Here is a 57671-nt window from a genome sequence, read left to right as displayed (position 1 = left end):
CTTCGGTGACTACGTCAAGTCGCTCATCACCAAAAACGGCCGAACCAGAAGGTCGAAGCGGCGTCAAAGTCTCACCTTCTTGACCCATAAGCTCTTTTTTTGTTTCATTTGAGATATAGCCTTTTTCAGTACTTGTTGAAGCGGTGAGAATAATTTTTTTCCAAGGACCACGATTACCAAAATAGCGGAAGATGAAAATCATTGCAATCGCTGTAACAATAACGGAAATTAAAATATATACTAACATCGATGTTGTTGAAAATGAAGCGAGCAGCATCCCACCGATAATGGCTGCTATACCTAAGAGTCCGAATATCCCAAAGCCTGGGACGAAGACTTCAAAGATAATTAGAACGAAGCCAGCCACAAATAAAATTAATGATTCCCATCCTGCAAATCCGGCAAACAAATGACCGAAGAAAAATAATAATAACGCGGAAAGTCCCATGATACCCGGTAGGCCAAACCCCGGTGAATATAATTCAAGAACCAGCCCTAAACTCCCGATTGATAACAATATTGGGATCACGACAGGATGTGTGACAAATCTAGCAACCTGTTCAGAGAAACTAACTTCCATTTCTCGTTCAACCGCGTTCTCTAGTCCAAGAAATTGGAGTAGTTCAAGGCGGTTAGCAGCAATAGCTTCCGCATAACCAACTTGATAAGCTTCTGTAGCAGTTAACGTTAGAAATTCTTCACTTGTTAAATCTAATTCAGGTATCTCAATACTACGATCAGCCATTGCAAGTGCATACATCGGGTCACGGTCATTTATTTCAGCCGCAGCTTTCATTCGGCTCAGCCAAAACGACTGTGTTTTTTCTTCTGCTGCATTGCCAGCCCCATCAATTACTCCTGCCGCTCCCATGCTTGCATTTGGAACCATAACAATTTGGTCAGCGTTCAGAGAAATATAGGCTCCAGCAGAAATTGCCTCTGAATTTACAAAAGCTGTTATTGGTACATCAACATCTGCGATTAGCCTTGCAATTTCACCCGCTGCATCTACAGCCCCACCTGGTGTATGTATTTCCAACACGATATGATCGGCCCCTTCAGCTATTGCCACTTCAAAGGACCTTTTCATAAATGCTGCAAGTCCACGCTCAACCGTCTGTTCAACTGGAATGTAATAGACAAGGGGACTATCACTGGCTTCATTACTATGCACAAACATCTGAATAGGGATAAGAACAAAAGCAAGACATATTAAACTAAGCGACAAAGATAATTTTAAAGACCGGCTCATTTCTCGACCTCCTTTCTTTTAGTTTATTCATTTACGCACAAACAACACATTAGGTTTCATTTTTTTAAGCCTATCAAAAAAACTTTATCATATATCGCGAATAAATAGCTAGAATTATCATTTTTCTCGAGAATTTAACAACAATATAAAAAACGCCTTATTCCTAAACGGATTAGAAATAAGGCGTTTGTGTCATTATGATAAGTGTTGTTGTACGAGCCGATTCACAAGACCACCATCAGCTTTTCCTTTAACCTTAGGCATGATTGCTCCCATGACCTTGCCCATGTCTGCTTTGGTGGAGGCACCTACTTCCGCAATTGTTTCTTTTACAATTTCAGTTACCTCTTCGTCAGAAAGCTGTTCTGGCATATAGTCTTCAAGCACTACGAGTTCATCGCGGAGCTTGGAAGCTAAATCTTCACGGTTTGCTTGTTCAAACTCATGGAGGGAATCCTTGCGTTGTTTCAGTTCGCGATTTAACACCGTAAGGCTTTCATCGTCTGTTAACTCACGTCCGAGCTTAATCTGCTCGTTTTGCAACGACGACTTTACCATACGGATGACAGAGAGTTTTTGCTTATCTTTGTTCCTCATCGCATTCTTCATATCTTGGTTCAACCGTTCAAGAAGATTCAATGAATCCACCCTCTCACTTCTTTAGAACTTACGCTTTCTTGCTGCTTCAGATTTCTTCTTACGCTTAACACTAGGCTTTTCATAGTGCTTACGCTTTTTAACCTCAGCCAACGTTCCTTCTTTAGAGAGTGATCTCTTGAAGCGACGAAGTGCAGCATCAATCGATTCGTTTTTGCGAACACGAGTTTCTGCCATTATATTTCCCTCCCTCCGAAACAACCAACTCAAGACGTAGCATTAACTATTTATGTGCACGTCTTTTTAAATTATAATATATTGATTATAAATGGTCAACTTAAAATCGGCAAGTTTTCCGCCTAAAGTCCTTTAGAAGTCCGTTTTAAAAGATGGTTTAACCATTTTTGAACAGACTCTTAGCAAAGATCGTAATCTCTATCTCTCTTTTAGAACACCCTTTTTATTCTGCACCCATAATATGTATAAAACAATTCTTCTCACTCTCTGTACATTAGTTTTCGTAAAACGAGTTTCTAAAAAATAGAGTTTTAAAAAGGCTACAGTGTCCACTCTTATTACAGTCAGGGTTGCTGTTGAACAGGCCTCTTAAAAATTATTGTCATGCAACAAAACTCTTGTCCATAGATTGGGTAAAGAGGTGGAGTGAATGTTTAAAGAATTGTTTTCATTATTTGTTGTCTTTATTGCATTATTTTTGTTCGGCATGATTGTTATGAGAATAGGACTTATCCAGCTTGGACAAAAAAAACTAAAAGATAATCTCTACAAATTAACGAGTTCACCTTGGCGTGGTCTCCTAGTCGGAGCAGTGGCAACTGCGCTTTTACAAAGCAGCTCCGCAATTATGGTGATAACAGTTGGTCTAGTAGCTGCTGGATTTCTAAGCTTCAGGCAATCGATTGGTATTGTCCTTGGTTCAAACGTTGGAACAACAGTAACAACAGAAATTATATCCTTTGATTTGTCTTCCTTGATCATCCCAATGCTTGTGATTGGACTTGTTATGCTGCTAATGCCAACGATTATTGCTTATGGAATTGGTTGTTTAGCATTTGGACTTTCTTGCATCTTCATTGCAATGGATGGTCTTGAACAACTTGCCTATCCTCTCGCATCGTTACCAATCATACATTCTTTCTTTGAACTAACTAATGAATACAATCTTATTGGCTTAGGGATTGGGACCTTACTAACGGCCATTATTCAGTCTAGTACCGCAACAACAGCCATTACAATGGGGTTTATGAACGATCATATCTTAGAACTTCATTCGGGCATTGCCATAATGCTTGGTGCAAACATCGGTACATGTATAACTGCGTACCTTGCTAGCATTGGATCCGGTTCGGCGGCCAGGCTCGTAGCCTATTCTCATATTTGGTTAAATCTTATTGGGGTACTACTCTTTTTCCCACTTATTCAAGGACTCAGCTCGCTCTCGATCTCATTAACATCTATCCCCATGATGCAATTGGCGCACGCAAGCTTAATATTTAATATAAGCTGTTCTTTAATCATGTTACCGTTTGTTCACTATTTTGCCCTCTTTATTGAACGACTTTACGAAACCAATTCTAGTTGAATTGAATCAACTCAGCTTGGTTTCATTTCCATGATTGGTTGCGTTTTTAACCTTTGGACTTTTTAATCCTATTGACATAAAACTATGAATGAGCATTCCCATAATAATTAAGCCAAGTCCAATTAATGACCATGAAGAGGGGAGGCGGGCAGATAATAATAATATTTCTCCAATTAACGCAAACATCACTGCCCCCGACTGTGTAGCTTCCACTGCAGCAAGCTTTTGTGGGGATTCTCTAACTAAATCCGTCGACCAGAAAAATAAAACTGTAGCAATAACCCCTGAGAAGATTGCGACCATAAAACTTTGCAAAACTTGACCGGAGTTTGGCAACCCCTCTTGTATAAAACCAATGCTTGCAATGACAAACCAAAAAGGTAATGTAGCCAATGTCATTCCTAATACTCGTTGAAAAGTATCAATTTTCCCACCCAAATGTTCAAGCATTTTCCGATTTCCTAACGGATACGAAAAAGCTGCAACAATAATTGGAATAATACTTAATAGTAAGATTGATACAGGCATATGCTCACTTTGTTGAAATTGAATAAAGGCAACTCCTACGAGTATAATCAATGATGGCCAAAGAGAACGAAACGGGATCGTCTGACGTACATTGCGTTTTTCACTGCCAATTTGTGAACGCTCATAAAACAAAGGTGACAATAAGAGACCAGCAACGATTGTTATCTGCCAGGTTCCTGCAACTAGCCATCCTGGCCCAAAAGAAGCTGCGAATGTAATAGGAGCATAAAACAATACAAAACCAAAGAAACTCCAAATCACCCAATAGAGAGGCTGTTTCTTCATTTGAAGAAATAATGGTTTTATCCCGCCACGTAGCCAAACGATGCACCATAACAAAGGAACCATAAAGAAGAATCTTAATGAGGAGCTCCAATACCAACTTCCCCCATCCAGTTCCATTGACCTGTTCAAAATAAATGTTAATGAAAAAAACATTGATGCAATAATTCCAAGAAAAATAGCTTTCATTTTCCCACCTTCTATTTATCAGTTTTATGGGTTAATAATCTGTCCTTACTTGCTCACCTTTTATAATCGAGACTCCAGCACTTGCTCCTATACGTGTTGCTCCTGCTTTTATCATCGCCAACGTATCAGCTGCATTTCGAATACCTCCTGATGCTTTTACACCTAACTCAGGACCAACCACTTTTCTCATCAGTTTTATGTCCTCTATAGTCGCTCCACCAGTTGAAAATCCCGTTGAGGTTTTGACAAAAGCAGCCCCCGCTTTTACAACTAATTCACATGCATGTATTTTTTCCTCTTCTGTCAAAAGACTCGTCTCTATAATAACCTTTGTTAATGCCCTATCCCCCGCAGCCTCTACAACTGCTCGTATATCCTTTTCGACTACTTCGAAATTTCTATCTTTTAATGCTCCAATATTCAAAACCATATCAATTTCTGTAGCTCCATTTCCAATAGCATTCGTTGCCTCAAACGCTTTAACTTCCGATGTCGAAGTACCTAATGGGAAGCCTACGACCGTACAAACCTTAACTGAGTCGTTACTTAGTAAAGTAGCAGCAAGCTTAACCCATGTTGGATTTACACAAACCGATGCAAATTGATGATTTATTGCCTCTTCACAGAGTTTCACGATTTGTTCTTTTGTCGTATCCGCTTTTAATGCTGTATGGTCAATATATGATGCAATAGCTTGGTTCAATGTCAACATCCCCTTAGGTAACTAATTAATCTTTCTATTTTACTATGTTTATCTTAATAAGAAAAGTGACGCAAGGTCTTCTTTTCCTTTTCAAAACGCATAAAGGGGGTGTGTCATAAGGGTGGTTTTAACCTTATGACACACCCCCTTTGCAATGCGAAGTCGCTAAATCTTTTAAAAGCCTTGCAATGAGTGGGTTACTCATCGCAAGGCGATTAATAAACAGAGCCATTACGTTTTTTTAATTCCTTTTGGTCATCTACTTTCTTTTAACCATTTACAACTTGTTTTGGTTCTGAATCGATAACACGTACAAATTCACCTTGATTAAAAGGATAGCCGGCCTTTGTAATTTTAACCTTAATTACTTGTCCAACTAAATCTATCGTTGCCGGAACCTTTACCTTCAAATAATTATCTGTATATCCGATAAAAATGTCATTGTTTGGTTGGTCTTTATCTTCTTCCTCAGGAATCATTTCTAGAACTTCCCCTTCAAATTGTGAGGCGTACTCCTTTGCAAGCTGATTTGATAAACCAATCAATCGATGAACCCGCTCATTTTTAACCATTTCATCGACTTGGTCTTCCATTCTAGCCGCAGGGGTACCTGTTCGTTTCGAGTAGGGAAATACATGAAGTTCACTAAATTTATGTGTGTTAATAAAATCATAGGTTTCTTGAAATTCTTCTTCGGTTTCCCCTGGAAAGCCAACAATAACATCAGATGTTACTGCAAGCCCGGGAAGAATTTCTTTAAGTCTTTCTAGTCTTTCTGCGAAAAATTCCATCGTATACTTTCGACGCATCCGCTTTAACACCGTATTTGAGCCAGATTGCAGTGGAATGTGGAGATGGCGTACCACTTTCTCCGAATTATCAATCACCCGAATCACTTCATCCGTTAATTGACTCGCTTCAATCGAGGAAATACGTATACGTTTTAATCCCTCGACTTGTTCCAAATCTTCGAGCAGTCTTGCCAAGCTATAGTCCTTTAGATCTTCACCGTATCCTCCTGTGTGAATACCTGTTAAAACAATCTCTTTGTAGCCCGCATCAACTAATTGAGTTGCTTGCTTGATGACTTCTTGCGGATCACGTGAACGCATCAACCCTCGAGCCCAGGGGATTATGCAAAACGTACAGAAGTTATTACAGCCTTCTTGGATTTTTAAAGAAGCACGAGTACGGTCTGTAAATGCCGGGACATCCAACTCTTCATATACTCGTGACTTCATAATATTACCAACACCATTTATTGGCTCACGTTCACGTTTAAATTGCTCAATGAAATCCAACATTTTTGTCCGGTCCTGAGTCCCAACAACAATGTCTACACCTGGTATCGCCATAATCTCTGCTGGTGATGTTTGCGCGTAACATCCTGTTACACAAATGACTGCATCGGGGTTTTTACGAATTGCACGACGAATCACTTGTCTGCTCTTCTTATCGCCAGTATTGGTCACCGTACAAGTATTAATCACATACACGTCTGATTTAGCTTCAAATTCAACTTTAGCGTAGCCTTCTTGTTTAAATAACTGCCAAATCGCCTCTGTTTCATAATGATTTACTTTACAACCGAGGGTATGAAACGCTACAGTAGTCATTGGTACTTCACCTCATTAATTCGAAATGGTAGGAAACAGCAGCCAGAACATATAGTCCTGCTGTTTCTGTACGTAAAATTCTCGGTCCAAACCCGCATAGCACTGCACCTGCTTGTACAAGTTCTTCAATTTCCTTCTCTGAAAAACCACCTTCTGGCCCAATAATAACTAAAAGAGAATCCCCCAAATCCAACATTTGCAAGCTTTGCACAAGCTGGCTTCGTTCTCCTGACTTTGCGGACTCTTCGTAAGCAACAATACTGGCTTTATAGGTATCACTTTTCACTTTATTTATCAGTCCTGAAAAAGAATGAGCTTCTAAGACTGTCGGAATTCTTTCTCGGTACGATTGCTCCGCAGCTTCTTTAGCAATCTTCTCCAAACGCTCTAGCTTCTTTTTCATTTTTTTAGGATCCCACTTCACGACAGAGCGAGAAGCTGCAACAGGAAGAAACGCCTGCGCTCCAAGCTCTGTTCCTTTTTGGACGATCAAATCGAACTTATCACCTTTGGGCAATCCTTGTGCAATTGTGATTGAAATAGGGAGCTCTGTATTTGGGTGAAGTGTCTCATTAATCTGAGCATTAACGAGATTTTCCTCGAAACTCGTAATCGTACAAAGTACCGTACGCGATTCATTATCACAGCAAATAAGTTGATCGCCTTCTTGCATTCGCATAACCCTCGTAATATGCTTTACATCTTCTCCAGTAATCGAAACTGTATGATTTGTCATCGCACTAGGCGCAACAAAATATCGTTGCATCGTATCGCCCTCACCATTCTAAGACTTCGTAGAAATAATCGCCACCCAATCGTCCATCTCTAATACTTCATCTATTGAAAAACCGCCTTCAACAAGCGCATCTTTTACTTCCTGTTTCTTACGTTTAATAATCCCCGATGTAATGTATTTTCCACCTGGTTTAAGGATCGCTGCCGCATCTTGAACAAATTGAACGATCACTTCCGCTAAAATATTAGCTACAGCTACATCATATGGACCTTCAATATGCTCAAGCAGATTATTTTGTTTAACTGAAATAACATCCTCAGCATGATTTACTTTTACATTCATCAATGCGCTTTTAACTGCTACCTCATCAAGGTCAAGAGCAAGAACTTGCTTTGCGCCTAACTTTGCCGCAGCGATACTTAACACACCTGATCCTGTACCAACATCAATGACATGTTCACCACCGCTAAGTACTTTCTCTAAGGATTGAATACAGAGTACGGTTGTTGGATGAGTACCTGTTCCAAAGGCCATTCCCGGATCTAGTTCAATCACCGTCTCACCTTCAACTGGCTGGTAGTCTTCCCACGTCGGACTAATTGTTATGGAGTTAGATACTCGGACAGGTTTATAATATTTTTTCCAAGCAGTTGCCCAATCCTCTTCATCTACTTCAATAAGATGGATTTTATTATGCCCCAAGTCAATGTCATACAGAAGTAAACCTTTTATCGCTTCTTTCACTTTCTCAATCGTTTCTGATAAAAAGCTATTTACTAGAAAATAAGCCTTTATCATTACACCATCTTCCGGATAGTCATCAGGTGAGAGTTGAAAGATTTCCCCATAACGGGTGCCCCATTCTTTCACAAGGTCTGCTGGGTCTTCGATAACGACTCCGCTTGCTCCAGCCTCATGTAAGATGTTGCATACAGGCTCAACAGCCTCTTGCGATGTATGAATACTAAATTCAGACCATTTCATAATCTCCAACACTCCTAATCGAAGGACTTGATTGGCACCGAGCTTAGGCTACATAAAAAGCGTGCTTGGTGCCGATTCAAGTTTTTCTTTCCCTTATTCGTTTTGTTATCCTTAAGCTTTAAACGCTCTTTTTACTTTAGCAAAAAAACCATCAGTTTGCTCGTCAGGCTGTCCACCAGATGTTTCAGCAAATTGTCGAATTAGTTCTTTTTCCTTATCAGTTAAATTCTTAGGAATAACAACTCGAACTCTCACATGCTGATCCCCTTGGCCTCGCCCATGAACATTCGGAACACCTTTTCCCCGTAATCGGAAATCGGTACCTGTTTGTGTACCTGCCGGAATCTTTAACTTGATTTTTCCGTTAATCGTCGGGACCTCAATCTCATCTCCTAGGGCAACCTGAGCAAATGTTAGTGGCATCTCACAATAGATATCATCACCATCACGCTCAAAGAACTCATGCGGCTTTACATTAAAGACAACATATAAGTCTCCTGGAGGCCCTCCGTTTGCACCGGCTTCCCCTTGATTAGGGACACGAAGCTGCTGGCCGTGGTCAATACCTGCTGGAACGTTGACTTTAATTTTTTTACGCTTTCGAACCTTGCCTTTTCCACCGCATGTTGAACATTTACTCTTAATGTATTTTCCTGTACCCTCACAATGTTGACATACGCGACGATTTACTACACGTCCAAATGGCGTATTTTGCTCAACGTTAAGCTGGCCAGAACCACCGCAATGTGAACATGTCTCGGGCTTTGTCCCAGGCTTTGCGCCTGATCCTGTACATGTGTCACATGTTTCTTCTCGAGGAATTTCAATTTCGGTATCTTTTCCAAATACAGCTTCTTTAAATTCCATTGTCATCGTATATTGTAGGTCTGCCCCTTGTCTAGGACCATTTGGATTACGTCGTCCACCACCGCCGCCAAAGAACATATCAAAGATATCACCAAAGCCACCGCCGAAGTCTCCACCGCCACCACCAAATCCTTGATTTGGATCGGTGTGACCAAATTGGTCGTAGCGTGATTTCTTTTGGGGATCACTTAACGTATCATATGCATCCTTAACTTCTTTAAATTTATCCTCAGCATCTGCTGCTTTATTAACATCTGGATGATACTTGCGAGCAAGTTTTCGATAAGCCTTTTTCACTTCATCAACCGATGCATTTTTATCAACACCAAGGACTTCATAGTAATCTCGTTTACTCATGTCATCCACTCCCGACTCTATTACATAACGTTCATCATACCATCACTATCGGATTTTTTGCAAGATAAGGGGTTCTTTTTTTACCGTCCTTATTTTTACAACACTCTCGTAGAAAAAGCCAAAGTCATAACATCTGACTTTGACTTTTCTGCACATTGCGACTAGTAAGTCAATCGCTCTTATATCATTACTTCTTTTCTTCTTCTTTTACTTCTTCGTATTCTGCATCAACAACGTTATCGTCGGTTTGTTGGCCACCTTCGCCTTCAGCACCTTGCGCTTGCTGTGCTGCTTGAGCAGCTTGCTCATATAGCTTTGTAGAAAGAGCCATTACAATCTCTTGTAGCTCATCCTTGGCCGTACGAATTTCATCGATGTTATCTGATTCAATAGCTGCTTTTAACTTTTCTTTAGCCGCTTCTGCTTTATCCTTTTCTTCTTGGTCTGCATTCTCACCAAGGTCTTTCAACGTTTTTTCTGTTGAGAAAACAAGTTGATCCGCTTCGTTACGAAGCTCTACTTCTTCACGACGCTTTTTATCTTCTTCTGCATTTGCCTCTGCATCTTTAACCATCTTTTCGATTTCATCATCAGATAGACCTGAAGAAGACGTAATCGTAATCGATTGTTCTTTGTTCGTACCAAGGTCCTTCGCTTTAACATTAACGATACCATTAGCATCAATGTCAAACGTCACTTCAATTTGAGGAACTCCACGTGGTGCTGGTGGAATATCCGACAATTGGAAACGACCTAATGTTTTATTGTATGCAGCCATTTCACGTTCACCTTGAAGAACATGAATATCAACAGACGGTTGGTTATCAGCCGCAGTTGAGAATGTTTGCGATTTTGATGTTGGAATCGTTGTATTTCGCTCAATTAGCTTCGTAAATACGCCACCCATTGTTTCAATACCAAGCGAAAGTGGGGTTACGTCTAAGAGCACAACGTCTTTCACATCTCCAGTTAACACACCTGCTTGAATAGCAGCACCAAGCGCTACAACCTCATCTGGATTTACTCCTTTATGAGGGTCTTTGCCTGTAAGCTTCTTAATCGCATCCTGAACCGCAGGAATACGAGTTGAACCCCCAACTAAAACAATCTTATCGATTTCACTTGCAGAAAGACCAGCATCTTGCATTGCACGACGAGTAGGCCCTAATGTACGCTCCACTAAGTCAGTAGAGAGTTCTTCGAATTTTGCACGAGTTAAGCTAAGTTCAAGATGTTTAGGTCCTGTCGCATCAGCAGTAATAAACGGAAGAGAGATTTGCGTTTGTGTAACACCCGAAAGGTCCTTCTTCGCTTTCTCAGCTGCATCCTTCAAGCGCTGCATCGCCATTTTGTCTTGTGAAAGATCAATGCCATTATCTTTCTTAAATTGCTCAACTAGGTGATCAATAATTACTTGGTCAAAGTCATCTCCACCAAGCTTATTATCACCAGATGTTGCTTTAACCTCAAAGAAACCATCTCCAAGCTCAAGAATGGAAACGTCAAATGTACCACCACCAAGGTCATACACAAGAATCGTTTGGTCTTCTTCTTTTTCAAGCCCGTAAGCAAGTGCTGCAGCTGTCGGCTCATTCACGATACGTTCCACTTCAAGTCCAGCAATTTTTCCAGCGTCTTTTGTTGCTTGGCGTTGTGAATCATTGAAGTATGCAGGGACTGTGATAACAGCTTTTGTTACTGTTTCTCCAAGATACGCTTCTGCATCAGACTTTAATTTTTGAAGGATGATTGCAGAGAGTTCTTGTGGAGAAAAGTCTTTTCCTTCGATTGTTTCTTTATGATCTGTTCCCATGTGACGTTTAATTGAAATAATAGTATTTGGGTTTGTGATAGCTTGACGCTTTGCTACTTCCCCAACTTGACGTTCTCCGTCTTTAAACGCAACAACAGATGGTGTTGTACGGTTTCCTTCAGGATTCGGGATAACAGTTGCTTCCCCGCCTTCCATTACCGCCACACAAGAGTTTGTTGTCCCAAGGTCAATTCCGATAATTTTACTCATTATTTGTTCCTCCTAAATTAATGTTAAACATCAATATTCATGAAATATAGATTATGCAAATTATGCATTTACCTTAACCATAGATGGCCGTAATACACGATCTTTTAGTTTATAACCCTTTTGTAATTCTTCCACAACTTGGTTCGATTCAAACCCTTCCTCTTCCACCTGCATAACCGCTTGGTGCAAATGAGGATTAAAGTCCTCGCCTACCGTCGCAATTACTTCTACACCTTCACTTTTTAACATGTCCTGTAATTGGCGATAGACCATTTCCATTCCTTGGAGAAGAGTTTTTGTTTCTTCCTGTTCAGGTTGAACAACTAGGGCACGCTCAAAATTATCGATAACAGGTAATAAACCTTCAATAAAACTTTGTGCTCTATATTTTGCTGCCGCTTCTTTCTCTTCACGAGAGCGACGACGGAAATTATCATAATCTGCCTGTACTCGTAGCAATCGCGTATTTAACTCTGCAACCTCTACTTCCAAAGGATTTTGCTCTGCTTGCTCAGTAGTCCCTTCGTGATCGGCATCTGCTTGTTCTTCTGAGTCTTCTAACACTTCATCAGCATTCAATACTTCTTCTTCCACAACTTGTGATTCTTTTTCAGTCAACTTTCTCACCTCCCACTAAAGTAAACTTCCTATGTATTCATGACAAAAAGCTGTTGAAGCCTAGACTTCACAACTAATTGTCAATATTACCATTTCTAACCTTGTTGATACAAGCTTGTTAATAGCTTTGTCAAATCCTTGGAAACAGAATCAACGACTCCAATTACTCGTTGATACTCCATTCTCGTTGGACCTAGTATACCAATTGTCCCCATGTGCTTGCCACCAATTGAGTAGCTCGCTGTAATCATACTGCAATGGTCAAAAGCCTCAAGGTTGTTCTCTTCTCCTATTTTCACTTGGACCCCATGTTTTTGCGCTCGAAGAATTTGATTCATCGTTTGTTCTTCCTCAAGCATATTCAACAGGACCCTTACTTTATCAATATCTCGAAATTCAGGTTGAGTTAGCAAGTTCATTTTCCCACTATAAAATACTTTCTCTGATTTACCGATATCAAACGAGTTGGAGAGGGAACTCAACACCTGTTCATAGTTATTGACATGTGCTCGCATGACGTCCCGAATTTCTTTCTTTAGTTTCATTCTAAGCTGAAAGAGCGGGACACCCATTAATCTTTCGTTCAAAATATTTACAATTCTTTCTAAATCACCTGCTTCAATCGAATCTGGGATTTGGATTGTCTGATTTTCAACATGCCCTGTATCCGTTACTAAAATTAAAATAGCTGAGTTTTTAGAAAGTGGAATAATTTGAATGTTACGCAGTTTCGTTTCAAACATTTCTGGTCCAAGAACAATTGAAATATAGCTTGTCATATTTGAAAGAATTCGCGCTGATTGTTGAATGACTTCTTCAATTTCCTGCATTCGTTCCGTAAATAGAGAACGAATATCTGCCTCTTCCTTATCGGTTAAATGATGCGGCAGTAAGAGATGATCTACGTAGTAGCGATACCCTTTTTGAGAAGGGATACGTCCTGCAGAACTATGGGGCTTCTCTAGAAATCCTAAATCTTCCAAATCAGCCATATCATTTCGAATGGTCGCAGGACTGAATGTAATATCATCGCGCTTAGAGATACTACGAGAACCAACTGGCTCCGCAGAACGAATATAATCATCGACAATCGCATGTAAAATAGATAATTGTCTCTCTGTCAACATTCATATCACCCCTGTTAGCACTCAGGCATTACGAGTGCTAAATCTAATGATAAATTATCAAAACGCTGTTCATTTGTCAATATATAATGCTTATTAACTATGATTTCCATTAGGAAATTCCGTTAAATTTTTCTTTAAGTGTCTATCTATTCATTAATTGCGCACACTATAAAAGCAATATTAAACAGACACTAAGTAGCATGCAAGCCATTGCTAATTTTAACTAGACTCTTTGAATACGCTCTTTCTCTAGAACAGCTAAAAACTTTTCAAAGACTTCATTTCCAAGGAGAATCCCTTCACTCGTTAATCGAAGAAAGTCATGTTTGTCTTCCAGCAATCCTCGTTCAAAGAGGTTCTCTAATTGAGTTGAATAGAGCTCTTCCACACTAAAACCGTATCTTCTATTAAAGTCAGTTTTAGATATGCCCTCAGTCTTTCTCAACCCCATAAACATCGCTTCTTCAAGCTGTTCAACCCTCGTAACCTGATGTTCGATCAAGTAGGGCAGTTTTCCCTCGTTAATAGCCTTAATATATTTTGATACAGGACCGTGATTTTGGGTCCGCACACCATTTACATACCCATGTGCACCAGCGCCAAATCCGTAATATTCTTGATTGTTCCAATAAACTAAATTATGTTTACTTGCATATCCTCGTTTTCCAAAATTGCTTATTTCATATTGATGAAAATCCGCTTTCATCAACTCAGACTGAAGCATCTCATACATCATAACTTCATCATCCTCAGTTGGAAGGGGAAGTTGTCCCTTTCTTAAGCGGTTATAGAAAACAGTCTTTTCTTCTACCTTTAGAGAATAGGCGGAAATATGCTCAATTTCCAAAGCGATTGCTTGTTCCAAGGTTGCGGAAAATTGACTTGGTGATTGTTGGGGTAAGCCAAACATTAAATCAATTGATATGTTTGAAAACCCAATCTCACGACACTTCTCTATCGCCATTTTAATACTTTCCTTTGAATGCGTACGGCCTATACCTTCAAGCAAATGCTGGTCAAATGATTGAACACCCATGCTTAAACGATTGACCCCGGCTTCCTTCAAAACAATCAGCTTGCTTTCGTCACAGCTATCAGGATTTACTTCTACTGTGTACTCCTCAATTTCCTTCACTGGAAGAATCTCATTCATTCCCTTTAACAATTGTTCAAGCTGCTTAGCAGATAAAGCTGTCGGGGTGCCTCCCCCAACATAAATCGATGTCAATTTCTTTGTCGGCGTCTGATTCATTGTTAGCTTCATCTCTGTCAACAATGATTGAATGTAGTCATCCACAGGCTGGTTCTTTAGAAAGACTTTATTAAAATCACAATAGTGACAAATGTGTTCACAAAAAGGAATATGCACATATGCTGCTGTAATCATTTGATAACCTCCTCATCTCGGCAGTTAGAAAAACCGCAGGAAACTCCTGCGGTTTAAACCTAAGACTAATCATCCATCCGAAGCACGGCCATAAAGGCTTCCTGCGGAACTTCAACATTTCCAACAGCCTTCATCCTTTTCTTTCCTTCTTTTTGCTTATCAAGAAGCTTTCGCTTCCGAGAGATATCTCCCCCATAACATTTCGCTAATACATTTTTACGCATCGCTTTAATTGTTGAACGTGCAATAATTTTTTGACCAATACTAGCTTGAATAGGAACTTCAAATTGCTGACGCGGAATAAGCTCCTTCAATTTTTCAACGATGATTTTGCCACGCTCATACGCGGAATCTCGGTGAACAATAACTGAAAGTGCATCAACCGTTTCTGCGTTTAAGAGAATATCCATTTTCACAAGATTCGATTGCTTGTAGCCAATTAACTCATAATCAAAAGAAGCATAGCCTTTTGTATTTGATTTTAGTTGGTCAAAGAAATCATAAACAATTTCGGAAAGTGGAATTTCATAAACAATTTGCACACGAATTTCATCTAAATATTGCATATCAATAAAAACGCCACGTTTTCCTTGACAAAGCTCCATGACAGAACCAACAAAATCATTCGGAACCATAATTGTCGCCTTTACATAAGGTTCCTCGACATGCTCAATTTTTTGTGCATCTGGCATATTTGCCGGGTTGTCGATTTGGACGAAATCTCCATTCGTCATCGTTACTTTGTAAATAACACTTGGTGCTGTTGTAATTAATGTTATGCCGAATTCACGCTCGATACGCTCTTGAACAATTTCCATATGGAGCAATCCAAGAAAACCACAACGGAAGCCAAAGCCAAGTGCTTGTGATGTCTCAGGCTCATATTGTAAAGATGCATCATTTAGCTCTAGTCTTTCAAGCGCTTCACGTAAATCGTTATATTCGTTAGTATCAACAGGATAAAGTCCACAGTAAACCATTGGATTCATCCGTCGATATCCTGGCAACTGCTCTTCAGCTGGGTTGACAGCATTGGTAATCGTATCCCCAACACGTGTATCCCCAACATTTTTAATTGCAGCAGTTAAAAATCCTACGTCTCCGACAGTTAACTCATCTCGTTTTTCTGATTTCGGTGTAAACACACCGACTTCAAGTACTTCAAACTCTTTCTTCGTTGCCATCATTTTGATTTTTTGACCCGGCTTTACCGTACCTTCAACGATACGAATATAGGCAACTACCCCTCGGTAGGGATCGTAAAGTGAATCAAAAATTAATGCCTTTAACGGAGCTCCTGGGTCACCGGTTGGAGCAGGAACCTTTTGAACGACCTGCTCTAAAATCTCTTGAATACCGATTCCATTTTTTGCAGAAGCCAATACCGCATCGGATGTATCCAAACCGATAACATCTTCTACTTCTTGCCTCACCCTCTCAGGATCAGCACTCGGTAAATCGATCTTATTAATAACAGGTAAAATCTCTAAATCATTATCTAATGCTAGATATACATTAGCTAAAGTTTGTGCTTCAATTCCTTGCGCAGCATCAACAATTAACAAAGCGCCTTCACATGCAGCTAAGCTCCGAGATACCTCATACGTAAAATCGACATGGCCAGGTGTATCAATTAAGTGAAAAATATACTCTTCGCCATCGCTTGCTTTATATGTTAATTGAACTGCATTAAGCTTAATCGTAATTCCACGTTCTCTCTCTAAATCCATCGCGTCTAACGTTTGTTCTTTCATTTCTCGAGCGGTTAAAGCACCAGTTTTCTCGAGGATGCGGTCAGCTAACGTTGATTTTCCATGGTCTATGTGAGCAATAATCGAGAAGTTACGAATTTTTGATTGACGTTTCAGTCGTTGTTCATTATCCAATGTGATCACTCCTACTATCGTGCAAAATACACTATTTTCAATTATACCAATCCGAGAAGGTCTATACAATATATAAAGGTGAATGGTTCAAATTAAAAACAAAAAACCGCAAAACGGCTTTTTGTTTGTTCGGAGCTACTCCCCTGCTTTAAAGTCCAGAACAATTGTCTTCCTTGTCGCTGACTTGGAGCATATTTCACTCAAAATTTACATTTAACTCACCTCAAAGAATTTTATACCTTCCTTTCTTTCAAAATAAAAACGATGGCCGAAAAGGTGGCTCTTTCCATCCCTTTCGGCCATCGCCTTTATCATTCCTCAGTACGTTCTCCATTTAGAACCTGATGAACAAAAGACATTATCTGGGAGAGGGCAGCTCGACTTAACGCATGTAGCCCCTCTGAGAGTTGAGTACCTAAATCTGAAAAAAAATTAAATTTACCGATTTCTTCTACCTTTTGTCTCTTTTGTTTTAAATCCTCTCCTTTTTTGGAAATAGAAGAGACCGATGATTTGTCTGGGTCTTTTGTCTTCGAATCTTCTATTAGAAGCTGACTCGGTTGGGATATTCCTAGCTTTTCATTCATATGCTGAACTCCTAATAACGTTCCTAATAGCAAGAGTAGCGCAATGCTGGATACCATCACAACGAACCGCTTCATGTTTTATTCGACTCCCTTCTCTTTTTCATGTTGCTCCTGGTAAAACACTGAGAAGATTTCAGCCATTGCCTGAGCAGAACGATAGGTTTCATCAAGGGTATTATGAACTCCACCCATTTCAATCAATACGGATTTTTTCGATAAATCTTGATTAAATCGACCATTTGTAGTCGGACCTGCTTTCGTAATGACACCTCGACTCATTCCAGGGTAATGCTTCTCAAGCAATTTATGAAGCTCTTGAGCTAGATGAAGATTATAGCTATGACTGTTGTGATTCCCGCCAATGACAAACACCGTTCTTGCGTACTCCACACCATTTATCTTCACGGTCGTTTGGTCATGCGGTAATGTATCTCGGTGTAAATCAAAAAAGAATTCTAAGTCTGTATTTTCCTCCATTGCCTCTTTCACAAATTTTCGTGAAGCATCGTATGATTTCGAGTACTGCCATCCTCGTTTATTTAAACTCCCCTGAACATCCCTACGTTCTACTTCCGTCCCAATGCCCCGTTTTTCTAATTCTTGAGCTAACTTTTCACCAACGAGTGTAATATTAATTTTATTGTGAAATGCTTCATTGGGAACATCGGTCTCTAACTCTGGTAAAAATGATTCCGTGTTATGCGAGTGAATAATATGGACAACTTTTCGTTCAATTGTTGATTCCTTAGTTTCTTTGGCTTCCTTTTCTAGCTCTTTTAAACGAGCTAAACTTTCCTGCGTCGCTTCCCTTTCAGCCATCATAACTTCCATTGGAGGAGCTGATTCAACTGGTAGATTCGTATAATCTGTACCTTTACCAGCTACAACGATTTGTCCATCGAATAACGCAAATCCAGGAAGTTCTCTACCTAATAAACTTCTAGGATCGTCAGGATTAATATTAGTTGTCAGTTCAAACATCAGTGAAGATAAGCTTAATTCTTTACTATCTTCTTGAAGAACCTGTTTATAATAAGGATTTTCCATGCCCATAACATGGACAAAATGCTCGCCCGAGAGATCCGTCGCCCATTCATGAACTGAAGAAGATGCTAAACCATAGCTGGAATCAATGGATGTAAGCATCCCTGTAAAGATAAATAAAGCCATCATTCCTAGAATAATAAAGACTACTATTTTTTTTATGCTCGTCCTATTTATATGAATTGTTAAGCTTTGAAATTGATTTCTTTTCAAGTTCATCCACCCTTTCACAATTGCTTGTCCATTCAGCCTATGAAGCAAGAAATTTTTTTAGAACAAAAAAAGGTCCTGAAAAGATTCGCTCATCTTTTCAAAAACCTTAAAAGTGTGTTTCAGACCCAACGAGTTGTCGCGCTTAAAATCAAGACCTTGAGCCTCCCTCCGCTCGGCTGCCGGCGCCAACGAGTTGTCGCCTATTTAGTGAGTATAGGCCCCTGCATTTCCCTGATTAACCTGTGTATGCAGAGCAGCGTTTAAGCCAGTTGCAATTACATTTGCCATATCATCAATAAAGACATCTACCTCTTTTGGAGTGACCATTAAGTTATGGCCAAGTGGTGCTAACACTTCGCGAATAAGTTGACGCTTTTCTTCATCAGGAAGCGTTCCAACCATCCCCATAATTGTTTGTCGCTTTTCGTCATTAGGTAAATCATCTTCAGTTAGTTTCTTGTTCTCGCCAAACGTCATACCAGCTGGCACTAATGCCCTTGAAGGTTTATTCCCCTCTTTCATTTCACGTCCAAAATGTTTGAGCACATAATCAATCGTATCGCTCGTTATCGAAACAGCATCAACCACTGTGGGAATACCAACAGCGATAACTGGGATTCCAAGCGTATCCTTACTTAGTTCCTTACGCTTATTTCCAACACCACTACCTGGGTGAATGCCTGTATCAGAAACCTGAATTGTTGCATTCACTCGTTCAATCGATCTGGAAGCTAGTGCATCAATTGCGATAACAAAATCGGGTTTTGTTTTTTCGATAATGCCGTAAATTACATCACTCGTTTCAATACCGGTGAGACCCATAACTCCTGGGGCTACTGCACTGACTGGACGAAACCCTTCCTGTACCTGTTCGGGGGCAAGCTGAAAAAGATGTCGTGTAATTAGCAGATTTTCAACTGCAATTGGTCCCAGTGCGTCTGGTGTGACATTCCAGTTCCCTAAACCAACAACCAAACATTTGTCCTCAGGTCTAATCCCGATTTCAATCATAAATTGATGAAAAGAATCAGCAAAGACTGTCTCAAGCTTCTCCTGAAGCGCTGTGTCCTTTTTACGAATTCCTAACGATTCAAAGGTTAGATAATTCCCCGCCTTTTTACCAAGACGCGTTGCCCCTTCTTCACTAATTTCAACACGAGTTATCTTAACCCCATCAATTGTTTCTTCCTTGACTTGAACCCCGTTAATTGTCTTTGGAGCTTTACTCTGTAAGTGGGCATTGTCTTGTTCTAATACGATTTGATGAGCCTCAACAGCTAAATCTGTTCGAACTTGAAAGAGCTCTAAATTTAAATCCTCTGTCAACCTAATCACTCTCCTCAAAAAATCCTTTAAAAATAGCGTTTCCTACCGTGTGAGTTTTCATTCTTCTATTGCATTTTTCGTTCATTTTTGATAGAATGCAGATTGTTGTATTGATGATGCGATACGTATCATCCTTACTTAATTTAGGAAGCAAAACCGTTCATATCATAGATGGACTGGTGAACGTGAACATGAACATGATGTTTTTAGGAGGTGAAAGATATGCCAAATATTAAATCTGCAATTAAGCGTGTAAAGACAAACGACAAGCGTCGCGCACAAAATATCTCTGTGAAGTCTGCTCTTCGTTCTGCGATTAAGAACTTTGAAGCTAAAGTTGAAGCCGGTGATGCTACTACAGCTCAATCAGCTTATGTTGAAGCTGCTAAGAAGCTTGACAAAGCTGCTAACAAAGGTCTTATTCATAAAAATGCAGCAGCTCGTCAAAAGTCTCGTTTAGCTAAAAAATTAAACGGACTTTCTGCATAATATAAAAAAACGACCCCTTATTGGAGTCGTTTTTTTATGCTTGTTGCTTTGCAAAACTTATTAGGAACAATTCAACCGCCAGTACTTTATCCATGGCTCCCCGCTTAATAGCGTAATCCGTGTCTGCCGCACGGGAGAGAATACTTAACAACATACGATCCTCATAACGATTGACTTGGCCCTGTGCCAATTTCACAACATAAGGATGCAATTTTAATTGACTTGCAATTTGCTTTTGTGAATACGCTCTTCGACTTAGTTCCTTCACTTGATAATAAATACGAAATTGTCTTGTCAGTAACGCTAATATTTTTAGCGGCTCCTCTTTCTGTTTTAATAAATCATGATAAATCGTCAATGCTTTACTAATATTTTGTTTGGCAGCATGGTTAACCAACTCAAAGACATCTTGTTCTAACGTTCTCGCTACAAGCTCGTCCACAATCGTCTCATCAATCCGTCCTCCCTCACCAGCAAAGAGAGATAGTTTTTCAATTTCTGATGCAAGCATAAGAAGGTTTGTGCCTTGCCTTTCCATCAACCTTTGTTTTCCTTGTATGGTAAAAGAAAACTGCTTTAGCTGCGCCTGTTCATCAATCCACTTTTCCGTCATTTTTTCATCAAATGGATTCGTTTCAACGACCACTGAATGCGATTTAATTAGCTTAGTTATCTTTTTTCGTTCGTCTAATTTTTCATAAGGTGCCATTAGTATAAGGACAGTTTCAGGAACGGGATTTTCTATGTATCGTTCAAAAGTTTGTAGCTCATGTTCGATTTTTGAGTCTTGTTTCTGACTAGATACTAGATGAAAATCCTTCACGATCACAAGTTTCTTCCCACCAAAAAATGGAACAGTTTCGGCTTCCTCTATGATTATTTCTAAAGGTGTTTCAACGAGAGAAAAGGATGTAATATTTACTTCAGCTTCTTCGGCAGACATTGATTTGCGGGTTATATCATGAATAATATCCTCCATAAGAAAGGATTGTGTTCCATACATAAAGGTGACTGGTTTAATTTGTCCTTGACGGATCTCTTTTTTAAGCTGTAGATAATTCATATAGGTTCCCCATTTTTCCTACAAGTTTTCTTACACCTTAAGCTTATTGAAAAAAACTAAGAATGACAAGCATAAATGGAGAAAGGAGCCCGGCCTCTAAAAGCCAGACTCCCATTTATGATAAACGCCATAAACAGAGAGCCCGGGTATTCTCGTTCACGACGGTAACCATGACCGATATGCTGTTATGATATCCTATGCACTGCTTCTTTATAGGTGACAACTCTTTACAGTAGAGGGAGTTTTACAATTTCATGAACATCGTTTAAATTGGCAGGGCATGCCTAGGGTAGCATCTAGCTTTTTCGCCCATCATAACGTATACTAAATGTTGAATAAGGAGGGGTGCCAGATGAATCATTTTGAGAAAGATGTACAAAGCAAACGTAATGATGCCATCGATTCTGGTGTTGCCTTTGTCGCTTCATTTGGTTTTTTTGCATTTGTTTTCATTATCGCGACTTTAGTCGATGTGTTCGGAAGCATGTAAGCCAATTATGTGACATAAGGTTAAAAGCAGGTTGAGTCTAATTTGGCTCTTCCTGCTTTTCTTGTTGAATCACACTTTTCAAACGAATCTGATTGTTCCTTACGGAAAGTTGAACAGCCCCCATTTGGTCGGTTCGGAGAATTAACGAATTTAGAGCCGAAAAGCGTTCAACAACTTCGGGGTGAGGATGGCCAAATCGATTTCGCCTTCCTGCAGAAATAAGTACAGCCTTGGGATTAATATGACTAATAAACCAGTCATTTGAAGAGGTGAGGCTACCATGATGGCCTGCTTTTAAAACATCCACCTGCAAATCTTCATATTGCCTCATCAACCGTTTTTCCCCTTCTTCCTCTAAGTCACCAGTAAAAAGCCAACGAATCCCCTCAATAACGGCGTACAACACGATCGACTGATTATTTAACCCTTGTTCATGTCCTTGTGGGGCAAGTACCGCAAATTGATTCGTTCCTGTTCTCCATCTTAAGCCTTCTTTAGCGAATTCAATCTCCGTTCCTTGCTCATAAAATTGTTGAAGAAGTTCTCTTTCAAAGGGTCCTTCAACAGGTCCCTTCGCATAAAGTATTTTTTTAACATTTATCACTCCTACTAACGCACTAGCACCACCAATATGGTCAGTATGCCCATGGGTTAACATCATCATATCAATCGTGCGAATCCCTCTTGCTTTTAAATATGGAAGTACCACATCTTTTCCAATATCAAACCTGTTTTTTCTTTCACGCCAATCCTCTTTATTAAATTGGACAAGTCCTCCTGTATCGATAAGATAGACCTTTTTTCGATAAGGTAATTCAATCAGGAAACTATCGCCTTGCCCCACATCAATCATTGTGATTACAGCCTGATTATTAATAGATGGTAGCGATAGTAATAGCACAAGGTAGACAATAAAAAGGGAAATAGGCTTGATCCACCAAAAGAAACCATTCTTTTCCCATTTCATCAACATATATAGCACTAATATGAAATAAAGGAAAACCATATAAATTGAAGGTTGTCCAATAATTAACATAAATAGCGGTTGAGTTTGAATTGTTTGCAACCCGTTGTGTAGAGGCTGAATAATGGTTTCTAAAATCAGCAGAGGAATATTAACGGTAGCTGGAAGAAAGAGCAACAAATAGGATATAAATGTTAAAGGCAGGATAACAAAGCTAACTAATGGGATATAAACTAAGTTTAGAGGTAAGCTTATCCAAGACCATTCAAAAAAATGAATGAGAATCAAAGGTAGAGACAGTAGTTGTGCGATAAGAGTTATCGCTGTTAATTGAGAAATTCTTAGGCTATATCGTTTGATGATCGAAGACGAAATAAGAAGACCAAATGTACTGAGAAAAGAGAGCTGAAACCCGATCTGAAACAAAGCATAAGGTTGGAAAGCTGTATATAGGAGAAAAACTAAATATATACTAAATAACGGTTGAAGCCTCCACCTTATACGTAAGCAAAAAAGTACAATGAATGCCATTGAAGAAGCCCTAATAACGGAAGGAGCCCCTCCGGCAACTAGCATATAAACAGGAAGCAGAACCATCAAACTCTCCATCGTCCGCTCTCTTGTGACCCCTATGCGAATAAGAATGTAAAACAATGCTCCTAAAATGAGACCCACATGCAGACCAGAAACAGCCAATAAATGAATAATTCCTAGACGTTGATAAGCGTCAATAATCTCTCCTTCTATGTAGTCCCTCTCACCAAAAATCAGCGCAATCATCAGACCGGAAAGCGTTGGATCTACACGCTGTTCAATGCGTTTGATTTGTTCATTTCTCCAACTATGGAGACGGTGAATAACAGTTCCTTTGCTACGTTGACAAGAAATTGATGTAGGGTTAGGGGTTACTATCCAGTGAATGTTTTTTTCATACAAATAGCGTTGGTAGTTAAATTGATAGAAGTTGGTAGGGGGGGAAGGTGTTTGGAGTTTTCCAATAATTCCGCATTGATTTCCTGGCTGAAGAGTTTTCAAATTATCACGTTCTTGTTCGCTTGTAAGATAGGCATGCACTTGCATCAGCTCGCCTGATGTCGCTTTCAGCCTCACTGAAAACGTATCACCATCAATTTTAGGAATAGACTCTAACGTACCTAAAACACGTTGTTCTCCTTGTTGATGGATCGTTTGGTTTCTGTGTTCGGTCCATGTACCAATGCATGCATAAATAAAAAAAGCACATAAAATAAGAAGAAGGTTTCGACGAGAATAATTTCGATCGAGGACGCTATATCCTGTTAACAGAACGGCCATTAAAATCAGCATCACACTCGGCCCTCTAATTGAGATGCAAAGGCCGAGTATCGCCGAAGTTACAAGTAACAACCCCACCTTACTCAAGATTGTTCTCCTGCAATGTATAAAATTGTTTCGCCTTATTTGTTAATAATTCAAGCTCATCCTCATTTGCTCCAGCTTTTTTCAATAAGTGTAACAAATCAGTGGTTAACTGTCGTTTCTCTTTATCGTATCGCTCAAATACCATATCCTCAAGTTCTACTTGAACAACCTCAATACCAGCCTTATTAAACAATTCAATCGCATAAGGATGATTTTTATAATCCTTCGCATAATACACTTTCTTAATTCCGCTCTGTAAAATCGCTTTTGAGCAATGAACACATGGGAAATGTGTGACATATATTTCGGCACCAGAAGTTGGTACACCAAATTTTGCACACTGGAGGAGAGCGTTGATTTCTGCATGTATCGTTCTTATGCAATGATTATCGACAACATAACAGCCTTCATCAATACAATGGTCCTCCCCAGATACAGATCCATTATAACCCCCAGCAATGATTCGTTTATCTCTCACAATAGTGGCTCCGACCATTAAACGTGTACATGTACTTCTTGATGATAAAAGATGACTTTGTGCCATAAAATATTGATTCCATGAAATCCGTTCCATTAGTTAGCCTCGATTCTTTTTTTGTTTCCTCTTTAGTTTAAAAACTCGAGACAAGTGAGTCAATGTCTATATCAAGTAATTTTCTCAAAAGTAGCTTCTCGTCTGAAAAAGGCTACTAAAAAAGGTTTGTTGTTTTCCCTTTTTTAATAGCCTCTAATGTTGGTTGAATTTTCTACATCACCCTCGTTTAAACTATAAAGCTATAGCATTAACCTTGGCTTGCACGTAGAGCCTGTTCTAAATCAGCCAATATATCATCAATATGTTCAATACCAACGGATAAACGAACTAAATCTGGTGACACACCAGCAGAACGTTGACCCTCTTCAGAAAGTTGTTGATGCGTCGTACTTGCAGGATGAATGACTAATGATTTTGCATCTCCAACATTGGCGACATGCGAAAACATTGTCAATGCATTTATAAAGCGTTTCCCTTCCTCAAGTCCACCTTTAATTCCAAATGTTAAAATGGATCCTTGTCCTTTTGGTAAATAGGTTTGAGCCACCTCATAAGAACGATGTGAGGATAATCCTGCGTAAGAGACCCAGTCAACTAGTTCATGTTCTTCCAAGAACTTTGTAACATTTCTTGCATTTTCGCAATGACGCTCCATACGAAGATGCAAGGTTTCAAGACCTTGTAAAAGGAGAAAGGAATTCATAGGTGCAATCGCCGGCCCTAAATCGCGTAGAAGCTGTACACGGGCTTTAATGATGTAAGCGAGCGGTCCAAGCGCCTCTGTATACACAAGACCGTGATAGCTCGGGTCTGGCTCTGTCAGACCTGGAAATTTCCCATTTGTCCAATCAAAATTCCCACTATCAACAATAACCCCACCAATAGAGGTGCCGTGACCTCCAATGAATTTAGTAGCAGAATGAATAACAATATCGGCACCATGTTCAATCGGACGACAAAGTGCAGGTGTTACAAGTGTCGCATCAACCATAAGAGGGATACCATGTTTATGAGCGACTTCAGCTACTGCCTTAATATCTAGAACGTCTCCATTTGGGTTTCCAATCATCTCTCCGTATAAAAGTTTTGTTTTCTCATTAATCGCATCTTCATATGCAGATGGGTCTGTCCCATCGACAAGATGAACCGTAATCCCCATTTTTTTGAACGTGTGAACAAATAAATTATATGTACCACCATAGAGTGCGCTTGATGCAACAATTTCATCACCTTGCTCACAAATATTTAAAATAGCTAAATGAATTGCTGAGCTGCCACTTGCGGTCGCTAATGCTCCGATGCCACCTTCAAGTTCTGCTACTCTCTTTTCAAACACATCTTGTGTTGGATTCATGATGCGCGTGTAAATATTTCCAAATTCTTTTAAGCCAAATAGATTTGCAGCATGTTCTGTATCCTTAAATCCATATGATGTCGTTTGGTAAATTGGAACAGCACGTGATCCTGTAGTTGGGTCAATTTCTTGCCCTCCATGTACTGCAACTGTTTCAAGTGCCCACTTCCGCTCTGTCATCTTTTCGACCTCCCAAAATAGTTACTATAACGTATCCATCATATCAAAATATTTTAAAAATTCATATAATTTTTACTTGATTTTTATTAACTCTCTAAGCTGCTCAAAGGACTTAGACCCAATGCCAGAAACTTTGAGGAGGTCTTCAATCTCATTAAAAGGCCCATGCTCTTCACGATACGATACTATGGCATTCGCTTTTGCGGGGCCAATGCCAGGCAAAGCTTCAAATTCTGCTGGGGAAGCTTGATTAATGGCTAATTTCCCCTCATTCCCCTTACTATGTTCCTGTTCTATTAAGGCAGACTCTTCCATTTCTTCGCCCACCTCAGGAACATAAATCAAAACCTCGTCCTCGAGAATGGATGCTAAATTCACCCTTTTTTGATCAGCGTTCTCTGTAAACCCTTCTGCCTGCTCAATCACCTCAAACATTCGACTTCCATTTTGAACTTCGTAAACTCCAGGTTTGTTTACTGCTCCTTTTACATCAATAACAATCGTTGTGTCTGTTTCGATTGAATCCTCTTGCTCGTCCTCTGTAACCTCATCTAAAAACAAATAATCCGACTCAGCGTTTTCTAGCTTAGAATGGTTGCCAAAACTAAGAAACAACACTAAACTTACAAGGAGTATAGTAATGCCTGATAGGGTCATGAGAATTTGTTCTCTTTTTGTAAAGTTCATATGACTCACTCCGATTAATTTTTTTATATAGAAAGGGGACTTCAACATGAGTGTCCATATCCAAATTGCCGAACAAGTTAAAAACCATCGCCAAGCTCAGAAACAATTTCTTCAGCTTGATGCCAAGCGTGAGCAGGAAATTAAACGATTAATTGAACAAGCGAAGTTGACAGAGGAGGTTTCGGTTATTCAACTTAATAAAATAACAGAGGAAATGAACCAAATCGCAACTAAATTCCACTTCCCTATGCGCAAAATTGTAACAAAAGACATGGTGATCGCCTTCGCTAGAAACTAACCTAAATTTTCCCATCATACTTTCATGATGTTATGCATACGTATAATCTTAGTGATATCAAGGTGAGTATTATGGAGAAGGAGGGAGAGCCCATGAAACTTGGAATTATTGGTACGGGAAGTATGGGGACAATTTTACTCGAATCTTTCATTGATTCAGGTGCTGTCAAAGAAAATCAGGTGTTTTTGGCAAATAGGACGATTGAAAAAGCTTTGAAATTAAAAGAGCAGTTTCCAAGAATAAATGTTGAAAAATGCCCTGTAGACGTAATAAAACAGAGCAATATAACTTTTCTTTGTACAAAACCCTTTCAGTTTCCTGAAGTCATTGATGAAATTGCCCCCGTTTGCTCTGCGGAACATATTCTCGTTTCCATTACAAGTCCTATTTCAGTTGAACAGCTTGAAGCGAAAGTAGATTGTAAGGTCGCACGAGCAATTCCTAGTATTTTAAACCGAGCACTTGCTGGTTCATCACTTCTCAGTTTCGGTGAGCGTTGCCATGAAGAAGACAAAGATTTACTTACGAAATTGATGTCTTTTATTTCAGAACCTTTATTAATTAAGGAAGATATAACAAGGGTTTCTTCAGATATCGTAAGCTGTGGTCCTGCTTTCTTTAGTTACCTTATTCAACAATTTGTAGATGGAGCTGTTAGACAAACAAAAATCAGCAACGAGGAAGCGACGTTTCTTGCAACAAATATGATGATTGGAATGGGTAAACTTCTTGAAAAAGGGCACTACACATTACCAACACTTCAGGAGCGAGTTTGCGTGCCAGGTGGGATTACAGGAGAAGGCATTAAGGTTTTAGAGGAAGAAGTCGGTCTAATGTTCGATCATTTGTTTCAGCAGACTCATGCTAAATACGATCATGAACGTGAGAAAATTAAGCAATCTCTTGACCGTTCATAAATGTATCAAGAATAAGGGGTATCTCAAGTTAAATTTGAGATACCCCTTTATTTTCCAATATGAATCCATAAATAGCAAGCTTATTTTTTTTGAGCTTTTATAAAGATTCGTTCACTTTTAGGATCAGGAGACTTGCTTTCAAAGTCAGCAAAACAATCTTGAACAACAAAACCAGCTTCCTCAAGCCATGTTTGATATGAAGATAGTGGGAATGTACGCTGCTTATGTAGTTCCGTGAATCTTTCATACAACCCTGATTCACGCTTCACAAAAAAGGTAAGTTCATGTTCTACACTGTAAGGATGTTCCCCCGCGAACGATGTCCATATATAGGCTGTATCCTCCCCATCATCAGCAAAGGTTTGCCCAATAAAACCCGACTCAATCTTTGAGGTTGAATGAACATCGAACAAGAGGATACCTCCTGAGCTTAATTGTTCCGCAAAGCATTTGAGCGCTTTTTGTACCTCTTGCTCCGTACTTAAATAATTAAGTGAATCACAAAACGCTGTGACAACATCAAATTCACCCAATTTAGGCATGTCAGCCATATTCTGTTCAAAGAGTAGGGGCGAATAACCAGATACCTCACATTTTTCTTTTGCGATGACGAGCATATCAGCGGATAAATCAACCCCGGCCACATCCGCTCCTTCGTCCAGGAGTCGGATTAAAAGTTCACCTGTCCCGCAAGCAACATCTAAAATAGAGATATCATGTAAATGCTTTTTTCCTATAGAACGTTTTAAAACTTCAACCCACTCCTCATAGGGTGCTTCTTCCATTAATGCATCATATAAGGAGGCGAATTTTTGGTAACTCATGATTTCTCCTTTAAATAGGTCCAACCATCACGTTGTTCAATTTTATTTTCTTTAATTAATTTCCCGAGTGCACGTTTAAACGAGGCTTTACTTATTCCAAAGCGTTGGCTTATATCTTCAGGGGGCGTTTTATCCCAATAAGGCATTGAACCACCTCTGCCTTGAAGATATTGATATATTTTCTCTGCATCATCTTCCTGTTGCTCTGAACGTAAAGGACGCATGGTTACATTAAGTCTACCATCTGGTCTTACATAGATAACCCTAACACTTACATGTTCACCAAAACGTGGCTTTTGCGTCATCTCATCCTCATGAATAAAGGCAAGATAACCCTCGTCACTTAGCAAAAGTGCGCCTTCATCGAGATAATGGTAAACATAGCCCTGAATCTCTTTATGCATCATAATGTCTGCTGCTGCTTTTGATTGAGATTCAATAGCTTCACCTTTGACTAGTTTAGCCATCATTCTTCCTCGTTTGTCCCAAGTGATCGAAACAGGAAGCTTATCTCCAGGTTGTGGCCAACGCGCACGATCATATGGCAATTCATCCATTGATAAAAACAAATCGCGAGAGACACCATTGTTCAAAAACACACCATGACCCGTCTTCACCGAAACCGTTTCTAGCCAAGCGATTTCACCAACTCGTAAGAAAGGAACTTCCATCGTTGCTGAAAGTCGCTCTTGATGGTCATGATAAAGAAAAACCTCAACGCTTTCGCCTACCTCCAGCTTACGTGTTGCTTCACGTTCATGAAGCAACACATCCTCTTCCCCTAAATTAAGGAAATAACCAAAACCAGCTGTCCTTGCAACGTTTAAAGTCACTGTATAACCGGGTTTTAATTCCATTACCCAAGAACTCCTTCAATCTCAACAGTTTGTGCATCTCCCCAAAGCTTTTCAAGATTATAGTATTGACGCTCATCTTTATGAAAAACGTGAACAACAACATCACCGAGGTCTATCAGGACCCATCTTGCTTGGTCATAACCCTCTAATCTTTTAATATCAATGCCTTCTTCTTGAAATGCTTTTTTTAATTCATGGGAAATGGCTTGCACTTGTTTTTCTGAGTTACCATGGCAAATAACAAAATAATCAGCAATTAATGAAATACCCTTCATATTTAAAGCAACGATATTTTCTGCTCGCTTATCATCTATAACTTTAACGGCTAATTCTAAAATGTTTGAATTCACTCCATCACTTCTCCTTTTTTCTATCTTTTATTAAATCATTGTACGTAGCTAATGTCTCGGGGAAAATTTGCTGTCTACGCTTCAACAAAAATATCATAGTATTATTCAAAGCTTGAATTATTGCTTCGTCTATACTCGTTTTAGCAAGCTCTCGAACCTCAGCTACTCCTGGAAAATCGCGCCCAGGTTCAATATAATCGGCTAAATATAATACTTTATCTAGTAATGTCATCCCCGGTCTACCTGTAGTATGATACTTAATTGCATCTAGCGTTTCTTTATCGGTAATACCTACTTCATGTTCCACATAATAAGCACCACACGGAGCATGTAATAATTCACTTCCGTACTCCAAAATTAATTTATCAGGTAGACTTTCCTTAACAAGTTGACGCATTTCATTCTTATCTCGGAACTTTGCATAATCATGAAAGACTGCAGCTAGTTCTGCTTTTTGTTTATTAACACCTACACGCTCAGCAAGCTCCACTGCCGTCTCTATAACTCCAAGTGTATGCTCGTACCTGTGGGCTGTTAGATGGGGCTTAACGATCTCTAATGCCTTGCTCCTCTCCATATAATCCCCTTTCTCCAATAAAGGATTCAATTGTTCTTGGTACCATATAGCGTACAGGAAGTCCTCGCTTTACACGTTCACGAATCATTGTGGAAGAAAAGTCAACCTGTGGCATTTCGAGCTCTTTAATTTTACTCGAATAAATGGAACTAGAAGCAGAGCCTGGTCTTTTAACTCCAATAAACGTTACGATTGAAAGGAGTTCTTCGATTTTTTCCCATTTTGGTAAATAATCGATCATATCTCCACCTATTAAAAAAAAGAACTTATCATCCGGGAACTGTTTCTTTAACCTCTTTACTGTGTCAATGGTATAAGATTTCCCTTCTCGTTCAACTTCAACTGTCGAAACATGGAAATAAGGGTTGTCTCGCGTCGCCAATCGTAACATTTCAAGACGTTCTTCACTCGATGTTAGTAAATCTCGTTCCTTATGGGGGGGAATCTGAACTGGGATAAACCAGATTTCATCCAGCTTAAAATGAATCTTAGCTTCCTGCGCTATTAACATATGACCAACATGTGGAGGATCAAAAGTTCCACCGAATAAACCGATTCGTCTCATTATTTGGTGGACCTCCCTTCTCCATTAATTTGGAAGTTCTAGTTTCTTTTGTTCCTTTGATTCCTTATACAAGACAATAGTACTTCCGATAAGTTGAACGAGCTCTGCTTTTGTCCCTTTGACAATTTCCTTAGCTACATCCTCTTTTTCAAACTCACAATTTTGTAAAACACTCACTTTAAATAATTCCCTAGCTTCTAAAGCTTCTGAGAGTTGTTTAATCATATTTTCATTCACTCCACCTTTACCAACCTGAAAGATTGGGTTTAAGTGATGTGCTTTTGATCGTAAAAAACGTTTCTGTTTTCCTGTTAGCATAATGTTCCTCCAAGTTTTTGATAGACCAATTGAGCCATTCTCTCACGGTTCGGTTTTTGACCTGTCCAATATTCAAAAGACAATGCGCCTTGATTTACAAACATACCAACGCCGTCTAATATTTTTGCTCCCCGTTTGTCTGCCTCGATTAAAAGTTTCGTTCGAATTGGGTTGTAAATTAAATCACTAACGACGCAATCTGCTTTTAGTTTATCTAACGAGACTGGAATATCCTCGATGTTTGGGCTCATCCCAACAGAGGTGGTATTAATAATAATATCAAACTGATTTAATTCCGTCGCAGCTTCTTCAATTGTCGTTGCAATAATATCATGATTTGTTAAAGTAGCAAGATCTTTTGCCTTAGAAAGAGTACGATTTGCAACAATGACTTCCTGGGCACCTTCACGCGCAAGAACAGTCACGATAGCCCTAGCAGCCCCGCCAGCACCCAACACAAGTACGCGTTGCTCCGTTAAACGTTTCGTTAGCACAGGAACTAAGGATTCCAAATACCCACGCCCGTCCGTATTATAGCCTATTAGTTTCCCATCCAGGTTTACAATGGTGTTAACAGCTCCAATTTCTTTGGCTTCATCATCTATTTCATCTAAAAAATCCATCACAGCTACTTTATGCGGGATCGTTATATTGCATCCTACTATGTTTAAGGCCCTTATACCCAATACCGCATCTTTCAAAAACTCGGGCTTCACGTCAAATAACTTATACGATGCATCTATTCCTAATTGTTGAAATGCATCGTTATGCATCATTGGTGACATAGAGTGTGTAACGGGATGCCCAAATAAGCCAAATAGCTTCTCCACTCTCGTTCTCCCCTTTTGGTTTAAATAATAGATTCTCTAATTGAAACGCCCACTCCTTTAGGTGCATAGGCTTGAACTTTAAGATTGTCTCCACTAACCGTTATCCAACCAAGGCCGGAAATGACGATATCACTTTTCTTTTCCTTGATATAAAACTCATGCTTCACTAAAGGAGGCAACTGCTCTTTTCCTTCCACTCCAGGTGGGGTCAATAACTCACCTAGATGGTTTTCGTACAACTGATCAGCCTTATCAAGCTTTGTACGGTGGATTGTTATATCGTTGGAAACATAACAGGTAAAGGTTGTCCGTTCACCTTTTAGAAAGTCTAATCTGGCCAAGCCTCCAAAAAACAGTGTTTGTTCCGTGTTAAGTTGAAAGCCCATTGGCTTTACTTCTTTTTTCGGTGTAATCACTTTTAGCTCTTTCTTATCTAGAAAATGAGCCATTTGATGATGATTAATTATACCAGGAGTATCATAAAGAGCCTTACCATCATCGAGAGGAATATCAATCATATCGAGAGTCGTCCCTGGAAAATGAGATGTTGTAATTAGTTGCTCCGTATCACCATCAAATTGCTTTATAATTTGATTAATAAAGGTCGATTTACCTACATTGGTACATCCGACAACGTACACATCTTTTCCCTTTCGATGCCTATCAATTTCTTGAGCTACATTTAAAACACCTTCACCTTTATCAGCACTCATTAGCAATACATCGATTGGTTTTAACCCTAATTCTTTTGACGACTTTTTAATCCAATTAATAAGTCGATTCTGGTTTAATGATTTCGGTAGTAAATCAACTTTATTTCCAATTAATAACACATCATTCTTTCCTGCAAATCGATGTAGACCTGGAAGCCAACTTCCTGTAAAATCAAAAATATCAACAATCTTAACGATTAATGCTTCTTTTTGTCCCAGCGTATGTAATATTTTCAAAAAGTCATCATCCGTTAAAGAAACATCCTGTACTTCATTATAATGCTTCAAACGAAAACAACGTTGACAAATTATCACGTCTTTTTCCAATGTAGATTTAGGGACAAAGCCTAGTTCTTGCTTGTTTTCGGTTTGCACCGCTACGCCACAGCCTGCGCAAATAATTTTCTGTTCGTCCATTTTGTCTAATCCTCCCATTGAATCAACCCTTTTTTCCTCATCCATTTTAAAATGATTCTCTCCATCCTTCGATTAAACTTTGTCGCTATCCCATCCGTACTTGCTACTGGGACAACAAGAATTGTCTGGATTCCTGCTCTATTTCCTCCAAGCACATCCGTAAAAATTTGATCACCGATAACCACCGTTTCTGACGGTATAACTCCCATATTCTTACACGCTAGACGAAAAGATCGTCCTATTGGTTTTTTAGCACTATGGATAAAAACCATTTTTTCTGGAGTTGCAAATGCTTTGACTCTCTTCTCATTATTATTCGACACGATCGTTACCTTCATGCCCAGTTCTTCAACCTTTTTTACCCATTCTCTTACTTCCGGAGTAGAATTAGGTCGGTCCCATTCAACTAATGTATTATCCAAATCGGTGATAATCGCTTTAATTCCATTTTTCTTTAAATTATCAAAATCAATATCATAAATACTCTTTACATATTCGTTTGGAAGTAGTTTTTTCAGCACAATTCCACCTCTTATCTTTTAACGACTGTAATCAAACTTTAACTATACCGTTAACTATGTTTTTTTTCAATCGAAACTGGGTATTTTTATAAGGAATGGAGGATAAAGCGTCTTAAGGAAAAAAGGGAAATTTTTTTTCGACAAAAAAAAGCATCGATCAACACTTGTGGATAACGTTATGCACGTTTATACACGTTGGTGTAATTACACTTTACAACCTCATAAACAATAAACCCACAGGTTATCCACCGGAATATGTGGATAAATCGAACGGTTGTTCTCTTTTCAGAGTCGTGGTAGGATATGAAGAGATAAACCAAAACTTACAATAATATGAAATAGTTCAGACGTTTAGAACAATAAAATTTTCCCAACTAGCCATTAAACTAAGGAGGTGAACCTGTCACTAGTATGACAGGGATTCATGGAGAATTTATCAGACGAGCTTCTCATTGAAACATATTATAAAGCAACTGAATTAGAATTAAATCATGATTTTATTGAATTAATACGCATTGAAATTATCAGACGTTCTTTATCTGATAAAATAAAGTTAACTTCATAACACAAGAAAGAAGGGTGTCTTCAAAAGACTCCCTTCTTTTTGTTTAATTTGCGGGTATGGTCCGAGTACCAATACGAATGTATTCCCTAGGTTTAAACGGTGTAGTAATAGGAATCATGTCTTCATCAATATCCTGAACTCTTAAATTTCCCACATCATCATAGCCCTTACTGTGAATGGTCCGTTGATTAAATTCATTGGCATACCAGGCTCCCGAAAATAAAACAAGAAAAATACTTATACTCGCTAATGCCTTTTCTCTCGTTCTCATACTAAATTCCACCCCGGTTCAAATTGCTTTATGAATCTAGGGTTCCGTTCATTTGGAAAATTATACATTTCTTCTTTTAAATAAAAATTTTTAAAATAATAATCGTCTTTCTACATATTTAACAATTAATTAAAAACGTGTTAGCACTAGATTCTTCAAGGGTGCACACCAAAACAAATTAGGTTATAATTTGTTTTGGGTTTGATGTCAATTTGCATTCTAGAATAAAAAAGTTCATATTTAGGTCCACAATGAAATTAGAAAAAGCTAGGGTTAAGGAGGTATGTGTTTTGACAGCTTTACATTGGGCGACGATATCGCCTTTATTGTTAGCGATTTTAATTCCTTTTTTGTATAAGTATTTAAGGAAAATACATACGGGATGGTTTGTTTTGGCTCTCCCTTTAATTTTATTTATTTACTTTATTCGTTTTTTACCGTCCACATCTGCAGGTAATGTTATAGAGCATACAGTACCTTGGGTTCCTTCATTAGGTATTCATTTCACTGTCTTTATTGATGGCCTCAGTTTATTATTCGCATTATTAATTACAGGAATTGGCGCTTTAGTTGTTCTTTATTCAATTTACTATTTATCAAAAAAAACAGAGCGCCTCAACAATTTTTATGTGTATTTACTTATGTTTATGGCGGCTATGCTAGGTGTCGTTCTTTCAGATAACCTTATTGTTTTGTACACGTTTTGGGAATTAACAAGTCTGGCTTCCTCATTACTAATTAGTTATTGGTACCACCGTAAAAAATCTATCTATGGTGCACAAAAGTCTATGATGGTTACAGTTTTTGGCGGTTTTGCAATGCTTGGTGGATTTACGCTTCTTTATGTGATGACCGGGACGTTTAGTATCCGAGAGATAATTGGTTCTCTTGATTTAGTCACGACGAATTCACTATTTTTACCGGCAATGTTACTTATTTTACTAGGAGCCTTTACGAAATCTGCGCAGTTCCCTTTCCATATTTGGTTACCAGATGCAATGGAAGCACCTACTCCTGTTAGTGCTTACCTTCACTCTGCCACAATGGTTAAAGCAGGAATATACCTAGTTGCACGATTTACACCTGTTTTTGGAGGAAGTCAAGAATGGTTTTGGTTACTTTCTGGTTTTGGAATTGTGACCCTATTATGGGGATCCTTGTCGGCTATTCGCCAAAAAGACTTGAAAAGTATACTTGCCTTTTCAACTATCAGTCAGCTTGGATTAATCATGTGTTTACTCGGTCTTGGTTCAGCTTCCCTTTATTATGGATACGGAACTGATACAACCATGTATACTACTGCTACACTTGCAGCGATTTTTCACTTAATTAACCATGCAACATTTAAGGGAAGCTTATTTATGACAGCAGGGATTATTGACCACGAAACTGGAACACGAGACATTCGTAAACTTGGTGGATTAATGACGATAATGCCCGTTACATTTACCATCTCCTTAATTGGGACAGCCTCGATGGCCGGTTTACCCCCATTTAATGGTTTCTTAAGTAAAGAGATGTTCTTTACTGGTGTGTTAAACGCTTCCCAACTTGAAATTTTTAATATGCAAACAGTCGGAATGCTATTTCCTGTATTAGCGTGGGTAGCTAGTATTTTCACATTTCTTTATTGTATGATTTTGTTTTTCAAAACATTTACCGGGAAATTTAAGAAAGAAAATTATGATAAGCCCGTGCATGAAGCTCCACTCGGGATGTTAATTAGTCCTATCGTTCTTGGTTCCTTAGTGGTGATTTTTGGGTTATTCCCCAATTTATTAGCCTATACTCTAATTGAGCCTGCAATGAACGCGATTCTTCCTACCGTCTTAGGTCCAGGAGAACAATTTTATGTTCACATCTATCATTGGCATGGATTCAATACAGAATTATTTATGACAATTGGGGTTGTCGTGCTAGGAACATTGCTATTTCTTCTGATGAGAAAATGGGCTAAGCTTTCTATTTACTTGCACGAACGCGATCCTTTAAATCGCGTTTATGACGGTACGCTTATTCTTCTATCAAGTAGTAGTCATAGAGTAACCTCTTCTTTCATGAAAGGAAGCATTCGTCAATATTTAATTTACATTTTTTCATTTATGGTCTTGTTCCTAGGTTATATGCTCTTCAAACTAAATGCTGTTACTTTATCAGGTGTTGAGAGTGCACCTATTGTCTTCCACGAAGCAGCTTTAGCTGTTGTTATGTGTATCTCTGCAGTGACCGTAGTTCTCGCCCGAACTCGCTTAACAGCGATTATCGGCTTAGGCGCCGTTGGCTATTCTCTTGCTCTGTTCTTCGTCCTTTTTAGAGCACCAGATTTAGCATTAACACAAATGGTAATCGAAACCGTATCCACGGTATTATTCTTGCTTTGCTTTTATCACTTACCGATGTTCAAAGCCAAGTTCGAAAAAATACCATTCCGATTTACAAACTTAATTGTAAGTCTCGGAGTCGGAATATTAGTCACTGTTTTAGCAATCTCATCTCATCATTCAAAAAGCTTTGAATCTTTAGCTAGCTTCTTTGTAAACTCAAGCTATGATGAAGCTGGTGGTAAAAATATGGTTAACGTGATTTTAGTTGATTTCCGAGGGTTTGATACATTATTTGAAATTCTTGTGTTAGCCATCGCTGCTATAGGGATTTACTCAATGGTTAAATTGCGCCTAGAGAAAGGGGAATCCTAATGCGTCCAAATGATGTTATATTGAAAACAGCAACTCAACTAGTTACGTTTATTATAATTATTTTCTCCATTTATGTTTTTCTTGCAGGGCACCACAATCCTGGTGGAGGTTTCATTGGTGGATTAATGACAGCAGCAGCATTTGTACTAATAGGAATTGCCTTTGATATAAAAACGATTAAACGCATCCTTCCTTTCGACTTTAAAATTTTAACTGCTACAGGGTTATTAATAGCAGTTCTTACTGGGATTGGATCCTTTGTCTTTGACAGTCCATTTTTGTCCCATACGTACGATTATTTTTACCTACCTCTTTTAGGAAAGACGGAGTTAGCAACTGCATTATTATTTGATATCGGTGTTTATTTTGTTGTAATTGGTGTAACGTTAACCATCATTTATACAATCGGGGAGGATAACTAAATGGAAATTCTTATCTCGATCGTAGTAGGGCTTCTCTTTACTGTTGGAACATATTTGATTTTATCAAGAAATATTACACGAATTATTATAGGTACTGGTATTTTAAGCCATGGGGTTCATTTACTCCTTCTGACAATGGGAGGTTTAAAAAAGGGAGCCGCTCCTTTACTTGGACAAGAAGCGGCATCATATACAGACCCATTGCCACAAGCTTTAATTCTAACTGCAATCGTTATTAGCTTTGGGGTTACTTCCTTTTTCTTAGTCTTAGCTTATCGTACTTATAAAGCGCACGGAACCGACGACATGGAAAAGTTGAGGGGAATAGATCATGATTAATCATCTTATTATTGCACCATTACTTATACCACTGCTCATAGGAATTATACTCTTGTTTATTAGGAACAGTATTAGAGTTCAAAAAGTTCTGAGTATATTCTCAATTATTGCTATGGTCATTGCAACGTTTATCCTTCTCCTATCTGTCTTAGAGAACGGGGTCCAGACTTACGAGCTAGGCGGATGGCGTCCCCCCTTTGGGATTGTTTTAGTTGCCGATTCCCTTGCTGTTTTACTCGTTTTATTTACTGGGCTTGTTGCATTAGCTTGTTTTTTATTTTCGGTTAGAGGGTTAGACAAAGATCGAAAAGCTTACTTTTTTTATCCTTTGTTACAGTTTTTAATCACTGGCGTTGTCGGTGCATTTTTAACCGGAGATTTATTTAACCTTTTTGTATTTTTTGAAGTGTTGCTTATGTCCTCTTATGCATTAATTGTGCTTGGAGGAGAAAAAGTTCAGCTTCAAGAATCTCTTAAATATGTATTAGTTAACGTTATCTCTTCTGCCCTATTCGTTACGGCCGTTGCCTTTTTGTATTCTATAACAGGAACCTTGAATATGGCTGATTTATCTCAGCGAGTTGCTGAAATTGAACAGCCTGCCATCGTTACTGTCATTGCCTTACTTTTTTTAATTGTATTCGGTATGAAGGCAGCCATTTTCCCACTATACTTTTGGCTACCCGGTTCATATTCAGCGCCACCTCCAGTGGTCTCAGCTTTATTTGCTGGGTTACTAACAAAGGTAGGTATTTATGCAATTATTCGCGTTTTCACAATTATTTTCTACCATCATCCTGAGATTACGCACCAGATTTTAGGTGGGTTAGCTGCTATTACAATGATTGCTGGTGTAATTGGAGCTGTAGCTTACCAAAATCTTCACAAAATCCTTGTCTATAATGTCGTTGCAGGGGTGGGCTATATCATCTTTGGTTTATCTTCATTTAACGAACCTGGTTTATTTGGTGGAATCTTTTACTTATTACATGACATGCTTATAAAGGCAGCTTTGTTCTTACTTATTGGGGCTATCATAGTCATTACAAAAACAACGAGTATGTCAAAAGCAAGTGGCCTTATGAAGCAATACCCCATACTCGGATGGTCGTTTCTCGCAGCCGCCCTCTCTTTGGCAGGGGTTCCACCATTCAGTGGTTTTTTTGGTAAATTAATGCTAATTCAGGGAGGTATCATCGCTGAACAATATTGGACAGTCGCCATTCTATTACTCTCTAGTCTGCTTGTTCTATACTCAGTAATGAGAGTCTTCTTCCTGGTTATACTAGGGGAGGAAAACATACCTCCATTAGAAAAGCGTGGGAATGTTAAAGGGCTAGTATACCCAAGTCTCATTCTACTTGGTTTATCTTTTATTATGGGAATGGGAGCAGAATGGCTTTATCCATTTGTTGCAGATGCAACAACAACCTTACTAAACCCTGATATTTATATTGAAGCCGTATTAAAGGAGTAGGTTATCATGGCCTTTCAATTATTAATCAACTTGACAATTTCGTTTGTATGGATGTTTTTGTATAACGCATGGGACTTACCAACCTTCATCATTGGTTACGTCGTAGGGGGGTTGATTCTTTTTGTAGTACGCAGATTTTTTCATCAGCCGCTCTATTTGATAAAGGTCTATGCCATTATCAAACTAATCCTACTCTTCTTTAAAGAACTCTTTCTTTCAAATGTTACTGTGGTTAAACATGTGCTAAGTCCAAAGCTAAATATTAAACCTGGAATATTTGCCTTAGAAACAGACCTTAAAACTGACTGGGAAATTACACTTCTATCTAGTCTAATAACTCTCACTCCTGGAACACTTGTTGTAGATATTTCTGAAGACCAACGGACGCTTTACATCCATGCCATGAATATTGAAGACATTGAGGTATCGATTTCTGCGATTAAAAATTCATTTGAACGAGCCATTATGGAGGTGAGCCAGTAATGTTCGATATGATTTTAATAATATCATTAGCCATTTTGTCTCTTTCACTTATGGGTAGTATTTATCGAATTATTATAGGACCTTCTCCTTCAGACAGGGTAATAGCACTTGATACTATTGGTATTACGATCATTGCTATTGTTACAGTTGTATCCATTCTACTAAGAACTTCAGCATTTCTAGAAGTGATTTTACTTGTCGGAGTACTAGCCTTTGTCGGTACCGTTGCCTTTGCAAAGTTCATTGAGAGAGGGGTTGTTCTTGACCGTGACAGAGATAAGTAGTGTAGTAGTAGCGGTATTCGTTCTCTTGGGATCCTTTTTAAGCCTTGTTACAACAATTGGTTTGTTGCGATTACCAGATATTTACTCGAGGACTCACGCAGCCTCAAAAAGTGCAACACTTGGTGTGCTTTTTATCTTACTAGGTGCACTTGTTTTTTTCTATCAGGAGTCTGGACTTGATGCTCGTCTAATTCTCGGAATTCTTTTTGTCTTTATTACCTCCCCCGTTGCTGGGCACTTAATCAGCCGAGCTGCATACTACACAAATGTCCCTTTATGGGGGAAAAGTGTTAGAGATGATTTAAAAGTAGTTTCTAAAGAAAAAAGAAGTAAATCCGTCCAACATTAAGAAAAGAAAGGTATGCGAACCTGCATACCTTTCTTTTTTACAAAATCGTTGCTATTTTTTGTCCCATTTTCACTTCCATTGGTATACTTTCTCCTTCAAATTTCAACAGCCCTTTCTCTACAAGTAAGACAATAGTTGAACCAAATGAAAAGTAACCAATTTCTTCTCCCTTACTCAGACTTGCGGAGTCATGGGTTAATTCAATGGTATTTATGTTCATTGCACCAACCTTTACTAACGCTATTTTTTTCTCATTATATTGTAACTCCGAAATGATTCGGTAGTTTCGTGAAAGCGGGCGTTTCCCGTAAGTCATTCCCAACTCATTTACCGGATAAGATCTTCCACCTAATGACCATTGATTTATAATTTGACACGAAACTGGACTGTGGATGCGATGATAATGACTTGGACTCAAGTATAAAACGAAAAATGCACCTTCATGATAGGGCGTTGCTGCCACATCCGAACCAAGCATTTCTTCTAATGAGTATTGTTGTCCCTTTATAGTAAACTGACTACCTCTTTCGATAGATCCCTGACTCGCTAAGATTCCATCAACCGGGCTTACAAAGGCGTTTCTCTCTTGAGCAACTGGACGAGATTCAGGTTTTAAGTGTCTGATGAAAAGAGTATGCAAACTTGAATAACTTTCTATTGGTTCAAGCATTTCTTTATTATTGAGTTTAAATGTTTTTACAAACATAGGAACTAAAGGCTTACTCCACTTAGACGACGCAAAAGATTTTAATACATAAGACTGTAGACGATGATTACTTAACTCTACAAACGATTGAAAAAGTAATTTCTTTATCATCGACCTAACTCCCCTCCCATTTGTTAGTTTCTAATTGTACACTTACTTATTTATAAGAAAATAAATGCATTTTAAGGGCTATTCATTGGCTTCGTGTCTGTTCAATAAAAAAACGCCCTTTTAAGTTATGATTAAAATCATACTGTAAAAAAACAAAAAGGACAAATTACCAATAAAAGCGACCGATTTATATTTTTACATATCTCTCCTCCATGTAAATTTCTCCCCTTTTCGTCGATTTTCGTTTCGTCTATTTAAGCAAAAGAACAAAAAAATAGGGTTCCAACAAAAAAACTTAATTTCCCTTGATTTCTTCAAGATTTTACAAATTTCATGATTTTTGGCGGTCATATGTCTAAAATCATGAAAAAAATGGCTACAAATGGTTTAATTTCCGTGCAAAGTCTTGACACAGCTAGGGTTAATGAGTAAATTTGAATTGCAGGTTATTTTTACTTGTGTAATATATTACAGATTACTCGTTATGAAGAACGAACGACTTTGTTCATTAGGTAGAAGTTGTTTTTCTAAACAAGGTATGAAAGGGAGTTATTTTCATGAACAAGACAGATTTAATCAATGCAGTATCTGAGCAAGCAGACCTTTCCAAAAAAGACGCTTCAAAAGCAGTGGACGCTGTGTTTGATAGTATCACAAGTGCACTTGTTGAAGGTGACAAAGTTCAGCTTGTTGGTTTTGGTAGTTTTGAAGTTCGTGAGCGCTCTGCTCGTAAAGGTCGCAATCCACAAACAGGCCAAGAAATTGAAATTCCAGCAACAAAAAATCCTGCTTTCAAGCCAGGTAAACAATTAAAAGACGCAGTCAACTAAGAAATTAACCGCAAAGAAGCGAAGGACAAGTCCTCCGCTTCTTTTTCATTACATCCACTAAAAAGTTTGACGGACGTAAAGACAGGGGCTACTAAAAAAGTTGACCTTTTTCAGTAGCCTTCTTGACTAATCATTGATTTTTATTTAAAACTATGATAATTTGGCTATGGACCAGTAAATTACAATAATTTTAAATTTTATGACCACTAGGGGTGCTAAAAAGCTGAGAGAGGTAGTTTATTAAGCCTTAACCCTATAACCTGAACTAGATAATGCTAGCGGAGGGAAGTGGCGTGTTAATTTGATAAGAAGATAGTATATTGATTATCTTTTGATTCTTATAACTACATGCTAAAACCACTTCTGCTTTCAGAGGTGGTTTTTTTACTTTTAATAGTTAAAGTCCATGAAAGGAGATTCATATGACAGAAATTTCTTTCGTATTAAGCAATGTTGAAGAGCGTGAGCAAGAATTGATCGCATTACTATCTGATCTTGTCCAATTCAGTACACCAAGCCCTCCCGCAAGAAACACGTCAGATATTCAACAGTATATTGCAGACTATCTTCAAAACATAGGGTGTAGCATCGACAAATGGGATGTTTATCCAAATGATCCTAATGTCGTTGCCTTTCAACAGGGGACCGATTCAACGAATTACAACAGCCTCATTTTAAACGGTCATGTTGATGTCGCATCAATAGAAGAAGGAGAACCTTGGGTGACTCCTCCGTTTAATGCCACGGTGAAAGGGCGAACCATATATGGGCGAGGAGTCGCTGATATGAAGGGTGGCGTAGCTGCTTGCCTTTTTGCCTTAAAACTTCTTCATGAGGCTGGTATCGAGTTAAAGGGAGATGTCTTACTTCAATCTGTAATTGGAGAAGAAGTAGGTGAAGCAGGAACCAAGCAGTGCTGTGAGCGGGGATATAAAGCTGAGTTTGCCATTGTGGCAGATACAAGCCACTGTGCGATACAAGGGCAAGGGGGCGTTATCACAGGTTGGGTGACTGTCAAGAGTCCTCAAACACATCATGACGGCATGAGACGCCAAATGATTCATGCTGGTGGAGGTTTGTTCGGAGCCAGCGCCATTGAAAAAATGGCTACGTTGATTAACGGTTTGCAGGAGTTAGAACGACACTGGGCCATTACAAAATCCTACCCAGGCTTTCCGGCTGGTGCGAACACGATAAATCCCGCTGTTATCGAAGGCGGCCGTCATGCCGCGTTTATCGCCGATGAGTGCGCCTTATGGATCACTGTACACTTTTATCCAAACGAATCCTATGAAAGCGTCACGAAGGAAATTGAGGAGCATTTACTTGCTGTAGCTGCAGCTGACCCTTGGCTAAGGGAAAACCCTCCATTATTTCGTTGGGGAGGTAATTCAATGATTGAAGATCGTGGCGAGGTATTTCCTTCATTAGCCATTGACAAGTCTTGGCCTGGTCTAAAAAAATTATCCTCTGTTCATCACAAGGTTTTCAGTACAAAACCAGAGGTTAGTATGTCCCAAACAGTAACTGATGGTGGTTGGCTCGGCCATGCAAATATTCCAACCGTCATTTATGGGCCTGGTCAACTTAAAGATGCACATGCTGTTAATGAACAATTATCAATTGATGAACTCATCACCTATACAAAAACTCTAATCCAGTTTATTTACGAATGGTGTAATAGCAAAAAGGAGGAGTCGTAAATGACCTTTTCAAAACGATTACATACGAAAGCAAAACCCATTTGGCAGAAAAGTCATCAGCATCCATTTGTTCAGGGGATTGGTCAGGGGACACTTGATATTGAAAAATTTAAATTTTTCATGTGTCAGGATTATGTATACTTAATTGATTTTGCTCGTTTATTTGCACTCGGTAGCCTAAAAGCTCCGGATTTAAAAACAATGTCAACCTTTGCAAAACTCCTTGATGCTACACTAAATGAAGAAATGAGCCTACATCGTGCTTATGCCGAAAGATTAGGTATCAGTACAGAAAATCTTGAAGCAACTAAACCTGCTCCCACAACACTCGCTTACAGTAGCTATATGCTGAACATAGCTCAACGCGGTTCATTAGCTGAGTTAATCGCAGCCGTCTTACCTTGTTCATGGAGTTACTATGAAATTGGCAAAGAGCTAAGTCAAATACCAGGAGCGATGAAGCATGACATTTACGGAGAATGGGTTTCCATGTACCAATCAGAGGAATTTGGTGAGCTAGCGTACTGGCTCATCGATTTACTAAATGAGTTAACTCACGGAAAGAGCGAGGGTGAGTTAGCACGCCTTGAAGAAATTTTTCTAAACACAAGTCGTTTTGAGTACATGTTTTGGGAAATGTCCTATCAACAAGCGATGTGGCCTTTTGATGAATAATGAGGCTGTCTCTTTTCAGAACATCACTTTTGCCTATAATGATGCAAAAACAACGATAGTTAGGGAGCTAGAATTTGGTATCAAGAAGGGCGAGTTCGTCTCTATTTTAGCACCAAGCGGAGCTGGAAAGTCGACTCTTTTCCGCTTGCTAACGAGACTTGAGGAACCAACGGAAGGAAGGATATTACTTCAGGGACAGCCACTTGCAGATCGGAAGAATGCCGTTGGTTATATGCCACAGCAAGATCTTCTATTGGACTGGCGCACCGTAATAGAAAATGCTGCACTCCCTCTTGAACTTCAAGGGATGAAAAAAAAGCTTGCTCACAAGCAGGCAAAAGCTTACTTTGAAGATTTCGGTCTAACCGGTACTGAGCTTTATTATCCTCATATGCTCTCAGGAGGCATGAGACAGCGCGTTTCTTTTCTTAGAGCTATGCTAAGTGGTCGTGAAGTTTTGCTTCTAGATGAACCATTTAGTGCCTTAGATGCGATGACCCGACTTTCAATGCAAGAGTGGCTATTACGTATATGGAAACAATTGGGTTTAACGATTTTGTTTGTGACTCATGATATTGATGAGGCTATTATGCTCTCAGACCGGATTCTACTCTTTAATAACACCCCCTTACAAAGATATGATAATTATTGCTTACAACAACCTCGTCCACGAATGATTTCAGGCGAACTGTTTGAAGTGAAGCTGGAAATATTAGCGAGCTTAAGAGAAAAGGTGAGATGATGAGTAGAAAGCTTTCTGTTTTCGGCCCTGTTCTACTAATCATGACATTTCTCATTGCTTGGGAAATGATTGCCAAAATCATACAAAAACCTTATTTGTTTCCTAGTCCTTATGAAATTGGTGCAAAGATGGTCGAGTTACATGACATTTTATTTTATATCCACCTCCCTGCTACCTTATCTATTATTGTAATTGGTTTACTTGCTTCCACAATACTTGGTGTCCTCTTAGCCATTTCCATGCATAAGAGTCGCCTTTTAGAACAGACCTTCTACCCTGTACTAGTCATGTCGCAGACAATACCAATTATTGCGTTAGCGCCGATTTTTGTTCTCTGGTTTGGCTATTCTATTTGGAGTAAAGTCGTTGTAACTGTATTAATTACATTCTTTCCTATAACCGTAAACACTTTTGATGGGTTAAAATCAACCCCACTTGCATTAAGAGAATTGTTTAAAACAATGAAGGCAAGCCGTTTTGATACGTTTCGAAAGCTTTATGTTCCAACTGCTCTTCCCTCTTTTCTTTCAGGGATGAAGGTGGCAATAACTTTGAGTGTTATAGGAGCGGCAATTGGCGAATGGCTTGGCGCAAATAAAGGTCTTGGCTATTTTAGCAGAAGAATGATGAGTCAATACGATGGTCCAGGAGTATTCGCCCCTATTGTGTGGCTTTCACTAATTGGAGTTATCGGATTTTTACTTATAAAAGCATTAGAAATTTATTTACTACGTTGGAGGAAAACAAAATGAACGCATTAAAGACATTGCTATTATCATTTGGCATCATCATGCTAGCTGCATGTAACACAACCAATGAAACAGAAGAACTGCAACAAGAAACGGAAGCTGGCCCTAGTGAAGTAGAAGCACCAGTCGCAGAGGAAAACCAAGAACTACAAGAAGTTGAAGTTATGCTAGATTGGTACCCAAACGCTGTTCATACCTTTTTATATGTGGCGATTGAAAATGGCTACTTTGAAGAAGAAGGTCTGGATGTAAAGCTCGTATTTCCAGCAAACCCGACAGATCCCATTAATTTAACGGCATCAGGTGCCATTTCTTTTGCACTTAGCTATCAGCCAGATATTCTACTTGCTCAAGAACAAGGTCTACCCGTTACAGGAGTAGCACCCATTGTTCGTTCTCCGCTAAACCATGTCATGTTTCTGACGGAAAACGGCTTTACTAGTCCTGCTGATCTAGAAGGTAAAACAGTTGGATTTCCAGGAATCCCCCTTAACGAGGCAATTTTAAAAACGATGGTTGAAGAAGATGGCGGAGATTTCTCAAAGGTTAATATGATTGATGTAGGCTTTGAGCTTGGTGCAGCAATTACAAGTGGGCGTGCTGATGCAATTATTGGTGCCTACATTAATCATGAGTACCCTGTTTTAAAGCATGAGGGCTTTGATATCTCCTACTTTAACCCTGAAGATTATGGGGTTCCCTCTTATTATGAGCTGGTGTTAATTACAAATGAAGACATGATTAGCAACAATCAAGACCTTGTTGATGCCTTTTGGAGAGCTGCTGAAAAAGGATATGAGGAAACGAAAGAGCATCCAGAACAAAGTCTTGATATTCTCTTGTCCAATCAGGACCAAGCAAATTTCCCTCTAGTCAAAGAAGTTGAAGAAGAAAGCCTTAAGATTTTATTAGAGAAAATGGAATCCCCAGACGAACCATTTGGTTCTCAAGATGAAGCCCACTGGGAACATGTAAAAGCCTGGCTAACCGAATAGTCAAAATACCGCCTTGTCAAGGCGGTATTATTTATTTGCTGTAAATCATTTTGCTAACTCTTTTACAACACATGGACAATGCTCCCCACTAAGTGCTATAACTAGATTCTTTGCGGCAAGTTCTGCCATGTCATGCCTTGTTTTTAACGTAGCTGAACCGATATGTGGTAACGTGACAACCTGCTCCATTTTCAGTAATGGATTATTTAGGTCAATTGGCTCTATCGTAAAAACATCCAATCCCGCTCCGGAGATTCCACCTGTTTGTAATGCTTGAATTAGCGCTTCCTCGTCTACCGTTGCACCTCTTGAAGCATTGATAAAAATAGCTGATTGTTTCATCAAAGTAAATTGTTTCTCTCCAAAGAATTTCTCTGTTCCCTTCGTAAGCGGTGTCATTAGAACAACAAAGTCAGATTGCTGGAGAAGTTGATCCATTTCTGCATAGACTACTCCGAGTCTATTTTCTGCTTCTGTTTTTCTTGTTCGATTATAATAAAGCGCCTTCATATCAAAGCCGTAAATAGCCCGTTTTGCAATCGCTTCACCAATTCTACCCATCCCAATAATTCCAATTGTCGCATGATGTACATCAACTCCGAATAACTCTTCACCAATGTTTTTCAACCAGTTTCCTTCTTTAACGAGACGATCCATCTCCGGTATTCTACGAGCGGAAGCTAACATTAATGAAAGGACTAAATCAGCAACCGTATCGTCCAAAACATTCGGTGTATGGGTTCCGACAATATTACGTTTGTTCATCGCATCGAGATCGAAATTATTATAGCCAACAGATTGATTGCTTACAACTTTCAAGTTTGGGGCTTTGTCTAGAAGATCATTATCAATAGTAAGGCCACTTGTAAGGATACCCTCAACTTCATTTAATGCTTCTACCAAGTTTGTTTCGGAAAGAAGTTGTACCTTTATAATTTCGGTATGTTCGCGTAAATAGTCCTCTACTTTTTGAGGAAGTACTTGTGTGACTAGAACTTTTGGCTTCATGTGTAACCCCTTTCTTATTTAACCTATCAATCATTGACTGCACATAGTAGAAGCCTCCTGAACCATGTCCAGAAGGCCTTTAATTAACCTTTTACAAATACTGTTTTTATTGATGTGAAAAATTCAATGGCTGCTTGACCTTGCTCTCGTGAATGAGAACTAGATTGCTTCATACCACCGAATGGCGCTTGCAATTCAACCCCTGCACTTTCAGCATTGATTCGGACTAGGCCAGCATCCATCTCATTTATAAAGGAAAGCATGCTTGAGATATTTGTTGTGAAGATTGATGCACTTAATCCAAACTTCACATCATTAGCTACCTCAAGTGCCTCTTCCATTGTTTCAACTTTCATTAAAGCTAATACCGGGCCAAAAATTTCTTCTTGAGCAATGGTCATTTCGCTCTTTACGTCTTCAAATACAGTCGGTTGTACATAAAAGCCTTGAGCTAATTCAGGATTCTCATACCGATTTCCTCCACTTAGCAGAGTAGCTCCTTCTTCCTTCCCTTTTTCTATGTAGCTAAGAACTGTGTTAAGCTGTGACTCACTAGCACAAGGTCCCATCCATGTTTCAGCTTGCAACCCATCCCCTACCTGTAATTGGTTTACCTTCTCAATTAATCTTTCTTTAAATGCCTCATAAATATCTTGTTGAACAATTACACGACTTGTCGCTGTGCACTTTTGTCCAGTTGATTTTAGACCTCCACTAATCGTTGCATCAACAGCCAAATCAAGATCCGCATCGTTTGCCACAATAACAGGGTTTTTTCCACCCATTTCAAGCTGATACTTAGCCCCTCGAGCAAGTGCACCTTGGCCTACCCGTTTTCCGACTGTATCTGACCCAGTAAATGTAATACCATCAATAGTAGGGTGATCGATGATTCCTTGACCAATGACAGAACCAGGGCCTGTCACCATATTGATAACTCCAGATGGAAACCCAGCTTCGGCAAAACACTCCATTACTTTCGATGCTGTGACTGCGGTTTCTTGGGCTGGCTTAAGAACGACTGTATTTCCATAAATTAAGGCGGGGGCTATTTTCCAAATTGGTATAGCGACAGGGAAGTTCCAAGGGGTAATGACACCCACAACACCTAATGGTGAACGCGTTGTAAACATAAGGGCTTCACTATCTGTTGAGGGAATATTTTCACCAATTTTGCGTAATCCTTCTCCAGCATAATAACGTAAAATCGCGACGCCACGTGCTGTTTCACCCTTTGCTTCCGGTAAGGTTTTTCCCATTTCTCTAGTCATTGTTTCAGCTACGATGTTTATATTTTTCTCTAGAATATTTGCCACCTTGTATAAATACTCACCTCTAGCTGCACCTGAGAGCTTTCTCCATGCCTTTTTCGCACGGTTAGCAGCTTCTACTGCTTTATCCAAATCTTGAATTGTCGATTTTTGTACATAGCCGACCACTTCATTTCTATTTGCTGGATTGATACTTGCATCTACAGCCTCCTGCTCACTGGGATGCCACTCTCCGTTAATGAAATTTAGACATGTTACCGCTGTTTGTACGCTCATTTTTCTCGTCATCCTTTCTTTACTAACTTATGTTGAGTCTTTACTTCGTTTCGTAATATACCAACACTAGGAATCTCAATTTCAACTAAATCGTCCTCTGCAAGGGTAAACTCATTCGGTGGAACAATACACGTTCCCGTTAAGAGAATCGTCCCTTCAAAAACATCATTGTCTTGGATGAGATACGATACAAGTTCTTCGTAGGTTCTTTTTAATTGATTGGTGTTAGCTGTCCCTTCAAATACAATTTTTCCGCCACGATAGATGCGACAACTTATATCGAAGTCGTATGGATTATCAACTGTTTCTGCTAAGCGAATGGCAGGTCCGATCGAACAAGAATGTTTCCATATTTTAGCTTGCGGCAAATATAAAGGATTTTCGCCCTCAATGTCACGACAACTCATATCATTTCCAGCAACATAACCCAGGATCCTTCCATCCCGACTCAACACTAGTCCTAGTTCAGGCTCAGGGATTTGCCAAGTCGAATCAGAACGTAAATATACTTCTTCGCCAGGTCCTACCGTTCGTGAACTCGTCGATTTCAAGAATATCTCAGGGCGTTTTGCTTCGTAAACCTTGTCATAAAAAGTGGCGGCATCTAACTTTCCACCTGTTGCTTCGTAATTTCTCGCTTCTTTGCTTTTTTTGTACGTTACCCCAGATGCCCACACCTCAGGCGCTTCAATGGGAACCAACACGTTTAAATCTTCAAGTACACAATCAAGCGGTACACTATTAGAGATTACGTCTTTGATAACGCTTAATAGAGTCTCTTCTCTCTTATCTGCCAATTGAACAATATCTAGAAATGATGCAAAGGGGAGTTCATAAAGATAATTGTCATCCGTAAGGGCAGCAAGCTTAACATCTTTATTTTCTTTAAAACGTATGATCCTTATTTTAATCACCTCTTCCAATTGTTTTATATCATAGAACATTGTTTTCACATCAAATGAGAGTTAACTGACTTTCCAATCTCCTCCTGATGAATTTAAAAGCCAAATCCAAGCTTTTTTGAAATTTCCTGAGTCGTAGCCGTTAAGAGCTCAACACTGTGTTTCACAGTTTCTTTCGTTACAGTTGTTGATGTCCCCGATATGCTAATCGCAGCAATCGCTTGACCACTATAATCTCGAATTGGCATCGCCACACAGTAAACCCCAGGTTCATTTTCCTGGTTATCGATGGCGTAACCTATTTCTCGAATTCTTTCAATCTCTTGCAGAAAGAGTTCGTGACTTGTAATCGTTTGTGGTGTTTGCGGAGTAAACTCATATCCGTCAAGTATCCGCTCAATTTCTTCTGTTTTTAAAAATGCAACAAGAGCTTTTCCAACCCCACTTGAATGAATAGGTACACGCTTACCAATCTTCGAATAGACAATTGTTGCAGAGGAACTTTCTACCTTTTCAATATAGACACCCTCTATTCCATCAAGAATGACTAAATGAACGGTTTTTCCTGTTTCCCTTGATAAATTGATTAAATGCTCTTTAGAAATTGAACGTAAATCTCGACTTTGGATAACATATTGACCACGCTCAAATAATTTTAATCCTAAATGATATTTTCCATTTTCGGGATTTTGTTCAATATAATGATGTTTTTGTAAAGTCTTCAATAAAGAATGTACCGTGCTTTTATGCAAGCCCATTTGTTCACTAATGTCGGTAATCTTTATTTCTGTATGATATTCATCGAATAAATCGAGAATTCGTAGAGCTCTTTCTACTGATTGAATGATTGGCACATTGCTCATCCTTTTCTTCTAGTTTGTTAACTTTATCATATCACAGACGATCAGATGAGCACTTCTATCAAGAGTTCGTACCAACTGCTTCAACAGGTATTCCGAGTCCCTCTGCTCCCTTATGTGAAGTTTTAAGATGAGGTGCATAACGTTTTAACATATCAAGCCCAATTTTCGCTCTTCGAACCCTTTCTTTACATAAAGCAATCGATGTTGCTTCTAAATGAGTGCCAGATGGATAGATATTCGGCGAATTTCTCAATCCAAATTTAATATATACCGGTGCCGCCACTCGGATAATTTCAGGTATCTCATAGTGACGAATAAACCCACCAATATCATCTGGCGCCTCAACATAAATATCAATGGGGATATCAATGGCTTGCCGAATAGCTGCTAATTTGGCTAATGTTAAATCTGTTGGTACGTTATAGGTATCAGCACCAGCTTCTTGAACCATCCGGATGGAGACAGGATTAGATTGAGCCATTTGCACAGAGATTTTCACTACTAAATCGGGTGGTAATTCCCCTGCTTTCTTGCACTCATTTACAAGCCATAGTAAGCCTTCATCGGCAACTAAAATGCTGCGAATTCCAAAATGACATGCTCTCTTTACATCCTCAATTGCATAAACAAGTTGGTCCATCCCTTGCGAGCGTAGCCCTGCAATCTTCCCAGCACTAGCTAACTGCATCGGTGTAATATCGAAGCTGCCACGCGGTCCTACAAAGAGACTTATCTCTAGCTTCTCTCGTCTAGCAATCTCAGACATCTGTTTGAGCTCCTCATCAGTAAGGAGCATAATTCCACTTCCTTGTGAGACCCGATGGATCTCCACATTATATTGCTCACATGACTCAATCACTGCTTCAAATGAAGCCGGTCCTTCTACACTTGGGATTTCAACTCGGTACTGTGCTCCATCAGGAAATGTTTTAGATGATGTGGGTAAGTGATGACAATCACTTGATGGAAAACCTAAATTTTCAATAAATTGTCGTGTTTGCTCCATATTGACTTCCTCCTTTATTTCACTACTGTATTGAAATTTATTAATCCATCTTTCTTATAATCTAATTCAGCTTCCTCAAATACAGCCATTGGCACTACACCAGATGCTGCATCGGTATGCCCAACCATACGATTACTAGCCGCAATAAATTTTTGACGTTTTTTAATTGAAGAAAGTCGTTCCTCTGCTAGCTTCTCACGAGACGACTTAATGTCGTTAAAATTGAATGTTAATTGACCTGCTTGGAATGAGGCTTCATCAACATAATTGAGGATGCGTTCACGTAATCCAAGATAAAGCAAATCACCTGTTTTTAAATAGAGAATACCCCCACCCTCCATAGCTTCAGGGGTCATATGTCCAATTGCAGCACCATATGTGACGCCTGAGTAGCGACCGTCACTAATCAATGTTGCAACTCGCTTTAACTGACGATTGGCGTTGATATGTTGCATCGGCGTAAACATTTCGGGCATTCCAAAAGCAACAGGTCCCTGTCCTGAGACGATAATTGCAATTTTCAAGATGCTTTCTTCGACCATTTTATCGAAAAGTAATTCATAATCATCGTTTTTCCAGGTCTCGTAGAAATCAGGTCCATTTTCTCTCAACAGAGATAGCATATTCTGATGCGCGAAGCTTTGGTTTTTCTTAAGTCTTTTTAATAAATCAGCATCCAAAAGATTTCGGTTCGCTTCTTCTTCATTTTCAAAATAAAGAACAAAAGCTACTTTTTTATCAAATTGGTTCAGCTGAGGTGTAGGCATTCCACTAATTTTAACGACAGCACTTTCAAAGAAATTTCCTGTTAGTACATCAACGCCACTAAAGGATCGTCGTGGCTTTTTTAAAATAATTGGATTTTCTTTAACATGATCTGCCGAAAGATTATCGGTCTTGGCTAATCGTTCCCGCCATGTCTTAGCCGCAACGGTTGGGGCATCTACGTCCATCGGCACTCCATTTTCAAGTAGTTCATGAAATAAAGTCTCCATTCCTCTACTCTCACTGTCACAACATTGCATTGCTAAGGAAAAGATATCGCGCCCTTCCGTCAGGCTATAGTTGAATAAATCAGGAATGGGGTGAGAGTGATGAATCTCATCTAAATCCCATAGACTAAATTTATAACCCCCATATAACATGCCTGCAACAATATGCATCATTAGATTGGTCGAACCACCTGATGCACTATGTATTCGAATGGCATTGCGAATGTTTGTGGCCATAATATTGGCGGCACCGAATACTGGATTATTAATCATCCCTGCTAAACTATCAAGTGCTTCGTTAACTTGTGATTGGTTAGGAGATTGGGTTAAAAGCTCTACAGCAGGATGAACCAAACCCATTCCTGCCACCAAATGTCTTGAACTGTTCCCCGTTCCATTAAACGCACATACACCTCCACTTCCATCACATGTGGCAACAGCAAGTCGCTTTTCATAATCTTTATGAACAGCCTTTGTAATGATGCCTCTTTCAGTTGCCCGTTCTAAAACCCCTTGGAAGGCGGTATTTGAAGAGCATTGAAGAATATAATCCATTGCATCTCTTAGGTCATCTGCAATATCATTTGCTCCTTGGCCTTCCGCTACTTTTGCTACTTCCTCAAGTTCCTTAAATAATTCGGTAGGGATGGTCCCACCTTGAAGAACATGTGCAGGTGCAAATGTAGCAAAAAAGGGTGCTTCACCTCGATACTGCCTAATTCTATCTAGATGTGCCATTGCACTTACAACACCTAACGGCTGCTTATCGCATCCTTGTATGACAAAGGCACCATGATAGCTATGAGCTTCCATTTGATTAACAACCATCTCAGCCACTGCATTTCGACTTTGCAGGGAATAGCTCATGCCTTGATTACTTTGTGCAGTCCCATCACACATAACAGGGGTGGAAAAGTTAAAAGGAACTCCACCATTTTGCCAAATACGAATCGCCGCATGTGAGGTTGTTTTAAAATCCATAATATGAGCTGGGTGGTCCGAAGACCCTCCGATTATTGCAATACGAGGTGCATTTTCTTCCAAACGGTTGTAAATTTCCTCGAGCGTCCAATCAGGAGATGACCCTTCGTACTCAGGTCCTAAAATTTGTTTTGAACGGTCTAGTAATCCCGCGACTGTAATCGGCTCGTTCGCCTTTCCTTGAACATTGTCTCGATACGGATTAATCGAATTATTAATCTTAGGATACAAAGTTTTCATCGAAACGCCCCTCATTTGTTTTATATTATAAAACAATGTTCTTATAATGATACAAATATAGTTTTATAATATAAAACTTAGTTTTGTTATTTACTTCTATTTTAAGAATATAAGATTGTTATCTTTTCGTCAACCCCGAATATTTAGAATATTTGGTCTGCAGCAATTAACCTTTTTCCGCATACACCTAGTCCCTCAAGCCATATACCTAGCATAAAATGTAGAAACTCTTTAGAAAGGTGGTATCACTATGTACTATTACGAACCTTGGTATGGCCGTTATTGTTGTCCCCCTCCAGCCCAAAGATACAGAAGTGGAGTCGGTTTTGCTTTCGTAGTCGTCGTTGTCATCTTATTAATTATTCTTGGAGTAAGTTGGTATAGATATAAATAAAAAACAGATGCCTTTGTTTAATCAAGGGCATCTGTAAAAGAAGATAAATCTGACATAATTAGGAACGAATGAATGTTGGTAAGTTCCGAATACTACTACTAAGAGAAGTAGAGATTTTTAATCGGCGTAGGATATAAGACCTACATAAGGAGGTAAAAATGATTTTTAATAAAAAAAATTACCCATTTATTATATTAGTCCTCATTCATTTAGCGATGCTTGGTTTTATATTTCTAAAAAAAGATAACAGAAAATCATATTTGCTTTTACTACTCAGCAACACTGCCCTAGCCTATCTATTTGAATACATTGTACTGAATCTTTTTAATATGTACACTTATTACCCAAAATTTCTAAAACACCAATACATCAATAACGTATTTGGCGCCATTTTATCTCAAGCCATCATTATTCCAATAACAGCAACCTTTATTACGGCGATAAAAATAAAGTGGAAAGGTAAAATGGCCTTCTCTTTCTACTTTTTTATAATTGAAAAAATTTTCATAAAGAAACATATCTTCAAACTTCAAACATGGAAATCTCACTATACTTTTTTATTGACCTTACTATATTTCTACATTAGTGACGGTTGGTTTAAGGGCAGACATTCTTTCATACTGCAAAGAATTACGAAATTTTTTGTCTACTTAGTTATCCATGCAAACAGCCTATATGGCTTTGCTATAAAAGATTTATATAGATTTCGTCTAAAAACCGGTACATGGAGAGAGCATTTTATCATCAGTCCGATTTATTCTATAATTGTTTCTCTTTTATTTACTATAAACCATTACAAATTAAACAAACGCTTAACAGGATTCTTAATAGCTTTAACTTACGTCCTTGACCAAACCCTAGCCCGATTCGGTATTTTACATTTCAGAAAATATGTATTCCTTCCTTTACATATCACTATACTATTATTTCCATATATTGTTCTGGAAGAAGAAAAATCTTAGAAATGGGTTACTTTATTTCCGTAAGAAAACAAAAAAACCGCACTCTAAAAGTGCGGTCTGGGTTCATGGTAGTCAATCTAAGATGCTACCCACTTAACTTTTTACCCCAATTACTCATTTTAAAACTTTTTTCAAAAAAGCAATCCGATGATTTTATTTGCGAATTAAAGAGAGCATCGTAATTTTAATGTTTTCTTTTAATTCCTTCTACATGAAACCATGTGTTATCGTTTCCCTTGACTTTGTTTATAAAACTCATGAAAAAGCTTCATTAGCGCTCTCTTTTCAATCCGTGACACATAACTCCTTGAAATCCCAAGTTCCTTAGCAATTTCACGTTGCGTTCGCTCTTCTAAATTTTCAAGACCAAATCGTCCAACGACAACTTCCTTCTCACGTTCATCAAGGACATGAATATATTCGTAAATTTGCTTCTTTTCCATTTTCATTTGAATGACATCAACAATATCTTCTGAGTCTTCTTGGAGAACATCAATGAGTGAAATTTCATTTCCTTCTATATGTTATCTGTCTTGAAAAACCGAATATAATTTTTGTTAATTCATTTTGAACCAAAGTTCAGTTTCAGAACCTCTTTCCCAAACTAGCAAAGGTTCATCATTTTCGTTGACCATAAATGAAGCCCATCCTTCGTACTCTCCATCAATATATAAATCTGTACTCAGAACAGGTTCAGGAACTACGACAAATGAAAATTCACTATATACAGTCCCTGTTTTTGAAACTGCATCAATGAGTACGCCTCTCACCTGTAGTGGTTCTACTTGTAGATCTAAAGCCTTTACTCTGAATTTAGCTAAGACGTATTTTTTCCCCTCAGAAGCTTCGTCATTGAACATGTTTGCATTTTTAATCATGTCCCAAGCTAAAGATCCGTCAGTAATAGTTTCAACCAATTCAATTTCATATTTTTGGTAACCATAAAGCCAGTCAGTGGTTTCTACGACAAATGTTTCCCCTTTACTAGCAGGGTTGCTGCGAGAATTTGGTTTAAATGAACTATCTAGGGTTCTTGCAAAGAATACAGCAAATTGCGCACGTGTAACAGAATTATTAGGTTTGAATGTCCCGTCATCATACCCG

61 protein-coding genes, 1 pseudogene and 1 riboswitch (1 of these 63 cut by a window edge) are annotated in these 57671 nt (G+C 38.9%); of the genes and pseudogenes, 21 read left to right on the top strand and 41 right to left on the bottom strand.

The window, feature by feature from the left end; all coding sequences use genetic code 11:
• The 3 genes from CEF19_RS14755 to rpsU all read right to left on the bottom strand — a co-directional run.
• Window positions 1-1252, bottom strand: partial view of an NfeD family protein gene (locus CEF19_RS14755; protein WP_100406750.1) — the 5' portion only. It extends 89 nt beyond the left edge of the window; the window shows 1252 of its 1341 coding nt (coding positions 1-1252); its start codon is at window positions 1250-1252; the stop codon falls past the left edge of the window.
• 195 nt (window positions 1253-1447) lie between these two features.
• Entirely contained in the window at window positions 1448-1891 is a 444-nt protein-coding gene (locus CEF19_RS14750; protein WP_100406749.1) for a GatB/YqeY domain-containing protein, read from the bottom strand.
• 21 nt (window positions 1892-1912) lie between these two features.
• Window positions 1913-2086 (bottom strand): 30S ribosomal protein S21, encoded by a 174-nt coding sequence (rpsU, locus tag CEF19_RS14745; RefSeq protein ID WP_003323311.1) that lies wholly within the window; start codon window positions 2084-2086, stop codon window positions 1913-1915.
• A 430-nt stretch (window positions 2087-2516) separates the two neighbouring features.
• Here rpsU and CEF19_RS14740 point away from each other — a divergent pair, with 430 nt between their 5' ends.
• Window positions 2517-3452 carry a Na/Pi symporter gene (locus CEF19_RS14740; protein WP_100406748.1) on the top strand — a complete coding sequence of 312 codons (936 nt, stop codon included), beginning with the start codon at window positions 2517-2519 and terminating at the stop codon, window positions 3450-3452.
• Window positions 3453-3458: 6 nt separating this feature from the next.
• On the opposite strand, the gene CEF19_RS14735 is transcribed toward CEF19_RS14740, so the two are convergent.
• The 14 genes from CEF19_RS14735 to gpr all read right to left on the bottom strand — a co-directional run bounded on the left by CEF19_RS14735 (window position 3459) and on the right by gpr (window position 19925).
• Window positions 3459-4451: a DMT family transporter gene (locus CEF19_RS14735; RefSeq protein WP_100406747.1), complete on the bottom strand. Its 993-nt coding sequence runs from the start codon at window positions 4449-4451 to the stop codon at window positions 3459-3461.
• Window positions 4452-4482: 31 nt separating this feature from the next.
• Window positions 4483-5163, bottom strand: a complete 681-nt coding sequence (gene deoC / locus CEF19_RS14730; protein ID WP_100406746.1) for a deoxyribose-phosphate aldolase — start codon at window positions 5161-5163, stop codon at window positions 4483-4485.
• Window positions 5164-5423: 260 nt separating this feature from the next.
• Window positions 5424-6770: a tRNA (N(6)-L-threonylcarbamoyladenosine(37)-C(2))-methylthiotransferase MtaB gene (gene mtaB / locus CEF19_RS14725; RefSeq protein ID WP_100406745.1), complete on the bottom strand. Its 1347-nt coding sequence runs from the start codon at window positions 6768-6770 to the stop codon at window positions 5424-5426.
• 7 nt (window positions 6771-6777) lie between these two features.
• Entirely contained in the window at window positions 6778-7536 is a 759-nt protein-coding gene (locus CEF19_RS14720; protein ID WP_100406744.1) for a 16S rRNA (uracil(1498)-N(3))-methyltransferase, read from the bottom strand.
• Between the two features lie 18 nt (window positions 7537-7554).
• The gene (prmA, locus tag CEF19_RS14715) at window positions 7555-8490 is read right to left on the bottom strand and encodes a 50S ribosomal protein L11 methyltransferase (protein WP_100406743.1); all 936 of its coding nucleotides are present in this window, start codon (window positions 8488-8490) and stop codon (window positions 7555-7557) included.
• Between the two features lie 111 nt (window positions 8491-8601).
• Window positions 8602-9714 carry a molecular chaperone DnaJ gene (dnaJ, locus tag CEF19_RS14710; RefSeq protein ID WP_100406742.1) on the bottom strand — a complete coding sequence of 371 codons (1113 nt, stop codon included), beginning with the start codon at window positions 9712-9714 and terminating at the stop codon, window positions 8602-8604.
• A 187-nt stretch (window positions 9715-9901) separates the two neighbouring features.
• Window positions 9902-11737, bottom strand: coding sequence for a molecular chaperone DnaK (gene dnaK, locus CEF19_RS14705; RefSeq protein WP_100406741.1), 1836 nt, complete (start codon window positions 11735-11737; stop codon window positions 9902-9904).
• 60 nt (window positions 11738-11797) lie between these two features.
• Complete coding sequence (grpE, locus tag CEF19_RS14700; RefSeq protein WP_100406740.1) at window positions 11798-12355, bottom strand: nucleotide exchange factor GrpE; 558 nt, start codon at window positions 12353-12355, stop codon at window positions 11798-11800.
• A 95-nt stretch (window positions 12356-12450) separates the two neighbouring features.
• Window positions 12451-13482, bottom strand: coding sequence for a heat-inducible transcriptional repressor HrcA (gene hrcA / locus CEF19_RS14695; RefSeq protein ID WP_100406739.1), 1032 nt, complete (start codon window positions 13480-13482; stop codon window positions 12451-12453).
• Between the two features lie 223 nt (window positions 13483-13705).
• Window positions 13706-14869, bottom strand: a complete 1164-nt coding sequence (hemW, locus tag CEF19_RS14690; RefSeq protein WP_198510295.1) for a radical SAM family heme chaperone HemW — start codon at window positions 14867-14869, stop codon at window positions 13706-13708.
• Between the two features lie 65 nt (window positions 14870-14934).
• The gene (gene lepA, locus CEF19_RS14685) at window positions 14935-16755 is read right to left on the bottom strand and encodes a translation elongation factor 4 (RefSeq protein ID WP_100406738.1); all 1821 of its coding nucleotides are present in this window, start codon (window positions 16753-16755) and stop codon (window positions 14935-14937) included.
• 311 nt (window positions 16756-17066) lie between these two features.
• Window positions 17067-17417: a DUF3679 domain-containing protein gene (locus CEF19_RS14680; RefSeq protein ID WP_100406737.1), complete on the bottom strand. Its 351-nt coding sequence runs from the start codon at window positions 17415-17417 to the stop codon at window positions 17067-17069.
• 3 nt (window positions 17418-17420) lie between these two features.
• A complete protein-coding gene (locus tag CEF19_RS14675) occupies window positions 17421-18599 on the bottom strand; it encodes a stage II sporulation protein P (RefSeq protein ID WP_227521997.1) in 1179 nt (392 codons plus the stop codon).
• A 204-nt stretch (window positions 18600-18803) separates the two neighbouring features.
• Window positions 18804-19925 carry a GPR endopeptidase gene (gene gpr / locus CEF19_RS14670; protein ID WP_100406736.1) on the bottom strand — a complete coding sequence of 374 codons (1122 nt, stop codon included), beginning with the start codon at window positions 19923-19925 and terminating at the stop codon, window positions 18804-18806.
• 222 nt (window positions 19926-20147) lie between these two features.
• On the opposite strand from gpr, the gene rpsT reads away from it, so the two are divergent.
• Window positions 20148-20414, top strand: a complete 267-nt coding sequence (gene rpsT, locus CEF19_RS14665; protein WP_100406735.1) for a 30S ribosomal protein S20 — start codon at window positions 20148-20150, stop codon at window positions 20412-20414.
• Between the two features lie 34 nt (window positions 20415-20448).
• Here the strand turns inward: rpsT and holA are convergent, their stop codons facing one another.
• Window positions 20449-21477 carry a DNA polymerase III subunit delta gene (gene holA, locus CEF19_RS14660; protein WP_100406734.1) on the bottom strand — a complete coding sequence of 343 codons (1029 nt, stop codon included), beginning with the start codon at window positions 21475-21477 and terminating at the stop codon, window positions 20449-20451.
• Window positions 21478-21829: 352 nt separating this feature from the next.
• Here holA and CEF19_RS14655 point away from each other — a divergent pair, with 352 nt between their 5' ends.
• A complete protein-coding gene (locus CEF19_RS14655) occupies window positions 21830-21967 on the top strand; it encodes a YqzM family protein (RefSeq protein WP_100406733.1) in 138 nt (45 codons plus the stop codon).
• A gap of 37 nt (window positions 21968-22004) precedes the next feature.
• Here the strand turns inward: CEF19_RS14655 and CEF19_RS14650 are convergent, their stop codons facing one another.
• The 4 genes from CEF19_RS14650 to CEF19_RS14635 form a co-directional block, all read right to left on the bottom strand.
• The gene (locus CEF19_RS14650) at window positions 22005-24323 is read right to left on the bottom strand and encodes a DNA internalization-related competence protein ComEC/Rec2 (RefSeq protein ID WP_227522100.1); all 2319 of its coding nucleotides are present in this window, start codon (window positions 24321-24323) and stop codon (window positions 22005-22007) included.
• A 1-nt stretch (window position 24324) separates the two neighbouring features.
• Window positions 24325-24906 carry a ComE operon protein 2 gene (locus CEF19_RS14645; RefSeq protein WP_100406731.1) on the bottom strand — a complete coding sequence of 194 codons (582 nt, stop codon included), beginning with the start codon at window positions 24904-24906 and terminating at the stop codon, window positions 24325-24327.
• Between the two features lie 208 nt (window positions 24907-25114).
• Window positions 25115-26401, bottom strand: coding sequence for a homocysteine synthase (locus tag CEF19_RS14640; RefSeq protein ID WP_100406730.1), 1287 nt, complete (start codon window positions 26399-26401; stop codon window positions 25115-25117).
• Window positions 26402-26473: 72 nt separating this feature from the next.
• Window positions 26474-27088 (bottom strand): helix-hairpin-helix domain-containing protein, encoded by a 615-nt coding sequence (locus CEF19_RS14635; protein WP_100408324.1) that lies wholly within the window; start codon window positions 27086-27088, stop codon window positions 26474-26476.
• Window positions 27089-27134: 46 nt separating this feature from the next.
• On the opposite strand from CEF19_RS14635, the gene CEF19_RS14630 reads away from it, so the two are divergent.
• Window positions 27135-27386: a DUF2533 family protein gene (locus CEF19_RS14630; protein WP_100406729.1), complete on the top strand. Its 252-nt coding sequence runs from the start codon at window positions 27135-27137 to the stop codon at window positions 27384-27386.
• A gap of 92 nt (window positions 27387-27478) precedes the next feature.
• The gene (gene comER / locus CEF19_RS14625) at window positions 27479-28303 is read left to right on the top strand and encodes a late competence protein ComER (RefSeq protein WP_100406728.1); all 825 of its coding nucleotides are present in this window, start codon (window positions 27479-27481) and stop codon (window positions 28301-28303) included.
• An 80-nt stretch (window positions 28304-28383) separates the two neighbouring features.
• On the opposite strand, the gene CEF19_RS14620 is transcribed toward comER, so the two are convergent.
• Genes CEF19_RS14620 through CEF19_RS14580 form a run of 9 tightly spaced genes read right to left on the bottom strand, consistent with a single transcriptional unit; the run spans window position 28384 to window position 34272 of the window.
• Window positions 28384-29127: a class I SAM-dependent DNA methyltransferase gene (locus CEF19_RS14620; protein WP_100406727.1), complete on the bottom strand. Its 744-nt coding sequence runs from the start codon at window positions 29125-29127 to the stop codon at window positions 28384-28386.
• On the bottom strand, window positions 29124-29984 hold the full coding sequence (locus tag CEF19_RS14615) for a CvfB family protein (protein WP_100406726.1): 861 nt from the start codon (window positions 29982-29984) through the stop codon (window positions 29124-29126). Before CEF19_RS14615 ends, CEF19_RS14620 begins: the two co-directional genes overlap by 4 nt.
• Window positions 29984-30334: a ribosome silencing factor gene (gene rsfS, locus CEF19_RS14610; protein WP_100406725.1), complete on the bottom strand. Its 351-nt coding sequence runs from the start codon at window positions 30332-30334 to the stop codon at window positions 29984-29986. Before rsfS ends, CEF19_RS14615 begins: the two co-directional genes overlap by 1 nt.
• 4 nt (window positions 30335-30338) lie before the next feature.
• Window positions 30339-30911, bottom strand: a complete 573-nt coding sequence (gene yqeK, locus CEF19_RS14605; protein ID WP_100406724.1) for a bis(5'-nucleosyl)-tetraphosphatase (symmetrical) YqeK — start codon at window positions 30909-30911, stop codon at window positions 30339-30341.
• Complete coding sequence (locus CEF19_RS14600; RefSeq protein ID WP_100406723.1) at window positions 30880-31476, bottom strand: nicotinate-nucleotide adenylyltransferase; 597 nt, start codon at window positions 31474-31476, stop codon at window positions 30880-30882. The genes yqeK and CEF19_RS14600 overlap by 32 nt, the downstream gene beginning before the upstream one ends.
• A gap of 24 nt (window positions 31477-31500) precedes the next feature.
• Window positions 31501-31794, bottom strand: coding sequence for a ribosome assembly RNA-binding protein YhbY (yhbY, locus tag CEF19_RS14595; RefSeq protein ID WP_100406722.1), 294 nt, complete (start codon window positions 31792-31794; stop codon window positions 31501-31503).
• Window positions 31788-32624 (bottom strand): shikimate dehydrogenase, encoded by an 837-nt coding sequence (gene aroE / locus CEF19_RS14590; protein WP_100406721.1) that lies wholly within the window; start codon window positions 32622-32624, stop codon window positions 31788-31790. Before aroE ends, yhbY begins: the two co-directional genes overlap by 7 nt.
• Window positions 32625-32644: 20 nt before the next feature.
• Entirely contained in the window at window positions 32645-33754 is a 1110-nt protein-coding gene (yqeH, locus tag CEF19_RS14585) for a ribosome biogenesis GTPase YqeH (protein WP_100406720.1), read from the bottom strand.
• Window positions 33755-33759: 5 nt separating this feature from the next.
• Window positions 33760-34272, bottom strand: coding sequence for a YqeG family HAD IIIA-type phosphatase (locus CEF19_RS14580; protein WP_157801082.1), 513 nt, complete (start codon window positions 34270-34272; stop codon window positions 33760-33762).
• Window positions 34273-34699: 427 nt separating this feature from the next.
• Between CEF19_RS14580 and sda the strand changes: the two genes are divergently transcribed.
• Window positions 34700-34840: a sporulation histidine kinase inhibitor Sda gene (gene sda / locus CEF19_RS14575; RefSeq protein WP_100406718.1), complete on the top strand. Its 141-nt coding sequence runs from the start codon at window positions 34700-34702 to the stop codon at window positions 34838-34840.
• A gap of 43 nt (window positions 34841-34883) precedes the next feature.
• On the opposite strand, the gene CEF19_RS14570 is transcribed toward sda, so the two are convergent.
• A complete protein-coding gene (locus CEF19_RS14570) occupies window positions 34884-35111 on the bottom strand; it encodes a hypothetical protein (protein WP_100406717.1) in 228 nt (75 codons plus the stop codon).
• Between the two features lie 290 nt (window positions 35112-35401).
• Between CEF19_RS14570 and CEF19_RS14565 the strand changes: the two genes are divergently transcribed.
• Genes CEF19_RS14565 through mnhG form a run of 7 tightly spaced genes read left to right on the top strand, consistent with a single transcriptional unit; the run spans window position 35402 to window position 41161 of the window.
• Window positions 35402-37807, top strand: a complete 2406-nt coding sequence (locus tag CEF19_RS14565) for a Na+/H+ antiporter subunit A (protein WP_100406716.1) — start codon at window positions 35402-35404, stop codon at window positions 37805-37807.
• On the top strand, window positions 37807-38229 hold the full coding sequence (locus tag CEF19_RS14560) for a Na(+)/H(+) antiporter subunit B (protein WP_100406715.1): 423 nt from the start codon (window positions 37807-37809) through the stop codon (window positions 38227-38229). The genes CEF19_RS14565 and CEF19_RS14560 overlap by 1 nt, the downstream gene beginning before the upstream one ends.
• Window positions 38230-38568, top strand: a complete 339-nt coding sequence (locus CEF19_RS14555) for a Na(+)/H(+) antiporter subunit C (RefSeq protein ID WP_100406714.1) — start codon at window positions 38230-38232, stop codon at window positions 38566-38568.
• Window positions 38564-40045 carry a Na+/H+ antiporter subunit D gene (locus tag CEF19_RS14550; protein WP_198510368.1) on the top strand — a complete coding sequence of 494 codons (1482 nt, stop codon included), beginning with the start codon at window positions 38564-38566 and terminating at the stop codon, window positions 40043-40045. Before CEF19_RS14555 ends, CEF19_RS14550 begins: the two co-directional genes overlap by 5 nt.
• A gap of 6 nt (window positions 40046-40051) precedes the next feature.
• Entirely contained in the window at window positions 40052-40528 is a 477-nt protein-coding gene (locus CEF19_RS14545; protein ID WP_100406712.1) for a Na+/H+ antiporter subunit E, read from the top strand.
• Window positions 40528-40812, top strand: coding sequence for a Na(+)/H(+) antiporter subunit F1 (locus tag CEF19_RS14540; protein WP_100406711.1), 285 nt, complete (start codon window positions 40528-40530; stop codon window positions 40810-40812). The genes CEF19_RS14545 and CEF19_RS14540 overlap by 1 nt, the downstream gene beginning before the upstream one ends.
• Entirely contained in the window at window positions 40796-41161 is a 366-nt protein-coding gene (gene mnhG / locus CEF19_RS14535) for a monovalent cation/H(+) antiporter subunit G (RefSeq protein WP_100406710.1), read from the top strand. Before CEF19_RS14540 ends, mnhG begins: the two co-directional genes overlap by 17 nt.
• A 37-nt stretch (window positions 41162-41198) precedes the next feature.
• On the opposite strand, the gene CEF19_RS14530 is transcribed toward mnhG, so the two are convergent.
• On the bottom strand, window positions 41199-41975 hold the full coding sequence (locus CEF19_RS14530; protein WP_406565390.1) for a phosphatidylserine decarboxylase: 777 nt from the start codon (window positions 41973-41975) through the stop codon (window positions 41199-41201).
• Window positions 41976-42535: 560 nt separating this feature from the next.
• Here CEF19_RS14530 and CEF19_RS14525 point away from each other — a divergent pair.
• The 6 genes from CEF19_RS14525 to CEF19_RS14500 all read left to right on the top strand — a co-directional run bounded on the left by CEF19_RS14525 (window position 42536) and on the right by CEF19_RS14500 (window position 47672).
• A complete protein-coding gene (locus CEF19_RS14525; protein WP_100406708.1) occupies window positions 42536-42808 on the top strand; it encodes an HU family DNA-binding protein in 273 nt (90 codons plus the stop codon).
• Between the two features lie 198 nt (window positions 42809-43006).
• Window positions 43007-43112: riboswitch (TPP riboswitch) on the top strand.
• A gap of 118 nt (window positions 43113-43230) precedes the next feature.
• On the top strand, window positions 43231-44511 hold the full coding sequence (locus tag CEF19_RS14520; protein WP_100406707.1) for an acetylornithine deacetylase: 1281 nt from the start codon (window positions 43231-43233) through the stop codon (window positions 44509-44511).
• Complete coding sequence (gene tenA, locus CEF19_RS14515) at window positions 44512-45186, top strand: thiaminase II (RefSeq protein ID WP_100406706.1); 675 nt, start codon at window positions 44512-44514, stop codon at window positions 45184-45186.
• Entirely contained in the window at window positions 45179-45928 is a 750-nt protein-coding gene (locus tag CEF19_RS14510) for an ABC transporter ATP-binding protein (protein WP_100406705.1), read from the top strand. Before tenA ends, CEF19_RS14510 begins: the two co-directional genes overlap by 8 nt.
• A complete protein-coding gene (locus tag CEF19_RS14505) occupies window positions 45928-46680 on the top strand; it encodes an ABC transporter permease (protein WP_100408323.1) in 753 nt (250 codons plus the stop codon). The genes CEF19_RS14510 and CEF19_RS14505 overlap by 1 nt, the downstream gene beginning before the upstream one ends.
• Window positions 46677-47672, top strand: a complete 996-nt coding sequence (locus CEF19_RS14500) for an ABC transporter substrate-binding protein (protein ID WP_227521996.1) — start codon at window positions 46677-46679, stop codon at window positions 47670-47672. The genes CEF19_RS14505 and CEF19_RS14500 overlap by 4 nt, the downstream gene beginning before the upstream one ends.
• A 45-nt stretch (window positions 47673-47717) precedes the next feature.
• Here the strand turns inward: CEF19_RS14500 and CEF19_RS14495 are convergent, their stop codons facing one another.
• The 6 genes from CEF19_RS14495 to CEF19_RS14470 all read right to left on the bottom strand — a co-directional run bounded on the left by CEF19_RS14495 (window position 47718) and on the right by CEF19_RS14470 (window position 55211).
• The gene (locus CEF19_RS14495; protein ID WP_100406704.1) at window positions 47718-48680 is read right to left on the bottom strand and encodes a 2-hydroxyacid dehydrogenase; all 963 of its coding nucleotides are present in this window, start codon (window positions 48678-48680) and stop codon (window positions 47718-47720) included.
• Window positions 48681-48763: 83 nt separating this feature from the next.
• Complete coding sequence (gene gucD / locus CEF19_RS14490; RefSeq protein ID WP_100406703.1) at window positions 48764-50227, bottom strand: alpha-ketoglutaric semialdehyde dehydrogenase GucD; 1464 nt, start codon at window positions 50225-50227, stop codon at window positions 48764-48766.
• An 8-nt stretch (window positions 50228-50235) separates the two neighbouring features.
• Complete coding sequence (locus CEF19_RS14485) at window positions 50236-51132, bottom strand: fumarylacetoacetate hydrolase family protein (RefSeq protein ID WP_100408321.1); 897 nt, start codon at window positions 51130-51132, stop codon at window positions 50236-50238.
• A gap of 92 nt (window positions 51133-51224) precedes the next feature.
• A complete protein-coding gene (locus CEF19_RS14480; RefSeq protein ID WP_100406702.1) occupies window positions 51225-51983 on the bottom strand; it encodes an IclR family transcriptional regulator in 759 nt (252 codons plus the stop codon).
• A 67-nt stretch (window positions 51984-52050) separates the two neighbouring features.
• Window positions 52051-52998 carry a U32 family peptidase gene (locus CEF19_RS14475; protein WP_100406701.1) on the bottom strand — a complete coding sequence of 316 codons (948 nt, stop codon included), beginning with the start codon at window positions 52996-52998 and terminating at the stop codon, window positions 52051-52053.
• Between the two features lie 14 nt (window positions 52999-53012).
• A complete protein-coding gene (locus tag CEF19_RS14470; RefSeq protein WP_100406700.1) occupies window positions 53013-55211 on the bottom strand; it encodes a dihydroxy-acid dehydratase domain-containing protein in 2199 nt (732 codons plus the stop codon).
• 250 nt (window positions 55212-55461) lie between these two features.
• Between CEF19_RS14470 and yjcZ the strand changes: the two genes are divergently transcribed.
• A complete protein-coding gene (gene yjcZ, locus CEF19_RS14465) occupies window positions 55462-55605 on the top strand; it encodes a sporulation protein YjcZ (RefSeq protein WP_100406699.1) in 144 nt (47 codons plus the stop codon).
• 158 nt (window positions 55606-55763) lie between these two features.
• A complete protein-coding gene (locus tag CEF19_RS14460) occupies window positions 55764-56567 on the top strand; it encodes a hypothetical protein (protein ID WP_100406698.1) in 804 nt (267 codons plus the stop codon).
• 224 nt (window positions 56568-56791) lie between these two features.
• Here CEF19_RS14460 and CEF19_RS14455 read toward each other — a convergent pair.
• Window positions 56792-57085 (bottom strand): annotated as a pseudogene (locus tag CEF19_RS14455) (sigma-70 family RNA polymerase sigma factor); the annotation flags it as partial.
• 39 nt (window positions 57086-57124) lie between these two features.
• A partial coding sequence (locus CEF19_RS14450; RefSeq protein WP_198510294.1) for an S-layer homology domain-containing protein occupies window positions 57125-57671 on the bottom strand: 547 nt, incomplete at its 5' end.

The organism is Bacillus solitudinis (assembly GCF_002797395.1).
GTDB lineage: Bacteria > Bacillota > Bacilli > Bacillales > Bacillaceae_D > Halalkalibacter_A > Halalkalibacter_A solitudinis.
This window is presented reverse-complemented; position numbering and strand designations above follow the sequence as displayed.

Excerpts from the sequence above, each read along its gene's own strand:
- CEF19_RS14470 (WP_100406700.1), bottom strand. The coding sequence starts at position 55,211 with ATGAAAACTTTGTATCCTAAGATTAATAATTCGATTAATCCGTATCGA.
- prmA (WP_100406743.1), bottom strand. The coding sequence starts at position 8,490 with ATGAAATGGTCTGAATTTAGTATTCATACATCGCAAGAGGCTGTTGAG.
- CEF19_RS14560 (WP_100406715.1), top strand. The coding sequence starts at position 37,807 with ATGCGTCCAAATGATGTTATATTGAAAACAGCAACTCAACTAGTTACG.
- yhbY (WP_100406722.1), bottom strand. The coding sequence starts at position 31,794 with ATGCTAACAGGAAAACAGAAACGTTTTTTACGATCAAAAGCACATCAC.
- CEF19_RS14640 (WP_100406730.1), bottom strand. The coding sequence starts at position 26,401 with ATGACAGAGCGGAAGTGGGCACTTGAAACAGTTGCAGTACATGGAGGG.
- CEF19_RS14545 (WP_100406712.1), top strand. The coding sequence starts at position 40,052 with ATGGCCTTTCAATTATTAATCAACTTGACAATTTCGTTTGTATGGATG.
- CEF19_RS14555 (WP_100406714.1), top strand. The coding sequence starts at position 38,230 with ATGGAAATTCTTATCTCGATCGTAGTAGGGCTTCTCTTTACTGTTGGA.
- CEF19_RS14655 (WP_100406733.1), top strand. The coding sequence starts at position 21,830 with ATGAATCATTTTGAGAAAGATGTACAAAGCAAACGTAATGATGCCATC.
- CEF19_RS14510 (WP_100406705.1), top strand. The coding sequence starts at position 45,179 with ATGAATAATGAGGCTGTCTCTTTTCAGAACATCACTTTTGCCTATAAT.
- rpsU (WP_003323311.1), bottom strand. The coding sequence starts at position 2,086 with ATGGCAGAAACTCGTGTTCGCAAAAACGAATCGATTGATGCTGCACTT.
- tenA (WP_100406706.1), top strand. The coding sequence starts at position 44,512 with ATGACCTTTTCAAAACGATTACATACGAAAGCAAAACCCATTTGGCAG.
- CEF19_RS14740 (WP_100406748.1), top strand. The coding sequence starts at position 2,517 with ATGTTTAAAGAATTGTTTTCATTATTTGTTGTCTTTATTGCATTATTT.
- hemW (WP_198510295.1), bottom strand. The coding sequence starts at position 14,869 with ATGATTACAGCAGCATATGTGCATATTCCTTTTTGTGAACACATTTGT.
- yqeH (WP_100406720.1), bottom strand. The coding sequence starts at position 33,754 with ATGGACGAACAGAAAATTATTTGCGCAGGCTGTGGCGTAGCGGTGCAA.
- CEF19_RS14735 (WP_100406747.1), bottom strand. The coding sequence starts at position 4,451 with ATGAAAGCTATTTTTCTTGGAATTATTGCATCAATGTTTTTTTCATTA.
- CEF19_RS14520 (WP_100406707.1), top strand. The coding sequence starts at position 43,231 with ATGACAGAAATTTCTTTCGTATTAAGCAATGTTGAAGAGCGTGAGCAA.
- gucD (WP_100406703.1), bottom strand. The coding sequence starts at position 50,227 with ATGAGCGTACAAACAGCGGTAACATGTCTAAATTTCATTAACGGAGAG.
- CEF19_RS14475 (WP_100406701.1), bottom strand. The coding sequence starts at position 52,998 with ATGGAGCAAACACGACAATTTATTGAAAATTTAGGTTTTCCATCAAGT.
- dnaJ (WP_100406742.1), bottom strand. The coding sequence starts at position 9,714 with ATGAGTAAACGAGATTACTATGAAGTCCTTGGTGTTGATAAAAATGCA.
- CEF19_RS14540 (WP_100406711.1), top strand. The coding sequence starts at position 40,528 with ATGTTCGATATGATTTTAATAATATCATTAGCCATTTTGTCTCTTTCA.
- CEF19_RS14495 (WP_100406704.1), bottom strand. The coding sequence starts at position 48,680 with ATGAAGCCAAAAGTTCTAGTCACACAAGTACTTCCTCAAAAAGTAGAG.
- CEF19_RS14620 (WP_100406727.1), bottom strand. The coding sequence starts at position 29,127 with ATGAGTTACCAAAAATTCGCCTCCTTATATGATGCATTAATGGAAGAA.
- deoC (WP_100406746.1), bottom strand. The coding sequence starts at position 5,163 with ATGTTGACATTGAACCAAGCTATTGCATCATATATTGACCATACAGCA.
- yjcZ (WP_100406699.1), top strand. The coding sequence starts at position 55,462 with ATGTACTATTACGAACCTTGGTATGGCCGTTATTGTTGTCCCCCTCCA.
- CEF19_RS14635 (WP_100408324.1), bottom strand. The coding sequence starts at position 27,088 with ATGAACTTTACAAAAAGAGAACAAATTCTCATGACCCTATCAGGCATT.
- CEF19_RS14505 (WP_100408323.1), top strand. The coding sequence starts at position 45,928 with ATGAGTAGAAAGCTTTCTGTTTTCGGCCCTGTTCTACTAATCATGACA.
- CEF19_RS14630 (WP_100406729.1), top strand. The coding sequence starts at position 27,135 with ATGAGTGTCCATATCCAAATTGCCGAACAAGTTAAAAACCATCGCCAA.
- CEF19_RS14645 (WP_100406731.1), bottom strand. The coding sequence starts at position 24,906 with ATGGAACGGATTTCATGGAATCAATATTTTATGGCACAAAGTCATCTT.
- holA (WP_100406734.1), bottom strand. The coding sequence starts at position 21,477 with ATGAATTATCTACAGCTTAAAAAAGAGATCCGTCAAGGACAAATTAAA.
- CEF19_RS14500 (WP_227521996.1), top strand. The coding sequence starts at position 46,677 with ATGAACGCATTAAAGACATTGCTATTATCATTTGGCATCATCATGCTA.
- dnaK (WP_100406741.1), bottom strand. The coding sequence starts at position 11,737 with ATGAGTAAAATTATCGGAATTGACCTTGGGACAACAAACTCTTGTGTG.
- CEF19_RS14615 (WP_100406726.1), bottom strand. The coding sequence starts at position 29,984 with ATGGAATTAAAACCCGGTTATACAGTGACTTTAAACGTTGCAAGGACA.
- yqeK (WP_100406724.1), bottom strand. The coding sequence starts at position 30,911 with ATGGAGAGGAGCAAGGCATTAGAGATCGTTAAGCCCCATCTAACAGCC.
- CEF19_RS14720 (WP_100406744.1), bottom strand. The coding sequence starts at position 7,536 with ATGCAACGATATTTTGTTGCGCCTAGTGCGATGACAAATCATACAGTT.
- CEF19_RS14525 (WP_100406708.1), top strand. The coding sequence starts at position 42,536 with ATGAACAAGACAGATTTAATCAATGCAGTATCTGAGCAAGCAGACCTT.
- sda (WP_100406718.1), top strand. The coding sequence starts at position 34,700 with ATGGAGAATTTATCAGACGAGCTTCTCATTGAAACATATTATAAAGCA.
- rpsT (WP_100406735.1), top strand. The coding sequence starts at position 20,148 with ATGCCAAATATTAAATCTGCAATTAAGCGTGTAAAGACAAACGACAAG.
- CEF19_RS14570 (WP_100406717.1), bottom strand. The coding sequence starts at position 35,111 with ATGAGAACGAGAGAAAAGGCATTAGCGAGTATAAGTATTTTTCTTGTT.
- comER (WP_100406728.1), top strand. The coding sequence starts at position 27,479 with ATGAAACTTGGAATTATTGGTACGGGAAGTATGGGGACAATTTTACTC.
- mtaB (WP_100406745.1), bottom strand. The coding sequence starts at position 6,770 with ATGACTACTGTAGCGTTTCATACCCTCGGTTGTAAAGTAAATCATTAT.
- hrcA (WP_100406739.1), bottom strand. The coding sequence starts at position 13,482 with ATGTTGACAGAGAGACAATTATCTATTTTACATGCGATTGTCGATGAT.
- CEF19_RS14600 (WP_100406723.1), bottom strand. The coding sequence starts at position 31,476 with ATGAGACGAATCGGTTTATTCGGTGGAACTTTTGATCCTCCACATGTT.
- CEF19_RS14460 (WP_100406698.1), top strand. The coding sequence starts at position 55,764 with ATGATTTTTAATAAAAAAAATTACCCATTTATTATATTAGTCCTCATT.
- CEF19_RS14680 (WP_100406737.1), bottom strand. The coding sequence starts at position 17,417 with ATGAAGCGGTTCGTTGTGATGGTATCCAGCATTGCGCTACTCTTGCTA.